The organism is Rhodobacter capsulatus SB 1003 (genome assembly GCF_000021865.1).
Taxonomy (GTDB): domain Bacteria; phylum Pseudomonadota; class Alphaproteobacteria; order Rhodobacterales; family Rhodobacteraceae; genus Rhodobacter; species Rhodobacter capsulatus_B.
In genome coordinates, this window is sequence record NC_014034.1 from 1 (window position 1) to 56,954 (window position 56,954).

Consider the following 56,954-nt stretch of genomic DNA (forward strand, 5'->3'; position numbering starts at 1 on the left):
GCAGGGGGGCGACAGATTCGATTTTGGGAAAGTGGGCGTCAAGCGCGAAGTTCGGTTGCAGAAGCCCTCGCCGCCTTGCTAGCGTCACGGGGCGATTCACGTCGTCTTGGGGGACAAGACGCATCCGAAGGTCGAAGCGGGGCCCTGTGCTGCCGCGCGATAAGAAGCCGTAAGCTTCGAGCTCAGGATGTGATCCGTTTCAAATGGGAGCAGATGCTCCGGTTTGGCAGGTGATGCCGACACCGGTTCTACCGGCTGTTCGGCATGTCTTCATTCCCGACCCCGCCGCAAGGCCGGGGGGTTAAGTGCTGTGTGGCAAGTGTCGGTACGAAACGCTGATGGAAAAAGACATGACGAACGAACTCTGGGGGCAGGTGTGCAATGAACTTCAAAGGACCGTCGGCCGGACCAATTTCAACACCTGGATCGCACCCCTGCAGCTGATCGAGCTGTCGGACGGCATCGTTTCGTTCGAAGCGCCGACGAAATTCATGTGCGACTGGGTTTCGCGCAATTATGGTGAACCGATCCTGCGCGAGCTGCGCAATTCCGGCATGGCGGTCGAACGGGTGGCGATCCGCGTGCCCGAGGGACGTCCGATGCCCGCGCCCGAAGCCCGGCCGATGCCGGAAAAGGCCCCTGCCCCGGCGCGCAAGGCCGCAAGGGTCAGCGAGGATCAGGACCTTCCCGGGGCGCCGCTGGATGCGCGCTTCACCTTTGACAGCTTCGTCGTCGGCAAGCCGAACGAGCTGGCCCATGCCGCCGCCCGCCGCGTCGCCGAGGGGGGGCCGGTGACCTTCAACCCGCTGTTCCTCTATGGCGGCGTCGGGCTGGGCAAGACCCACCTGATGCATGCGATCGCGCACGAGCTGCAGACCCAGCATGGCGAGCTGCGGGTGCTGTATCTCTCGGCCGAACAGTTCATGTATCGCTTCGTGCAGGCCCTGCGCGACCGGCAGATCATGGATTTCAAGGAGCTGTTCCGCTCGGTCGATGTGCTGATGGTCGATGACGTGCAATTCATCGCCGGCAAGGACAGCACGCAGGAAGAATTCTTCCATACGTTCAATGCCCTGGTTGATCAGGGCAAGCAGATCGTGATTTCCGCCGACCGCGCGCCGGGGGAAATCAAGGATCTCGAGGACCGGATCAAGAGCCGGTTGCAATGCGGTCTGGTCGTCGATCTGCATCCGACCGATTACGAGCTGCGTCTGGGCATCCTGCAGACCAAGACCGAGATTCATGCCGCCCGCAATCCGGGGCTTGTCGTGGCCTCGGGCGTGCTGGAATTCCTGGCGCATCGGATCACCACGAACGTGCGCGTGCTGGAAGGCGCGCTGACGCGGCTTTTCGCCTTTGCCTCGCTGGTCGGGCGGGAGATCACGCTCGATCTGGCACAGGAATGTCTGGCCGATATCCTGCGCGCCTCGGACCGCCGCGTGACGATCGAGGAGATCCAGCGCAAGGTGGCCGAGCATTACAATGTCCGGCTCTCGGACATGATCGGGCCGAAGCGGCTGCGCACCATCGCCCGGCCGCGGCAGGTGGCGATGTATCTGTCGAAGCACCTGACCACCCGCAGCTTGCCCGAAATCGGGCGGCGCTTTGGCGGGCGCGATCACACGACGATCATGCATGGCATCCGCAAGATCGACGAGCTGATGACGACTGATCGGCAACTGGCCGAGGATATCGGGCTGCTGAAGCGGCTGATGGAATCCTGAAACCCTTGACGCCCCGCGCAAAGCGGCGGAATGTCCGGAAAAATCTTGTTCCGGCGCGGCGGCATGTTACCTTGCCGCCCCCGGGAACCGGTGAGGAATGGATATGAAGATCAGCATCGAACGCGCCGCCCTGCTCAAGGCGGTGTCTCAGGCCCAGTCGGTTGTCGAGCGGCGCAACACGATTCCGATCCTGGCCAACGTGCTGATCGAGGCCGAGGGCTCGACCGTGTCCTTCCGCGCCACCGACCTTGACATCGAGGTGGTGGACAAGGCCCCGGCCCAGGTCGAACGCGCGGGGGCAACCACGGTTTCGGCGGTGATGCTGCACGAGATCGTGCGCAAGCTGCCCGACGGATCGCTGGTGCAGCTGTCGGACGACGCGGCGGCGGGGCGGCTTTCGGTGATGGCCGGGCGGTCAAGCTTCAATCTGGCGACCTTGCCGCGCGAGGATTTCCCGGTGATGGCTTCGTCCGAATATACCGCGAATTTCGCCGCCAAGGCGGGGGTGCTGAAACGGCTTTTCGACAAGTCGAAATTCGCGATCTCGACCGAGGAGACGCGCTATTACCTGAACGGCGTCTACATGCATGTGGCGACCGGCGAAGACGGCCCCGCCCTGCGCTGCGTCGCGACCGACGGGCACCGGCTGGCGCGGATCGACGCCGTGCTGCCCGAGGGGGCGAATGGCATGCCGGGCGTGATCGTGCCGCGCAAGACGGTGAACGAGCTGCGCAAGCTGCTGGACGATGACGAGGCGCAGATTGCGGTCTCGGTCAGCGAGACCAAGGTGCGCTTTGCGACGCCGGAAATCACCCTGACGTCCAAGGTGATTGACGGCACTTTCCCCGATTACACCCGCGTCATTCCGATGGGGAACACCCGGCGGCTGGAGGTCGATGCGGCCGAGTTTGCCAAGGCGGTGGACCGCGTGGCCACCGTGTCTTCGGAACGCTCGCGCGCGGTGAAGCTGAGCCTCGACGAGGACCGGCTGGTGCTCTCGGTCAATGCCCCGGATGCGGGCGCGGCCGAAGAGGAACTCGCCGTGGCTTACGGCGACGAGCGGCTGGAGATCGGCTTCAACGCGAAATATCTGCTGGAAATCGCAAGCCAGGTGGACCGCGAAAATGCGGTCTTCCTGTTCAACTCCTCGGGCGATCCGACGCTGATGCGCGAGGGGAACGATACTTCGGCGGTCTATGTCGTGATGCCGATGCGCGTGTGACGCGGGCAGCAAGGGCGTATTTGGACCAAGAAGAAACGGGGCCGCGATGCTGCGGGATCTGACGCTTTTGCAGTTCCGCTCGCATCGGCGTGCGGTTCTGGCGCTGGATGCGCGGCCGGTCGCGCTTTACGGGCCGAACGGCGCGGGCAAGACCTCGGTGCTGGAGGCGGTGTCGCTCTTGTCCCCCGGGCGGGGGCTGCGCCGCGCCTCGGCCGAGGAGCTGATCCGGCGGCAGGAACAGGTCGGCTGGAAGATCCGCGCGACGCTGACGGATTATGAAGTGGAAACCTCGGCCCTGCCCGGTGCCTCGCGCGAGGTGCTGATCGACGGCAAGGCCGCCGCGCAGGTCGCCTTGGGGCGGTTGTTGCGGGTGTTGTGGCTGGTGCCCGCGATGGACCGGCTCTGGATCGAGGCGGCCGAGGGGCGGCGGCGGTTTCTGGACCGGATGACGCTCTCGTTCTTTCCCACCCATGCCGAAGCCGTGCTGGCCTATGAAAAGGCGATGCGCGAACGCAACCGGCTGTTGAAGGACGAGATCCGCGATGCCGCCTGGTATGGCGCGCTGGAGACCCGGATGGCCGAGGCAGGCGCCCTGATGACCGCGCATCGGCGGCAGGCCTTGGCGCAGCTGGCAACAGCGCAGGCGGGGGCGGCGACGGCCTTTCCGGCGGCCGATCTGGGTCTGACGGCCGAGGGGCCCGAGGATCTGGCCACGGCGCTGGCCGAGGGGCGGCGCCGCGACATGGCGGCCGGGCGGACGCTGGAGGGTCCGCATCGGGTCGATCTGACGGCAGTCTACGCGGAAAAGGCGATCCCGGCCGATCAATGCTCGACCGGCGAGCAAAAGGCGCTTCTGATTTCGCTTCTGCTGGCCAATGCCCGGGCGCTGGCCGGGGAAAATACCGTGCTGCTTCTGGACGAGGTCGCCGCGCATCTCGATGCCGGGCGGCGGGCGGCGCTTTATGACGAAATCTGCGCCCTGCCCGCGCAGGTGCTGATGACCGGCACCGGAGCCGAGCTTTTCGACAGCTTGGGCGAGCGGGGCCGTTATTGGCAGGTGACCGAGGTCGCGGGAACCTCGGAACTGGTGGAAAGCCGCCCCTGAAACGCTGAATATTGTGCCCAAGGCGTGACATTGCCTGGCCGAAACTCTATAAGTCCGCAACGAAAAGCAGGATAGGCGCGGATGACCGAAACCCCGAAGAACAAAGCCGAATATGGCGCGGAGTCGATCAAGGTCCTGAAGGGCCTCGAAGCGGTGCGCAAACGCCCCGGCATGTATATCGGCGACACCGACGACGGCTCGGGCCTGCATCACATGGTCTATGAGGTCGTCGACAACGGCATCGACGAGGCCCTGGCGGGCCATGCGAATTACGTTGCGGTGAAGATCCACGCCGACAGCTCGGTTTCGGTGCGCGACAACGGCCGCGGCATCCCGGTCGACATCCACCCCGAAGAGGGTGTCTCGGCGGCCGAGGTCATCATGACCCAGCTGCATGCGGGCGGCAAATTCAACAACACCGACGAGGGCGGCAACGCCTACAAGGTCTCGGGCGGGTTGCACGGCGTCGGCGTTTCGGTGGTGAACGCGCTCTCGGACTGGCTGGAGCTGAAGGTCTGGCGCAATGACAAGGTCTATTTCGCCCGGTTCGAAAAGGGCGATTGCGTGGTTCATGTCCACGAGATCGGCGAGGCCCCGGGCGAAAAGGGCACCGAGGTCCGGTTCATGGCGTCGGCCAAGACCACCGACCCCGAGGGGACGTTCTCGAACCTCGATTACGTCTTCAAGACGCTGGAAACCCGGCTGCGGGAACTGGCCTTCCTGAATTCCGGCGTGCGGATCATTCTGGAAGATGAACGCCCCGCGGAACCGCTGCGCAGCGAGCTGCATTACGAGGGCGGCGTTCGGGAATTCGTCAAATACCTCGACCGGTCGAAAACCGCGGTGATGCCCGATCCGATCTACATGGTCGGCGAGGTCCGCGGCATCGGTGTCGAAGTGGCGATGTGGTGGAATGACAGCTATCACGAGACCGTGCTGCCCTTCACCAACAACATCCCGCAGCGCGATGGCGGCACCCATCTGGCGGGCTTTCGCGGCGCGCTGACCCGGACGATCACCAAATATGCGCAAGACAGCGGCATCGCGAAGCGGGAAAAGATCGATTTCACCGGCGATGACGCCCGCGAAGGCCTGACCTGCGTTCTGTCGGTCAAGGTGCCCGATCCGAAATTCTCCAGCCAGACCAAGGACAAGCTGGTCTCCTCCGAGGTCCGTCCGGCGGTCGAGAATCTGGTGAACGAGAAGCTTGCGGAATGGTTCGAGGAGCACCCGACCGAAGCCAAGGGCATCGTCGGCAAGATCATCGAAGCCGCGCTGGCCCGCGAAGCCGCCCGCAAGGCCCGCGAACTGACCCGGCGCAAGACCGCGATGGATGTGGCCTCCCTGCCCGGCAAGCTGGCCGATTGTCAGGAAAAGGACCCCGCGCTGAGCGAAGTCTTCCTGGTCGAAGGGGATTCGGCCGGTGGCTCGGCCAAGCAGGGACGCGAGCGGAAGAACCAGGCCGTGCTGCCCCTGCGCGGCAAGATCCTGAACGTGGAACGGGCGCGGTTCGACCGGATGCTGTCCTCGGACCAGATCGGCACGCTGATCACCGCGCTTGGGACGGGCATCGGTCGCGACGAGTTCAACATCGCGAAGCTGCGCTACCACAAGATCGTCATCATGACCGATGCCGACGTCGACGGCGCCCATATCCGCACGCTGCTTCTGACCTTCTTCTTCCGGCAGATGCCGGAGCTGATCGAGCATGGCTATCTTTATATCGCGCAGCCGCCGCTTTACAAAGTCGCCCGCGGCAAATCCGAGGTTTACCTGAAGGATCAGGCCGCCTTGGAAGATTACCTTGTGCATCAAGGGGTTGAAGGGGCGATTCTGCGGCTGGGCGACGGCACCGACATCATCGGCGCCGATCTGACCCGTCTGGTCGAGGAAGCGCGGCAGGTGCGGCGCATCCTGCAGGCCTTCCCGACGCATTATCCGCAACGCATCCTGGAACAGGCGGCGATTGCCGGGGCGCTGCTGCCCGGCCGGATCGATGCCGATGCGCAGGGCGTGGCCGATGAACTTTCGGCGCGGCTCGATCTGATCGCGCTCGAATATGAACGCGGCTGGATGGGGCGGCCGACGCAGGATCACGGGCTGCGGATGTCGCGCATCCTGCGCGGCGTCGAAGAGGTGCGCACGCTCGATGGCCCGGTGCTGCGCTCTGGCGAGGCGCGGCGGCTGTCGCAATTCACCACCAGCCTGCAGGAAAGCTATCGCGCCCCCGCCCGGCTGATCCGCAAGGACCGCGAGCAGTTCATCCATGGCCCGCTCGATCTTTTGACGGCGATCCTGCAGGAGGGCGAAAAGGGCCTGACGCTGCAGCGCTACAAGGGGCTGGGCGAGATGAACCCGGAACAGCTGTGGGAAACCACGCTTGATCCCGCGGCGCGGACGCTGTTGCAGGTGCGCGTCGATGACGTGGCCGAGGCCGAGGACATCTTCTCGAAACTGATGGGCGATGTGGTGGAACCGCGGCGCGAATTCATCCAGCAAAACGCGCTGAGCGTGGAAAACCTCGATTTCTGAGGCCCCTCCGGGCCGCGACGCAAGGGGATTATCATGACCGAGAGCGACCGGACCGACGCGACCCTCGGCGGGATCGAAGGGCATCTGCCCGACCCCGCGGATCCGCGGCTTCTGCGCGATGCGCTGGGCCGCTTTGCCACCGGGGTGGCGCTGGTCACCGCCTGCGACGCCGATGACGGCAGTCCGATCGCGATTGTCGTCAATTCCTTTGCCTCGGTCTCGCTCGATCCGCCGCTGGTGCTCTGGTCGGTGGCCTGCAGTTCGATGCGGCACCGGCATTTCACCGCCGCGCCCGCCTTTGCCATCCATGTCCTGACCGAGGCGCAGCGCGATCTGACCGCGCGGTTCTCGCGCTCGGGTCCCGGTTTCGAGGGGCTGGCGCTTGCCCGCAACGACGCGGGCGTTCCGGTTCTGGCCGGGTCGCTGGCCCGATTCGACTGCGTGACCGAAGCGACCTACCCGGGCGGCGACCACACCATCATCCTCGGCCGCGTCACCCGGTTCGATTTGCGGCGCGAGGGCGGGCCCCTGTGCTTCTTCGGGGGTGCCTTTGGCGGTTTCGCCGCGCGGGGGTGACCCGAAATTCCCAATGATTGCTTGCGATTTTATCCGTTAAGCCGGCTTTAAGCGGCTTCGGCTATCTCTGGTTCCGGGTGAAATAGAGGTGGTGGGATATGGGCGCACACGATGGTGTCGCACCAGTCATCATCAAGCGCAAGAAGGTCGTCGGGGGCGGCGGGCACCACGGTGGGGCGTGGAAAGTTGCCTATGCCGACTTCGTCACAGCCATGATGGCCTTCTTTCTGCTGATGTGGCTGCTGAACGCGACAACGGAAAAGCAACGCAAGGGAATCGCGGATTACTTCAACCCGACGATTCCGATCAACCGGATCTCGGGTGGCGGCGAGGGTGCCTTCGGCGGCGATTCCGTCTTCTCCGAGGATCAGGTCGCGCAAAATGGCACCGGGGCTTCGGGGCAGATGCCGACCGAAGAACGGCAGGCCCGCGGCGACAGCGGCGCCGCCAAGGAGGAACAGAAGCAGGATCAGGCCGAATTCGACCGGATGGCGAAGGAGATCGAAAAGGCGCTCTCGGCGACCTCCGGCGAATCGATGGTCAGCGAACAGCTGGCCCGCCACATCGTCACCAAGGTGACGGACGAGGGCTTGATCGTCGAATTCTTCGATCTGGAAGACGAGCCGCTTTTCAGGCCCGATACCGCCGAGCCCGAACCGATTCTGGGCGAGATCGCGGGAATGCTGACGCGGGTCTTCGGCCTGACGAAGAACAATGTCGCGATCAACGGCCACACGCGGTCCTATCCCTCGATGCTGCGCACGAATCCGGTCTGGGATCTGTCCTCGGAACGGGCGCAAAGGATGAGAATCCTTATGGAAACCGCGGGGTTCGATGCGGCGCGGCTGCAACGGGTCTCGGGTTTTGCCGATCGCAAGCCGGCCGTCGAAACGCGGATGTCGGTGCGCAACAACCGGCTTGAACTGATCTTGTTGCGCAACGGACGCTGATCCGGGCGAAGAAGAAATCGGACGCATTTTACGCGTTAGTCCGATCTTAACGGCGATTGCGGCAAGGTGGCTTCAATCACGGGACGCAGCAGCAGAAAGGCGCTTACATGTCCATTTCTTCTTCGCTCAACGCGGGTGTGGCAGGCCTTGCAGCCAACGCGACGCGCTTGGCAACGATTTCCGACAACATCGCCAACTCGGGCACTTACGGTTACAAGCGGGCGACGGCGGATTTCGAAAGCATGGTCCTGACCCAGGCGCGCAGCTCGGGCACCTATTCGGCCGGGGGCGTGCGCGCCTCCTCGGGGCGCCTGATCGACCAGCGCGGCTCGCTGATCGGCACATCGAATGCGATGGACATCGCGATTTCGGGCCGCGGCTTCCTGCCTGTCGCCAATACCTCCGCCCTGGCGAACGGGCTGGGCGACCAGCCGTTGACGATGACCTCGACCGGATCGTTCCACACCGACAAGGACGGCGTGCTGCGCACCGACTCGGGTCTGGTCCTGCTCGGCTGGGCGGCGCTGGCCGATGGCACGATCCCGGTGAACGCCCGCGACACCGTCACCGGCCTGCAACCGGTCGTGATCAATGCCAACCAGACCGCGGGCGACCCGACGACGGTGATGAACTGGGGCATCAACCTGCCCGCCAGCGAAACCGCGGACACCGCAGGCGGCGAGACGCTGACCTCTTCGATCGAATATTTTGGCAACCTCGGCAATTCGAACACGCTGCAGGTTTCCTTCACGCCGACCATCCCGGCGGCGGGCGATCCGGATTCGAACCAGTGGACGATGACGATCCGCGACTCGGCGACCACCACCGATCCCTATGGCCTCGGGGTCGGCGTCGTCGGGCAATACACGCTCGACTTCGACAACACCGGCACGAATGGCGGCACGCTGAGCAACGTCACCACCATCCAGGGCCCGGCCTGGGATTCGACCGAAGGCACGCTGAACTTCACCGACGCCTCGGGCTTCGCGCTGGCCGACGGTCTGCAGGACATCACCATCACCATCGGCAAACAGGGCGACACCAACGGTCTGACCCAGCTTGCCAGCGATTTCGCGCCGACCTCGATCAACAAGGACGGCTCGCCGGTGGGGAACCTGACCTCGGTCGAGATCGACGAGAACGGCTTCATCAAGGCGACTTACGACACCGGCTTCATCCGCACCGTCTATCAGGTGCCGCTGGTCGACGTGTCAAACATCAACGGGCTGACGGCACTCGACAACCAGACCTTCCAGGTCTCGTCCACCTCGGGCTCGTTCTATCTCTGGGACGCCGGTGACGGTCCGACCGGCGCGGTCGAGGGCTATGCCCGCGAAGGTTCGGCGGTCGACGTGGCGCAGGAACTGACCAACCTGATCCAGACCCAACGGGCCTATTCGTCGAATGCGAAGGTCATCCAGACCGTCGACGAGATGCTGCAGGAGACGACGAACATCAAGCGCTGAGCGTGATGTTCCCTTCAGGAGGAGATGACCCATGAGCATCGCAAGTGCCTTCAACTTCGCCATTTCGGGGCTGACGGCGTCGTCCCGGAAAGCCGAGGTCGTCTCTTCCAACATCGCGAATGCGATGACGGAGGGTTACGCCCGTCGGGAACTCTCCATCGCGTCGCAGACGCTGGGCGGGACCGGCGGCGGGGTTCGCATCCTCGGCGTCAACAGGATCGTGAATCAGGTGGTGCAGCAGGATCTGCTGCTGATGGATTCCGCCGCGGCGAACACCACCGCCAAGGCGGATTTCTACAACCGTCTCGAAACCCAGATCGGTGACCCGGAAACCGCCGGGTCACTCTCTGCCACGATGTCGGATTTCGAAAGCGCCCTGCTCACGGCGGCCAGCATGCCCGACAGCACGGCCCGGCTCACGACGGCGGTCCGGGCCGCGTCGACCGTGGCGGACAAGCTGAACAGCATCTCCGAGGATCTGCAGGCCGCCCGGCTGACGGCCGACAAGTCGATCGCCAAGCAGGTGCGGACGCTGAACGAAACCCTGGTGCAGCTGCAGGAGATGAACCGGACGATCACCACGCAGATCTCGATCGGCAACGATGCCGCCGGTCTGATGGACGAACGGCAGTCGCTGGTGAACCAGATCGCCGAGATCGTCCCGCTTCGGGTCGTGCAGCGCGAAAACAACCAGATCGCCCTGTTCACCACCGGCGGGGCCATCCTGCTGGACGGTTCGGCCGCAACGATCGGATTCGATGGCGCAGGCGTGATGGCGCCCCATCTGACTCTCGATTCGGGGGCGCTCTCCGGGCTCACGATCAATGGCTATCCCACCTCCACCAAGGACGACGGCCCGCTGGGCGGGGGCACGCTGGGCGCGGCCTTCGCCGTGCGCGACGAACTCGCCCCCGAAGCGCAGAGCCAGCTGGACGCTTTCGCCCGCGATCTGATGACCCGGTTCGAGGATCCGAGCGTCGACACCACCCTGTCGGCGGGGGATCCCGGCCTGTTCACCGATGCGGGCAGCGCCTTCGACGCCAGCACCGAAGTCGGGCTGGCCGGGCGGATCCGGATGAACGCGATCGTCGATCCCGAGCAGGGCGGATCGTCCTGGCATCTGCGGGACGGGCTGATGGCCGCGGCCCCCGGGGCGGTCAGCGACGGCACGATCCTGAATGCGCTCTCGGCCGCGCTGACCCGCGAATCCGCACCGGCTTCGGGCAATTACGGCTCTGCGCTGCGCAGCGCCTCGGGGCTTGCCGCGGAATTGCTGTCTTTCGCCTCCTCGGGGCGGCAGTCGGCAGAGCTGACCCAAGGCTATGCCACCGCACGTCACGAAGCCCTGACCGAGATGTCGCTCGCCGACGGCGTGGACACGGATTACGAGATGCAAAGCCTGCTCGTCATCGAAAAGGCCTATGCCGCCAATGCGAAGGTCGTTCAGACCATCGATGCCATGCTGCAGGAACTTCTGGATATCTGACATGAAATACATCTCCGTCGGTGACATGTCGCAGACCTATCTGATGCGGCGTCACAATGTTCAGCTGAAGACGACGATGTCGCGGCTCTCGGAAGAGGTCGTCACCGGCATCAGCCAGGATCTGGGCACCAAGGTCGGCGGCGATTTCACCGCGCTGGCCGCCATCGACCGGTCGATGGTGCGCGGCGAAGCCTACAAGCAGGTGGCCGCGGAAACCGATCTTCTGGCCGGCACGCAGCAGGATGCGCTGGAAACGATCCAGGGCCATGCCCAGGCGATCGGCGCGACGCTCATTTCGGCCTCCTTCGCCTCGTCGTACAACATGATCGAGTCCGGGGCGCAGAATGCCGAGCAACGGTTCGAAGCGGTGGTCGACGCGCTGAACGTCAATGTCGCCGGGCGCTACGCCTTTTCGGGAACGACCACCGACACGAAACCGGTGGCCTCGGCAGATACGATCATCAGCAGCCTCGAGGCGGTGGTGAGCGGCATGACCGTCGCCGCCGATATCATCGCCGCCGTCGACGACTGGTTCGACGCCGCCGCGGGCGGGGGCGGTTTCCTGGATCAGGGCTATCTTGGCAGCGCAAACAGCCTGTCGCCGGTGCGCCTGTCGGAAACCGACAGCGCGCAGCTGACCATCACTGCGGGCGATTCCTCGATCCGCAACATGCTCAAGGGCTTTGCCCTCGGCACCCTGGTCGCCCGCGATCTGGTGCCCGACAATATCGAGACCCGCGCGCTGCTGATCCGCACGGCGGGGGATCGCATCACCTCGGCCGAGGGCGAGATGACCACGCTGCGCGCTGGGCTGGGCACGGTCGAGGCGATCATCTCGGATGCGCAGACCCGCAATTCCGCGCAGGTGACCGCGCTCGAAATCGCGCGCAAGGAACTGATCGGCGTCGACGAATACGAGACGGCGACGGCACTGGAAGCCACGCAATCGCAGCTGGAAACGCTTTACACGCTGACCTCGCGGCTGACGCAACTCTCTCTGACGGATTACCTGCGATGAAACTTCTGGCCCTTGTGCTGCTGCTGCTGCTGCCGTCCCTGAGCCTTGCGGCCCCGATCCGGATCAAGGATCTGGTCGAATTCGATGGCGTGCGCGGCAACGACCTTGTCGGCTACGGGCTCGTGGTCGGTCTGAACGGAACCGGCGACGGGATCCGCAACGCGCCCTTCACCGAAGAAATCATGGCCAATATCCTCGAACGGCTTGGCGTTAACGTTAGCGGCGAGCAATTCCGGCCGAAGAACGTCGCTGCGGTGATGGTGACGGCCGCGCTGCCGCCCTTTGCCCGGGCAGGGTCGAAGATCGATGTCACGGTCTCGGCGATCGGCGATGCCAAGAGCCTGCTTGGCGGCACGCTGATCATGACGCCCCTGAACGCGGCGGACGGGGAAATCTATGCGGTGGCGCAAGGGGCTGTGATCGCCGGCGGCGTCTCGGCGCAGGGGCAGGCCGCCTCGGTCGTGCAGGGGGTTCCGACCTCGGGCACGATCCCCTCGGGCGCCCATGTCGAACGCGAGATCGGCTTCGAGCTCGACAGCCTCTCGGATGTCCGTCTGGCGCTGCGCACGCCCGATTTCACCACCGCGGCGCGGATCGAAAAGGCGATCAATCGCGAATTCGGGTCGCGCATCGCCGCGATGGAGGATTCGGGCACCGTCTCGGTCAGCATCGCCAATGCCAACATGCGCTCGGCCGCGCATGTGCTGGAACGGCTCGAGAACCTGACCGTCGAGCCCGAGCAGCGCGCCCGGGTCGTGGTGGATCAGCGCTCCGGCACCATCGTCATGGGCGAGGATGTGCGGATTTCCCGCGTCGCGGTCAGCCAGGGGAACCTGACGCTGCGCGTGCAGGAAGCGCCGATCGCCGTGCAACCGAACCCCTTCGCCCGCGGCGAGACCGTCGTCGTTCCGCGCACCGAAGCCTCGATCGAGGAAGGCGCGGGGCTCAAGATGGCCGAGGTCGGGGAAACCAGCTCGCTTTCCGATGTGGTCGCCGGGCTGAATGCGCTGGGGGTCAGCCCGCGCGACATGATCGACATCCTGAAAAGCATCAATGCCGCCGGGGCCCTGCACGCGGAATTCGTGGTCAACTGATCGCTGCAGCCGCTTCCTGCCCGAACGCGTCGCTTGCGGCGCGTTCTTGGCTTTTTGCCACCGGGGGGCCGACCGGGCTTTCGTTTCCAGGTTGATCTTGCAAGCATTTGATTGAATTCTGTCCGCAAGGCCAATCTGCCGGGCCTGAGCGCCGCCAGAGGGAGGTTCCCGCAATGACGCCGTGCGCGCTGCCCCTGATCGCCACGCTGCTGAGCGGTTGCGCCGCGCCGCCACCGATGGCGACCGGCTATGTCGAGGGCGACCATGTGATGATCGCCCCGGTCTCGGTGGCGGAACTGGCCAGCCTGTCGGTCACGCGCGGGCAAAGGGTGCGGGCGGGGGCACCGCTGGCAAAACAGGAAGACCGCGATGCGCGGATCGCGGTCGATCAGGCAAGGGCCGCTCTGGCCCAGGCGGAAAACCAGCTGGAAAACCTGCGCGAGGGCAAGCGGCCCGAGGAAATCCGGGGGATCGAAGCCTCGCTGGCCTCGGCCCGGGCACAGGCGAGCGAGTCGGAGCGCAGCGCGCTGCGGCTTGCGGCGCTGGAGAGCCGCGGCGCGGCGACCTCGGCCCAGCGCGAGGATGCGCAGACCGCCCTGACCATGGCGCAGGCGAAAGTGGCCGAGATCGAGGCCAATCTGGCGGTGGCCCGCCTGCCCGCCCGCAAGGCCGAGATCGCCGCCGCCGAGGCCGCCGTCCGCGCCGGTCAGGCCGGGCTGGAACAGGCGCAATGGGTGCTGGAAAAGCGCAGCCTGACCGCCCCCGCCGACGGGGTGATTTCGGATCTGCTGCGGCGGCCGGGGGAAATCTCGGGACCGGCGGCGCCGATCCTGACGATGCTGCCCGACCATGCGGTGAAGCTGCGGCTGTATCTGCCCGAATCGCAGCTGGCGCAGGTGCACACCGGCACGAAGCTGAAGGTGCATTGCGACGGCTGCGCCCCGGGTCTGACCGCCACGGTTTCCTATGTCGCCGACGGGCCGGAATTCACCCCGCCGGTGATCTATTCGCTGCAGAACCGGCAGAAGCTGGTCTATCTGCTCGAAGCCCGCCCCGATGACACGACGGCGCTGAAACCGGGGCAGATCGTCGATGTAAGCTTGGCCGAGGCGCGCAAATGAGCCTGCCCGCCATCGCCGTGACCGATCTGACCAAGCGGTTCGGCAAGCGGGTGGTGGTGGACCGGGTCTCGATCACCGTGCAACCGGGCGAGATCGTCGGCTTTCTGGGCCCGAACGGATCCGGCAAAACGACGACAATCCGCATGATGTGCGGGCTGCTCACCCCAGATGCGGGGGAAGGCCGCGTGCTGGGCCACGATATCTTGCGCGATCAGGCCGCGATCAAACGCGAAGTCGGCTACATGACCCAGCGCTTCAGTTTCTATGAAGACCTGACCATCGCGGAAAATCTGGGCTTCGTCGCGGGTGTCTACGGCCTGCCCGCCGATGCCGTGACCGAAACGCTCGCGGATCTGGGCCTGACCAGCCGCCGCGCACAGCTGGCCGGATCGCTCTCGGGCGGCTGGAAGCAACGGCTTGCCTTGGCCGCCTGCCTGATGCACCGCCCGAAACTCCTGATGCTCGACGAGCCCACCGCAGGCGTCGATCCGAAGGCGCGGCGGGACTTCTGGGATGAAATCCACGCCCGCGCCGCCACCGGCCTGACCGTCCTCGTCTCCACCCATTACATGGACGAGGCCGAGCGCTGCCACCGCATCAACTATATCTCTTACGGCAAGCTGATCTCGCAGGGCACGGTGGCCGAGGTGATCGCCGCCGCCGGTCTGGTCACCGTGATCCTGCGCGGCCCCCGCACCGCCGAGGCGCAGGCCCTCCTTCTCAACCGCCCGGGCGTCGATCAGGTGGCGCATTGGGGCGCCGATCTGCATGTGATCGGCCGCGACGGCGCCGCGCTGCGCCAGGCCGCGGCCGAGGTCGCCGCCGCCACCGGAGCCAGCATGATCGCGGCCGAAACCAGCCTGGAAGACGTGTTCATCCAGCTGATGGGCGCCGCAAGGGACAACATGGCATGACCCGGTTCCTGTCCTTTCGCCGCCTCTTCACCATCATCCGCAAGGAGGCGCTGCAGATGCGCCGCGACCGCATCACCTTTGCGATGATGCTGGGCGTGCCCTTGATGCAGCTGATGCTTTTCGGCTTCGCGATCAACAACGACCCCAAGGGCCTGCCCGCCGCTTTGGTCGCCCCCGCGCAGGACCGCTATTCCCGGGCGCTGGTTTCCGCGCTGGAACTGACCGGCTATTACCGCTTCACCCATCCGCAGGTCACGGCGACCGAGGCCGAGCGGCTGATCGCCACCGGACAGGTCAGTTTCGTCGTCACCGTGCCCTCGGATTTCGGCCGCAAGGTCATCCGCGGCGAACATCCGCAGATCCTGATCGAGGCCGACGCGACCGACCCCGCCGTCGCCTCGGGCGCCATTGGCACCCTTGGCACCGTCGCGGCGCAGGCTTTGCTGCGCGAAAGCGGCACCGAGGCCGAGGCGGCCGCCAGCGCGGCACAAAAGCTCGAGGTCGTCGTGCATCGCCGCTACAACCCCGAGGGCCTCACGCAATACAACATCGTCCCCGGGCTTCTGGGGGTGATCTTGCAGATGACGATGGTGATGATGACCGCGATGGCGCTGACGCGGGAAATCGAGCGCGGCACGATGGAAAACCTGCTGTCGATGCCGGTCACCCCGATCGAGGTGATGCTGGGCAAGGTTTTGCCCTTTTTCGTCGTCGGCGCGGTGCAGGTCAGCGTGGTGCTGACGGCGGCGAAAACGATTTTCGGCGTGCCCTTTGTCGGCAGCCTGTGGCTGTTGATGCTGGGGGTTCTGGTCTTCGTGATGGCGCTTGTCGTGCTGGGCTATGTGTTTTCGACACTGGCCCGGACGCAGATGCAGGCGATGCAGCTGACCTTCTTTTACTTCCTGCCCTCGATCCTGCTTTCGGGCTTCATGTTCCCGTTTCGCGGCATGCCGACCTGGGCGCAATGGATCGGAGAAACGCTTCCCCTCACCCATTTCCTGCGCCTGATCCGCGGGGTGATGCTGAAGGGGGCGACGCTTGCCGATATCGCGCAGCCGCTTTTGACGCTGACCGGCTTTGCCATCTTCTTCTCGCTTCTGGCGCTCAGCCGGTTTCGCCAGACGCTGGATTGAAAAGGGCCGCCGGAGCGGCCCTTTCATGGTTCAGACGAACCGGTTCCACAGATTTTCCAGCCGCTCCTGCCGCCCGGATTTCGGCTGCGGGTTGATGCCTTTCGCCCGCACCAGCGCCTCGATCGAGGCCAGATCCGAGCCGAGCATCGCCTTTGCCTCGGCCGTGTCCCAACCCGCATAACGCGCCTTGCGATTGGCTTCGAGCCCGCCATCTTCCAAAAGCGCCGCCGCCGCCTTCAGCGCCCGGGCGCAGACATCCATCGCGCCGACATGGCCGAGGATCAGATCCTCCGGGTCGATCGACTGACGGCGGATCTTCGCGTCGAAATTGGTGCCGCCGGTGGTGAAGCCGCCCGCTTTCAGCACTTCGTAATAGGCCCGCGCCATCTCGGGAACCGAATCCGGGAACTGGTCGGTGTCCCAGCCCGATTGGTAATCGTTGCGGTTCATGTCAATCGAACCAAGGATGCCAAGCGAAGCCGCCAGCGCCAGTTCATGCTCGAAACTGTGCCCGGCCAGGATCGCGTGACCCTGTTCGATGTTCACCTTGACCTCGTTTTCCAGCCCGAAGCGTTTCAGGAAGCCGTAAACCGTCGCCACATCGTAGTCATATTGGTGCTTCGACGGCTCCTGCGGTTTCGGCTCGATCAGGATCGTGCCCTTGAAGCCGATCTTGTGCTTGTAGTCGACGACCATCTGCAGGAAGCGCCCGGCCTGTTCCGCCTCGCGGGTCAGATCGGTGTTCAGAAGCGTTTCATAGCCCTCGCGGCCGCCCCAAAGCACATAGTTGGCGCCGCCAAGCTTGTGCGTGGCATCCATGCAGGTCTTCACCGTCGCGGCAGACCAGGCAAAGACCTCCGGATCGGGGTTCGTCGCCGCGCCCGACATGAAGCGGCGGTGGCTGAAGAGATTCGCCGTGCCCCACAGAAGCTTGGTGTTCGAGTCCGCCATCTTCTCGCCGATGTAATCGACGATCACTTCCAGATTGCGGGTGTTTTCCGCGAAATCCCTGCCCTCGGGGCGGATGTCGGCATCGTGGAAGCAGAAGAACGGCGCGCCGAGAATGTCGAACATCTCGAAGGCGACATCGGCTTTCAGCTTCGCCAGATCAAGCGTGTCGCCAAACCACGGCCGATCAAACGTCTGACCGCCGAACGGGTCGCCGCCCGGCCAGGCGAAGCTGTGCCACCAGGCGATGGCAAAGCGCAGATGCTCGGCCATGGTCTTGCCCATCACCACTTCCGTGGGGTTGTAGTGCCGGAAGGCGAATTCATTGGTCGAATTCGGGCCTTCATAGCGGATTTGCGGAATACCCTTGAAGAAGTCGGTCATGTCAGTCCCCGGATTGCGGCCTGTGCCGCGCGGTAGCGGGCATGGCCTTCGTCGAATGCCGATGACAGCGCCGAAACAGGCTCTATCACGGCTGAAATCACCGGTTGCGAGGCCACTTCGGCCCCTGCCCCGGTCGCGGCCATCAAGGCCAGTCGCGCGGCGCCAAAGGCCCCGCCGAAATCCCCCGCCACCGGCAGGGAAACAGGCGTGCCAAGCGCCGTCGCGATCGCTTGACACCAATAGGTCGATTTCGAGCCGCCACCGACGGCCAGCAGGCTTTCGATCTTCGTGCCGGTCGCGGCCAGAGCATCGCGGCAATCGCGAATGGCAAAGGTCACGCCTTCCAGCACCGCCCGCGTCGCAGCCGCGCGGTCGGTCGCATGTTCAAGGCCGATGAAGGCGCCGCGAATGGCGGCATCGTTCAAAGGCGTGCGCTCTCCGCCCAGATAGGGCAGGAATCGGGTCTTTCCGGGCGCCTGCAGCGGCCCCAGACCCGCGGTCAGCTCCTTGGGCGAAGCCCCCGCGATGCGCGAAAACCAGTTCAGCGCATCGGTGGCGGCCAAGATCACCCCCATCTGATGCCAGGTCCCCGGCAGCGCGTGGCAAAAGGTATGTACGGCGGTCGCGGCATCGGGCTGATAGCCGTCATTCGCGGCAAAGAGCACGCCCGAGGTGCCCAACGACACGAAAGCCTGACCGGCCTTGACCACGCCGACACCGATGCCCGAGGCGGCATTGTCGCCCCCGCCCCCGGCCACGACGACCCCCGCAGGCATCCCGAACCGCGCCGCCAATTCGGCTCTGATCTGGCCCGAAACCTCGGATCCCTCGACCAGACGCGGCATCTGATCGCGCCGCATGCACGAGGCTTTCAGCAGATCTTCGGACCAGTCTCGGCGGCCGACATCCAGCCAGGCCGTCCCCGCGGCATCCGACATTTCCGCCACATGCTCGCCCGTCAACCAGAGCCGCAGATAGTCTTTCGGCAACAGCACCTTTGCCACGCGGGCAAAGATCTCGGGCTCATGCCGGGCCACCCAGCACAGTTTCGGCGCGGTGAAGCCCGGAAAAACGATATTGCCCGAAAGCGCCCGAAAGATCGGGTTCGCATCAAGTTCGGCGGCCTCGACATGGGACCGGGTGTCGTTCCACAGGATGCAGGGCCGCAGCACGTCATCCGACGCATCCAGAAGCGTCGCCCCGTGCATCTGCCCCGAAAGCCCGATGCCGCGCAGCTGCCCCAGACCGAAGCCCGCCAGTTCCGCCAGCACCTTTTCCGCCGCGCCGATCCAGTCGGCAGGCGCCTGTTCTGACCAGCCCTCCTGCGGGCGGGAAACGGTCAAGGGCGCCGTCGCCTCGGCCAGCACCTTCTGATCCCCGTCGATCAGAATGCCCTTGAGCCCGGAGGTGCCAAGATCCAACCCCAGATACATCAGCAGGTCACTCCTTCGGGTTTCTTGCCAAGGATGATCATGCCCAGAATGTCCTCGTCGGTGACCTCGTTCACCTTGACGGTGCCGACGAGTTGCCCGTTCTTCATCACCGAGGCGCGGTCGCACAGCCGCATGACGTTGTGAATGTCATGCTCGATCAGGAAGATCCCCAGCCCCTGCGCCTTCAGCTCCTCGATCAGCTCGGCGACCATCTGGGTTTCATGCGGGCCCAGCGCGGCGGTGGGTTCGTCCATGATCAGGATCTTGGCGTTGAAATAGACCGCCCGGGCGATCGCCACCGACTGCCGCTGCCCGCCCGAAAGCGCCTTCACCGGCTCCTTGAACTTGCGGAAGTTCGGGTTGAGCCGCCCCATGATCTTGCGGGTCTCGGCCTCCATCTGCGCATCGTCGACGAAACCGAAGGGCGTCACCAGCTCGCGGCCCAGGAACAGGTTCGAGGCCGCATCAAGGTTGTCCGCAAGCGCCAGCGTCTGATAGATCGTCTCGATGTTATAGGCGCGGGCGTCGCGCGGATTGCGGATCTCGGCCTTTTCGCCGTTGATGTAGATGGCGCCAGAGTCCATCTGATAGGCGCCCGAGAGGCATTTGATCAGGGTCGATTTGCCCGCGCCATTATGGCCCAGAAGACCGACGACCTCGCCCGGGTAAAGGTCGATGGTGACGTGATCCACCGCCTTGATGCCGCCGAAGGCGATCGAGATGTCGCGCATCTCGACCAGAGGGGTTCCGCGGGTGCTCATACCTTTTCCCCCGTGCGCTTGCGGTATTGAATGTCGATCCAGACGGCCAGAACCAGCACGCCGCCGACGACGATGTTCTGGAACGGCGCATCGACGCCGACCATCGCCATGCCCGATTGCAGCGATTGCATGATCACCGCGCCCAGAACCGCGCCATAGATCGTGCCGATGCCCCCGGCCAAGGCGGTGCCGCCGATGACCGCCGCGGCGATCACCCGCAATTCATCGAGCGAGCCGATGTCGTTGGTGTGGTTGGCCAGACGCGCCTGTGCCACCATCGCCGAAATCGCGCAAAGAACCCCCATCAGGGTGAAGATCTTCACCGTCAGCATCCGGGTGTTGATGCCGGACAGTTCCGCCGCGTCCGGGTTGCCGCCAGCGGCAAAGATGTAGCGGCCCAACCGGGTCTTGCGGGCGATCAGCGTCATCACCACGACGATGACGACCAGCATCAGCACCGAGATCGGCAGGCCGAAGTAATCGATATAGCCTTCGGGCATCACCTCGCCGCGGGAGTCGAATTCGCGCTTCAGACGGCCGACCGGGATCGCATAGCTGTTCAGGACCGCGACAAAGCCCAGGATCGCCACGACGGCGGTGGCCATCAAGGCCCCTTCCGCCCAGAGCGGCTTGACCGGGAATTCATGTCGGATCTTTGCCTGACGTGCCCGCCAAAGGCCGAAAACAGCCAGAACAGAGAAGAAAACCGCCAAAGCCCAGGACAGGGCCGAGCCCACCGTGCCCTCGACGCCGCCAAACAGCATGAAGGTCTGATCGAGCGGCCCGACCGTCTGCCCGTCGGTCAGATACCAGCCGACGTTGCGCCAAATGAGCAGCCCGCCCAGCGTCACGATGAAGGCCGGGATGCGCTGATAGCCCACCAGCCAGCCGTTCAGCGCGCCGATGGCAGCGCCGGTCAGAAGACCTGCGATCACCGTCAGCGGCATCACCAGCGGATGACCGATGCCGAAGACTTGCGGCAGCAGCTGCACCTGCATCACCCCCATCACCGAGGAGCAGATCGCCAGCACCGCGCCGACCGAGAGGTCGATATGCCGGGTGACAATCACGAACACCATGCCGGTGGCCATGATCGCCACGGACACGGTCTGGATCGACAGGTTGAAGATGTTGCGGGGCGTCAGAAAGCGCCCGTCGGTGATCACGTTGAAGACAAGGCAGATCACGACGAAGGCGCCGATCATGCCCAGAAGCCGGGTGTCCAACTCGAGCGACTGCAAAAGCGAGCGCTTTTGACCGCCGTCCTGCGGGGTCGGGGTGTTCATGGGGTGTCCGATCGAAAAAGGGCGCCGCGGCGCTCTTTGGAAGGGGGGCGGCCGCGAAGCCGCCCCGGTTCAGGTCAGATCAATTGCACGGGGCCGGACCGGCGGTCACGCCCTGGCACAGCGTCTCTTTCGGGATCCAGCCCGCATCGACGACAACCGAGAGGTTGTCCTTGGTGATCGGCATCGGCGTCAGGAACTTGGCGGTCATCTTCGTCCCCGCGGGCGAGGTCCATTCGGTGGCCCCCGCGACCGACTTCATGTCGGCGCCGCCAGCCAGAGCCACGGCGATTTCCGCGGCGTTCTTGCCGAGTTCACGCGCGTCCTTCCACACGGAAACGGTCTGCGTGCCCAGCGCGACCCGGTTCAGCGCGGCATGATCGCCGTCCTGACCCGAGACCGGCACCACCAGCCCCTGCGCGGACAGCGCGGCCACGGCGCCCCCGGCGGTGCCGTCGTTCGACGCCACGACCGCATCGACCTTGTTGTCATTCGCGGTCAGGATCTGTTCCATGTTGCGCTGCGCGTTCGCGGGCAGCCAGCCGTCGGTATAGGCTTCGCCGACGATCTTGATATCGCCCGCATCGATCGCAGCCTGCAGCACCTCTTGCTGACCGCCGCGCAGGAAATCGGCGTTCGGATCGGTGGGCGAGCCCTTGATCATCACGTAATTGCCCTTGGGCGCCGCGGCCAGAACGGCCCGGGCCTGCATCCGGCCCACTTCGGCATTGTCGAAGGTCAGGTAAAAGGCCCGCGGATCCTCGATCAGACGGTCATAGGCGATGACCGGAATCCCTTCATCGGCGGCGGCCTGCACGGCGGGGCCGATCGCCTCGGTGTCCTGCGCCAGCACGATCAGCGCATTCACGCCCTGCGCCATCAGCGATTCGATGTCCGAAAGCTGCTTGGCCGAGGACGATTGCGCATCGGCGGACACATATTTCGCACCGGCGGCTTCCAGCGCAGCCTTGATCGCGGCCTCGTCGGTTTTCCAGCGCTCCTCCTGGAAGTTCGACCAGGACACGCCCACGGTCATGTCGGCAAAAGCCGTGGTGGCAAGGCCGGCCGTCAGCGCGACGGCGGCGAAAAGGGTTTTATACATGTTCTCCTCCCGAGATGTGGCCCGACGGACCGACCCGACAGATTCGCCGGGATGCCAAGAGGATGAGTCGAATAATTTTAGTTGTCAAAATAAAAATGGGGCGCGAGAATGAAGGCGACCAACAAAACGGCAGGAAATAGCTGCATCGCGGCAAGAATGATCGCTGCATCGCACTGACGCACCGTCGTTTTGTTAATCCATTGAACGAAAGACGCCGCGATGAAGAAGATCTCCCAGATCGGCAAGGCCTCTCTCGGCTGCGGTCCGCTGATTCAGCCGCTGTCGGAAACCGCCCGGCCGCTGCGTCAGCAGATCTTCGAACGGGTCCGGGCCGCCGGGCAGATGGCGCGGGTGCAACTGGCGAAAGAGCTGTGCATCAGCCCGGCCTCGGTCACCACGATCACCTCGGAACTGATCGACACCGGGCTGCTCGAGGAGGTGCAGACCACGCGCGAGGGCGAAGGCGGCCGCGGGCGCCCGGCCGTGGCGCTGCGGGTGCGCCCGAACACCCGGCATGTGGTCGGCATCAAGCTTTCCGACCGCGAGCACACTGCGGTTCTGGTCGATTTCGCCGGCAACATGATCGCGGGAGAGGCGATCCCGCGCAGCCCCGGGGCAATGGGGATCGACGGCATCCTCGAAGCGGCGGAGCGGCTGCTGCACCGCGTCTGCGCCAAGGGCGGCGTCGACCGCGAGGCAATTCTGGCACTGGGCCTCGGCGTTCCGGGCTTCGTCGATTCCGAAGCGGGGGTGGTGCATTGGTCGCCCGTCCTCTCCGACCGTCACGTCGGATTGCAGGCGGCCTTGCGGGACCGGCTGGGCCTGACCGTCTTCATCGACAACGACGCCAATCTGGTGACGCTGGCGGAACTCTGGTTCGGCGCCGGTCGCAAGCTGTCGGATTTCGCCGTGGTGACGATCGAACACGGTCTGGGCATGGGCTTTGTCATCAACCACCGGATCTTTCGCGGCTCGCGCGGCATGGGGATGGAGCTGGGCCATACCAAGGTGCAGCTCGATGGCGCGCTGTGCCGCTGCGGGCAGCGCGGCTGTCTGGAAGCCTATGTCGCCGATTACGCGCTGGTGCGCGAGGCCAGGACGGCGCTGAACCTGCCGCTTGGCGAAACCCAGCCCGTGGGCGTGATGCTGGAAAGCCTCTTCGATCACGCCAAGGCGGGCAATGCCGCCGCGCGTTCGATCTTTCGGCGGGCGGGGCGGTATCTGGCGGTGGGGCTGTCGAACATCGTCAATCTCTTCGATCCGGCGCTGATCATCCTCTCGGGCGAGCGGATGCGTTACGACTATCTTTATGCGACCGAGACCCTGGCCGAGATGCACGAATTGATGCTCGACACCGGCCGCGACGGGCCGCGGATCGAGACCCATGCCTGGGGGGACCTGCTGTGGGCGCATGGGGCGGCGGCCTTGGCGCTGCATGAGCTGACAGAACAGCTTCTGGGCTCGACACGGGAGATGGCGGCGCAATGAAACGGGTTTTGCTCTGTCTGATCGCTTTTCCAGCCGGTGCAGAGCCGCTTTTTGTCGATGATGCCGCCGGTCTGCCGCACCGGCAGATCTATGCGGGGGGCTGGGAACATTTCGTCGGCGGTGGGGTTGCGGTCTTCGATTGCAACGGCGACCGGCGGCCGGATCTGTTCGCGGCAGGCGGTGAAAATCCGGCGGCGCTGTTCGTCAATGCCTCGGAGCAGGGCGGGCCGCTGCGCTTCACCGATGGCGGGCTGCCCGATCTGCGCCATGTCACCGGGGCCTATCCGCTCGACATCGATTCGGACGGGCAGATGGATCTGGCCGTGCTGCGGGCCGGTCCGAATCTGCTGTTGCGCGGATTGGGTGACTGCCGCTTCGAAGATGCGACGGCAACATGGGCGCTGCCCACGCGGGAGGACTGGACCACCTCCTTCACCGCGACCTGGGAGCCGGGGCAGGACTTTCCGACGCTTTTCTTTGGTAATTACGTCGACCGGACGAACCCGGATGGCCCGTTCATGGCCTGCGACGACAGTGCACTTTTTCACCCGAAAGGCCGGGTTTATGCTGAAACAGAGACGATTTCGCCCGGCTATTGCACGCTGTCCGCGCTGATCTCCGACTGGCAGCGCAAGGGCACGCCCGAGTTGCGGCTGTCGAACGACCGCCATTATTACGTCCGCGGCGGCTACGAGCAGATGTTCCGCCTGACCCCCTTGGCCGAGCGGACAGATTGGCCGCATGTCTCGCTTTGGGGCATGGGGATTGCCAGCCGCGACATCACCGGCGACGGCTTGCCCGAGGTGATGATGACCTCGATGGGCGATCAGCTGTTGCAGATCAACAGGGGCGATCATTTCGAAGACGCGCCCTACAGCATCGGCACCTTCGCGCAGCGGCCTTTCATCGGCGATGACGGCCGTCCCTCGACCGGCTGGCACCCGGAATTCGGCGATGTCGACAACGATGGTCGCGATGATCTGTTCATCTCCAAGGGCAATGTCGATCAGATGCCCGGCCTCGCCTCGCATGATCCGAACAACCTGCTGATGCAGGGGCCGGATGGCACGTTCCACGAAGCCGCCGACAAGGCCGGGGTGGCAACGCGGGAACGGTCTCGGGGGGCGGCGCTGGCAGATCTGAACGGCGACGGGCTCTTGGATCTGGTGGTGATGAACCGCCGCGCGCCGATGGAGCTTTGGCGCAATGTGACGGCGCAGACCGGGAATTGGGCTGAAATAGAGCCTGTTCAGGCGGAACCGAACCAACATGCCATTGGCGCCTGGGTCGAGGTGAAGACCGCTTCGGGCGTCAAGGCGCAGGAAATCACCGTGGGCGGCGGGCATGCCGGGGGCAAGGCCGGTCCGCTGCATTTCGGGCTGGGGGCCGGGACATCGGCAGAGGCACGGGTGATCTGGCCCGACGGCGCGGCGGGTGATTGGCAGCCCGTTACGCTGAACGGGCTGACCGAGATCCGCCGTTAACGGTCCACGGGCAAACCGCTGGGCACGGTTTCGGGCACGCCGAGCCGCCCCTGCAGTGCAACCGGATCGGAAAGCGTGGTCAGAAACGCCACGATCTGCGTCACCTGATCTTGCGTCAGCTTTGCCGGGGGCACCGCCGCGGCCTGGATCGCCGCCACTTCCGCGGGCGTGTCGAGCAAGGTCCAATCGGGCTTCGTCTGCGGCAGAATCGGCAAAATGACCTGCCTTCGGTCATACCCGGCCAGTTGTTCGCCGCTGCGCGCATGATCGGCGACGAAAGCGGCCAGATCCCTGTGGCTGCCCGCATGGCCCCAGGGCCCGGTCTGGGCGACATTGCGCAGGCTGGGCGTGCGGAAGGCAAAGATATCGGCCGGGTTGTTCGTCACCCGGAACCGGCCCTCGTCGCGGGAATGACGCTCGAACCGCTCTGCCTTGCCCGGGCCAAGCTGCGGTTCACCCGTCGCATGGAACGCATGATCGGTCAGGAACGGGCCGGAATGGCAGGTCGCACAGCCCGCCGCGCCATAGAACAAATCCGCCCCCTTGGCCGCTTCGGACTGAAACAGAGCCTGTTTTCGCAAGACGGCATCAAAGGCGCTGTCATCGGACCGCCATTCGAAAGCCACGAATTGCGCGATCGCGTTCGAGATGTCGGTGAAGGCAATCGGCCGCCCGGCGGCAATCTCGGGATAGGCCTTTTCAAACGCCGCCCTGTAAGCCGGAATGCCTGCCACCCGCGCCGAGATCCGCGCCCAGGCGCCATCGGGGCCGGTGATGAAGCCTTCGCGCACGACCTTGGAAATCTCGTTTTCATTGTAATGCCCGGCCATCTCGTCGGGCGAGAGCACCGGAAACATCGTCTGCGCCGAAAGGATCGAGGCGAAGCCGGTCACCATTTCCTCTTCCATCGGCGTGCGCAGACCCGAGGGGCGGGTCGGATCAACCTCGATCCGGCCGTCGTGGAACAGCACCTTGAACTCCCGCGCCCCCAGATTGAACAGCGCCGGCGCGTTGCGGGGAATGCGCTGTTCGGGCAGATTCGTCTCGGTCACATGCCGGTCCGGGCCCAGCCCCACCGCGCCTTCCCCCAGACCGAGGCTGAGGCCGTCGCCGGTGCCGAACCGCGGATGATGGCAAGTGGCGCAAGAGATGTTGCGATTGCCCGACAGGATCGGATCATAGAACAGATCCCGGCCAAGCCGCACTTCGGCCATGCTCAGCGCGCCATAATCGGCATCACTCAGCGGCGCGGGAAGGTCGGCGGCCAGCGCCGTCCCCCCCGAAAGCAGCCAGAACAGTGCCTGTTTCAGCGATTTTCCGACGAACGTGCCCATAGGTTGATCGCCTCATCCTGTGCGTGGGTGTCGATTTCGGCCAGTTCTGCGGCGGTGAAGGACAGATTGCCCAGGGCGCCGACGCAATCCACCACCTGTTCGGGCTTCGAGGCCCCGATCAGCGCCGAGGTGATGCCCCCCCGCAGCACCCAGGCCAGCGCCATCTGCGCCAGCGTCTGCCCGCGCCGCTCGGCAATCGCGTTCAACGCGCGGATTTTCTCCAAGGCCTGCGGCGTCAGCGTGCCGGGATCAAGCGACTTGCCCTGCCCCGCGCGGGCCCCCGACGGAATGCCGTTCAGATATTTCGCACTCAGCAAGCCCTGCGCCAGCGGCGTGAAGGCGATCGAGCCGACGCCCAGATCGGCCAGCGTCTCGACCAGCCCGTCACGCTCGATCCAGCGGTTGAGCATGTTGTAGCTCGGCTGATGGATCAAGAGCGGCACGCCAAGGCCGCGCAGGATCGCCGCAGCTTCCCGCGTGCGCTCGGAATTGTAAGACGAAATCCCGATGTAAAGCGCCTTGCCCGAGCGCCAGATCTGTTCCAGCGCGCCCATGGTTTCCTCAAGCGGCGTTTCCGGGTCGAAGCGGTGCGAATAGAAGATGTCGACATAGTCGAGCCCCAGCCGCTTCAGCGATTGATCGCAGGAGGCGATCAGATATTTCCGGCTGCCCCATTCGCCATAGGGCCCGGGCCACATGTCATAGCCCGCCTTCGACGAGATGATCAGCTCGTCGCGCAGCCCGGCGAAATCGGTCTTCAGGATCTCGCCAAAGGCCTCCTCGGCCGAGCCGGGCGGCGGGCCATAATTGTTCGCCAGATCGAAATGGGTGATGCCCAGATCAAAGGCGGTCCGGCAGATCGCCCGTTTCACCGCATGGGGCGTGTCGTGGCCGAAGTTGTGCCACAGACCCAGCGAGATCGCGGGCAGTTTCAGCCCCGAGGCGCCGCATTTGCGGTAAATCATTCGGGAATAGCGGTTTTCGGCGGGGGTATAGGTCATCATGTCCTCCAGACTGCGTCAGAAGACCACAGGCCGCGCCGTCACGCAAGTTGTGCCCCCGCGCGCAATCGGCGATGCTGGCGCCAGCGAGGGCGGCATGCATTTTCTTTTCCGACTGCGGGACCGGTTGTCCCAGACCAACATTTTCCTGATCTCGGCCGGGGTGGCGTTCTATGCCATGCTGGCGGTGTTTCCGGGCCTGACCGCGACGATCTCGATCTGGAGCACGGTCGCCGATCCGGTCGTCATCCGCACCTATCTGGAGGTGGCGCAGAATTTCATCCCGCCCGAGGCCTATGCGATATTGGATGCTCAGGTCAGCATGTTGCTGGCGGGGCCGCGCGGGGTGATCGGCTGGGGGACGCTGGTGTCCGTGCTGTTCGCGCTCTTCTCGGCGCGGGCGGGGGTGGATGCGCTGGTGCAGGGTCTGAACGTGATCCACGGATCAGAGCCGCGCAACACCATCTTCGGCTTCCTTTTCGGCTATCTGATGACCGTCGCGCTGGTGGGCGTGATGCTGATGGCGATGGCCACCATCGTCGCCCTGCCGATCCTGGCGAATTTCCTGCCCTTTCATGCGGTGACGACGGTGCTGCTGTCGGGCCTGCCCTGGATCGCCATGGTGGCGCTGATGCTGACGGTGCTGGGCGTGCTTTACCGCTTTGCCCCCTATCGCCCGCGTCGCCGCGATCCGATCTTTTCTTTGGGCTCGGTCGTGGCAACGCTGGTCTGGGGCGGGGCCTCGATCGGCCTCACCACCTATCTGGCGAATTTCGGCACCTACAACAAGGTCTATGGCTCGCTCGGCGCGGTCATCGCCCTGTTGATGTGGCTCTATCTTGGCGCCTTTTCGGTCCTGTTCGGCGCTGCGCTGAACGCCGAACTGGCCGACCGGCAGCGTCAATAAAAGGCCTGCAGCCCGGTCACCGCCCGCCCAAGGATCAGCGCATGCACATCATGCGTGCCCTCGTAGGTGTTCACCGTCTCGAGGTTGACCATGTGCCGGATCACCTGGAACGATTCGGAAATCCCGTTGCCGCCGTGCATGTCGCGGGCATTCCGCGCCGCCTCCAGCGCCTTGCCGCAATTGTTGCGCTTGATCAGCGAGATCATCTCGGGCGCGGCATTGGCCTCGTCCATCAGCCGCCCGACCTGCAAGGCCGCCTGCAGGCCCAGCGTGATATCGGTCAGCATATTGGCCAGTTTCAGCTGATAAAGCTGGGTCTGCGCCAGCGGCTTGTCGAATTGCTTGCGGTCGAGCCCGTATTGCCGCGCCGCATGAAAGCAGAACTCGGCCGCGCCCATCACGCCCCAGGCGATGCCATAGCGCGCCCGGTTCAGGCAGCCGAACGGCCCCTTCAGCCCCTCGACGCCCGGCAACAGCGCGTCTTCGCCGACCTCGACGCCCTCCATCACGATCTCGCCGGTGATCGAGGCCCGCAGCGACAGCTTGCCCGCGATCTTCGGCGCCGAAAGCCCTTTCAGACCCTTTTCCAGCACGAAACCCTTGATCTTGCCGCCATGCGCCTCGGATTTCGCCCAGACGACGAAGACATCCGCGATCGGCGCATTCGAGATCCACATCTTGGACCCCGTCAGCACATAGCCATCGGCCGTCTTCTTCGCGACGGTCTTCAGGCTCGCCGGATCGGACCCGGCATCGGGTTCGGTCAGGCCAAAACAGCCGATCCATTCGCCAGAGGCGAGCTTGGGCAGATATTTCCGCCGCTGGTCCTCGGTGCCATAGGCATAGATCGGATACATCACGAGGCTCGATTGCACCGACATCATCGAGCGATAACCGCTGTCGACCCGCTCGATTTCCCGCGCCACCAGACCATAGGCCACATAGGACGCGCCCAGCCCGCCATATTCCTCGGGGATGGTCACGCCCAAAAGCCCCATCTGCCCCATTTCGCGGAAGATCGCCGGATCGGTTTCTTCCTCGGCAAAGGCGCGGATCACGCGGGGTTGCAGCTTTTCCTGCGCATAGGCCCGGGCCGCATCGCGCAGCATCCGTTCCTCTTCGCTCAGCTGGCCATTCAGGCGCAGCGGGTCATCCCAGTCGAACCGGGCAAGATCGGGGGCATCCTTGGGTTTCAGGGCCATCTGGTCCTCCATGCGTTCGATGCTTTATGCGCGAGGAAAAACCGCTAATCTACCGCTATTCCGGCTTATGTCGATGCACGGAGCACATACATGACCCTGCCCAGACGCTACATTCCCTCGGTCTCGCTGCTGGCCGCCTTCGAGGCGGTCTGCCGCCTTGGTTCGACCGCCGCCGCGGCGCGGGAATTGTCGCTGACGCAGGGCGCGGTCAGCCGGCTGGTGCAGAACCTTGAAGGGCAACTGGGCGTGCAGCTTTTCCGGCGCGAGGGGCGGCGGCTGATGCCGACCGAGGCGGCGCAGGCCTATGCGCGCGACGTGCGCAAGGCGCTGGAACTGATCGCGCGCGCCTCGCTGGGGCTGCGGGCCAATCCGGGCGGTGGAGTTTTGAACCTCGCCATCCTGCCCACCTTCGGCACGCGCTGGCTGGCGCCGCGGCTGGCCGGTTTTCTGGCGGAAAACCCGGGGGTGACGCTGAACCTGGGCACGCGGCTGCGGCCCTTCGATTTCGCCACCGAGACTTTCGATGCCGCGATCCATTTCGGTATCCGGCCCTGGCCCGATGCCGAGCAGATGCTGCTGTTCGAGGAACGCATCATCGCCGCCTGTTCCGAAGATTTCGCCCGCACCCATCCGATGCAAAGCCCGACGGATCTGCTCGATCAGTCTCTGTTGCAGCTGGAATCGCGCCCGAATGCCTGGACGGCCTGGTTCGCGCATCACGGGCTGCAGGCGCCTGCCACGCGCGGGATCATGTTCGATCAATTCGCGCCGATGATGCAGGCGGCCGCGCATGGCGTCGGCATCGCGCTTTTGCCCGAGTTTCTGGCGCTGCCCGAAATCGCCGAGGGGCGCTTGATCCGCACCCCGGGCGAAGCCGTCTCGGGCGTCGGCGCCTATTACCTTGTCTGGCCCGAGGGCGTCGCCCCCTCGCCCGCGCTGGTGGCGTTCCGCGACTGGATCGGCCGGGCCGCGGCTCAGTAATCCTTTTCGAAGAATACCCCAAGCGAGCTGTCCCCCGCCGAACCGACCGAGGCCTTGGCGGTGATCTGTTTGGTGATGTCGAGGTTCAAGGTCACCTCGGCCTGACCGGAACTGTCCACCGACACGTCGGAATAGACGTTCTTCGCCAGATACTTGCCCGCTTTCACCGTGGCATTGCCGCTGTCATCCGTGCCGACATCGAGATCATCGAGGCCAAAGCCCTGCCGCAGCTTCGACACGATGCCATCGCCGCCCTTGCCCGCGAGCGTCGCCACCGCCGAGGCCAGCTGTGCCGCCTGCAGCGGCGAAAGGTTGGTCAGCCCCTTGTCGAACAGCAGCCGGGCCAGAACCTCTTCCTCGGGCAGTTCGGGCGATGAAGAAATGGTCAGATCGGGCGCGGTCGCCGCGCCTTCCAGCGTCAGGGAAATGTCCAGATCCTCCTGCGCCGTCGTCGCCTTGAACATCACCCAGGGCACCAGAGCGCCCTGCAGCGCCACCTGCCCGTCGGTCAGATCGAAGCGCTTGCCCAGAACGTCCAGCCGTCCGCGGATCAGGCTGAACTGACCGACCGGAACGATCTTCGCCGTGGTGCCGGTGACGCGCAGCTGCCCGCCCAGCTCGGCATCCAGCCCGCGACCGCGCACGAAGATCTGCTGCGGCGCGGAAACCGACACGTCGAGCGCGATCGCCCTGCCGCCCCCGTTCGCCGCCCTGGCGGTTTCAATCAGCCCCGCGCGCTGCCGCGTCTGACGCACCGCGCCGGGTTCGTGCCGATGCGTGATCGCGGGGATCGCCCCGGCCCCGCCCAGCCCGCCCGCGGGGATCCGCAGCTCGGTTTCCTCCAGCGTCAGCGCGCCGGAAATCCGCAGCGCGCCAGTCAGACCGCCGTTGACCGCCAGCTTGCCACTGACGCGGGTGTCGTAAAGCTCGGGGTCGCGCAGCCGGGCGCGGTCCAGCACCAGCGCCAGTTTCGCCGGAAAGGGCCCGGTCAGACCGACAGGCCCCGACAGCGAAAGCCCGCCGCCGCCCGCGAAACTGGCCTGACCCGACAGCTGCGCCGTGCCATTGGCCAGTTTCGCCTGCAGATCCACATCGCTCAGCGCCTGCCCCAAAGTCGGGGCCGCCACGCGCAGGTTCGACCCCATGACCTGCCCGGAAAGCGCCGAAAGCCCCGGCTTGCCCTTCAGCGCCAGATCGAAGGTCAGCGGCCCCTGCACCGATTGCGGCTCGATGAAACTGTTTGCCAGCGCGGTCTCGGCCCGGCCCGAAATCGCCAGATCGACGCTGGAGGCATCGGCGGCCATCGTGCCCTTGACCGTCGCCTGCGTGCCGCCCGGCCCGGTGCCGCGCAGATCCAGCCCGTAGCGGGCGCCCTGATCGGTCAGGCTGCCCGAAATCGCCAGCGGCCCCGGAAAGCCGGGCGCCAGCAGCGCGACATTCGAGAGTTTGGTGGACAGATCGAAGACCTTCGGCTGATCCTTGCGCGGCTTGGCCGAGGCGGACAGCTGCGGCGTGGACAGGGTCAGATCGGCCAGATGGAAGGTGCCGCCGTCTTGCCGGAAGCTCAGCGCAAAACGGCTCTCTCCCGCCAGAATCCGGTTCAGGCTCGGCTGCGGCAGCGCCATGTTCCGCGCCGTCCCGCTGACCGAGATCCCCCGCGCATTGAGCGGCCCGGACAGGTGCGCCTCGATCGCCACCGCGCCGCCGTAACCGGCGCCAAGACGCCCGAGATTCGGCGCCTGAAGCCGGGCAGACAGCGTGCTCTCGCTGCTGCTGATCGTCCCCGAGGCTTGCAGCGTCGCCCCCCCGGCCTCGGCCGCCAGTTGGCGCAGGGTCAGACCCTTGTCATCCCGCGCCGCCGAAAGAAGGATCTTCGCCTGTCCCGCCAAAAGCGCATCCGCCTGCGCCTGATCCAGATGCAGATCGGTCGCGTCAAGATCGGCTTCGGCCTCGAAGGCGCCGCTGGAAAGGACATAGGTGCCGTCAAGATGGGTCGAAACAGAGCCGGACAGGGCCCGGCCCGCCAGCGCGGAGAGGCTTGCCAGCTTGCGGTGCGACGCCTCGAGATGACCGGAAAGCGCCAGATCCTCGCCCAGCGCGAACCGGCCGCGGACGGTGGCATCGCGGGTGCCAAGGGTCAGGCCGGGCACGGTCAGCGGATGCCCCTTTTGCCAGAAGAATTGCAGCTTGCCCGAGGCAAAGGGGCCCAGCGCCTCGGCCAGGGCGGCATCGGCGGGGGCCAGCCCGGTCGCGATCAGGGTCAAGGCCCCGCCCACCGTCTGCGGCCCGATCCGGCCCGACCCGGACAGGCTGAGCCGGTCGAGCACATCCGCGCCGCGCGCAAGCCCGGTCAGGTCGGAGACCAGGCTCCAGCCCTCGCCGGTGGCGCGATCATAGCGCAGCTTCACCTGACCGCCGCGCAGGCTGACCGGGTCACCGGACAGCGGCAGAACCACGGGCGCGCCCCCCTCGATCCCCAGCTTTGCCGTCAGATCGAAACGGTCGGGAAGACCGTCGGGGCGCAGATCAAGCCCGCCCGAGAGACTGACCGCCTGCCCGCGCAGATCCAGCTGGCGCAGCCGCACCATCCCGGTGGTGCTGCGCTCGCCCAGAAAATCCAGCCGCGTCTCGGGCCCGAAGAAGTCGCGATAGGCCTCGGGCAGCAGCGCCGCGACATCGCCGCCAAGACTTGCCGCCACCGTCCGGGCGCCGTTCTTGCCGGTCAGCGCCACCGTGCCGGTGATCCGCGACACGCCCGCAGTGCCCAGCAGCACATCGGCCTTGAAATCGTCCAGACTGCCCAACCCGCTCATCGACAGCGTCAGCGACGGCCGCCCCGGCAGGCCGATCAGCCCCGCGGCAATGCCGTCCTGCGCTTCGGTCAAGAGCATATCCAGAAGCAGCGCCCGGCTGTCCTCGACATAGCTGGCCTTGAGCGCGAAGCGCCCCTTGCGCCCGTCGGTGCGGATTGCGGTCAGGTCGGTTTCACCGTCCCCGCCCGACAGCCGCAGCGCCCCTTCCAGCTGAAATTCGGCCGCCTGCCCCAGAACGGGCGCGCCCAGAACCACCTTTTCCGCCTTTACAGAGCCGATGTCGACCGCGACCGGCAGCTTCGGCAGGGAAAACGGTTTCGCCTCGGGCGGGGTTTCCTGCGGCGGCGCCACCGGCAGACGCGGCAGATCGATCTCGGCGGCCGAAAGTTCCTCGACCGAAATCCGGCCCAGCAGCAGCGCCGCCCGGTCCCAAGTCACGGCGCCATTGCGCAGGGTCAGCCAGACCCCCTGATCGTCGGCGATCGTCAGCGTGTCGAAACTGGCCCGCGAGGACAACGCGCCGCGGAACCCTTCCAGCCGGATCTCGCGCCCGGCGCCGGAGAGATTGTCCTCGATCAGGCCGGTCAGATAGGACCGGTCGCGTTCGGTCTGGGCGGGGTCCGCCTCCTGCGCCAGGGCGGGAAGCGGCAACAGAAGAAGGGGAAGAAGCCACCACCGCATCAGAACGCCTGCCCTATGCCAAGATAGAGTTGCGGGCCGTCGCCCGTGGAGCCATCGACCGGGGCGGCCACATCCAGCCGGATCGGGCCGATCGGGGTCTTGTAGCGCAGGCCAAGGCCCGCGCCGGAATGCCAGTCGCCGCCGTCGCCGAAGAAATCCGAGGCGCTGATGTAGCCCGCGTCGTAAAAGGCAACGACGCCGATCTTTTCGGTGACGCCCGCGCGCAACTCGGCCGAGAGCCCGACAAAGCGGGTGCCGCCGGTGTGCAGCGTGCCGCCCTGCAGTTCCCTGACGCCCAGCGCCTGATAGGGTTGCCCGCGCACGGTGCCGCCGCCGCCGGAATAGAACAGGTAATCCCGCGGCGTTTCCGCCAGATCAGAGCCGAAAACGCCGCCGATCTGCGCCCGTCCGGCCAGCACGAAGCGGTCATTGGCGCCAAAGCCGCGATAGGCGCGGAAATCGCCCTGCAGCCGCGCCCCGGATCCGGTGGTGCCCAGCCCGTAAAACGGCATCAGATCGAGTTTCGCATAGGTTCCGCGCGTCGCATCGGCGGGCAGATTGCGGTTTTCCCAGGTCGCGGACATCGGGAAGGTCATCTGCCGATAGATCAGCTCGCCTGCGCCATCCTCGATCTTCGCCCATTCATAGCCGATCCCGGCCTCGGCCGAGAGTTTCGCGCTGAAGATATGGCTGAGCCCGAAGCTGAGTCCGTAACCGCTCAGCGTGTAATCATCCTCGTGCTCGCGGGCGATTTCGGTTTTCAGGAAGGCGGCGGTGTCGGGCGAGAAAGTGGCGGGCCGGTCCAGCCGGGCGCCGAAACTGTAATCGGTGCCGCCGCTGCCGACGCCGACACCGGAGACCTCGGCGTCCAGCCGCAGCTTTTCGCCGCCGCCCAGCAGATTGCGGTGCAGCCAATAGCCCGAGAGCTTGCCGCCATCCGAGGTCGAGACCTCGGCGCCAAAGCCGAGACGGCGCAGCTTCGCCTCGACCACGGTCAGTTCGCCGTCCAGCAACCGGCCGTCGCGCAGGGTGTCGGCTTCGGTCAGCGTCACCGCGCTGAAAATGCCGGTGCGGCGCAGCCGGTTGCGGACTTCCTCGAGGGCGGCGGGCGAGAAGACCTCTCCCGAGGGGAACCCGGCGATCTTCGCAAGGCGGGCGCTGCGCAGCCGTTCGTTGCCGGTCATCTGCAGCGTGCCGAACCAGGCCTGCGGACCGGGATCAAGCGCGATCTCGGCCGCCAGTTCCTGATTGCGGTGATCGGCGGTGATCGTCTGCCGCGCCACCGCAGCCTTGGCATGGCCCGCATCGCGCCAGGCCGAGACACCGTTGCCCGTCGCCGCGACGATGGCCGAGGACCGCGCCACCTCGCTCACGCGAAAGCTGGGCGGCAGCTGCGTCACTGGCGCCAGCGGACCGATCGTGGCGCGGGAAAACCGGAACACCGGGCCGGGATCGACCCGGATTTCGACCTTGCCGATCCGGGCGGGCGCATCCATCGGCGCGATCGTCGCCGCCTCGCGCCCGTCGATCAGGATCGAGACCGTGCCGCCATAGCGGCCCTCGTCATAAAGCGCGCCGATCAGCCGGGCGTAATCGGCCCGTGCCGCGCCGAACAGATCCTGGGCATCGGCCTCCTTGTTGCCCGCCGCCTCGCGCGACAGGGACACCTGGGAAAGCGCCCTCGACAGCGCCGCATCGGGCGCCGGAAGCTCCAGCCGGAACTCCGTCTCGGCCAGGGCCGCCCCGGCACAGGCGGCGACAAAAACGATCACGCTTGCGGAAAGACGCGCAGACACCACCACCCCCCGGTCCATACAGGCTGAATGATGCAGCTTTGCGCGCGGATTGCCAGAGCCAGCTTTGCCGGGCGGTGGGTTTTTGCCGTTTTCCGCGATCGCGCCCGTCAGCCGCGCAGGATCGATCCGAAAATCCGGTCAAGATGGCTCGACAGATAGATGTTGAGCCATTTCGAGAACCGCTCGGGATGCCGACCGGCCTCGGCCGCCAGATCGTAAAGGCCGATCCAGCGCACCTCGGCCACTTCGCGCGGATCGGGGGTGATCCGCATATGCGGTTTGGCATAGGCCAGATAGATGTCGACCACCTCATGCTCGATCATGCCGCCGCCGACATCGGCGCGATATTCCAGCCGGTCGGCATGGGCGGGATAAAGCCCGGTGATCCCCAGCTCCTCGCGCAGCCGCCGCACCGCGCATTCCTCGGGGCGTTCGGTCCAGCCCGGATGGGTGCAGCAGGTGTTCGCCCAAAGCCCGGGAGAGTGATATTTCTCCTCCGAGCGGCGCTGGATCAGCACGTTTTCGCCATCCATGACGAAAACAGACACCGCCTTGTGGCGGAGCCCTTTCAAATGCACCTCCAACTTGTCCACCGGAGCCAGTCTGTCACCAACCCAGGCGGGTATAAGCTCACTCATGTGACCGACCCGAAAGCAAAAGCCATCGCATTTTGAATGCGATGGCCTGCGGTGTCAGCGGGTCACCTTGTCCCTGAGGCACGTTGACGCGCCGAAAATATCAACCCTTGGTTGATCAGTTCACCAATGCTTCACTTGCCTTTTGCGCCTCGGCGCGGCGGGCCAGTTCGGCCCGATAGAGCGCGACGAAATCGACCGGATCGAGGTTGAAGGGCGGGAAACCGCCGTCGCGGGTCACATCCGAGACAATGCGCCGCACATAGGGGAAAAGCTGGCGCGGGCATTCGATCAGCAGGAAGGGATGCATCTGATCTTCGGGCACGCCCTCGATGTGGAAGATGCCGCCGTAGTCGATTTCCAGCAGGTAAAGCGCCGAATTCGTCGCCTTGTTGGTCGAGGTGATCTTGAATTTGGTGATCACCTCGTACTGATGCTCGGCCGGGCGCTTGCGGGCGTCGAGGCTGACCTGCACCTGCATTTCCGGCTGCACTTCCGGGCTTTGCAGCCCGTTCAGCGCCACCGCATTCTCAAACGACATGTCCCGCACGAATTGCGCGAGGATGCTCATCTTCATCTGCGGCTGGGCCGCCTCGTTCGGGACTTCGGTCATGGGTCACTCCAGAATATCTGCGATCTTCTAGCATTCCGGGGCAGGTGTCTCAATGGCGTGTCCAGCCCGAATTCCCCTTGATCGACGGGTTTTTCGGATCGATTTCCTGAAAGTCGCCGTCGATCACCTGCCCGGCATCGGCACCCGGCCGGGGCGCCTGCGCCATCGTGCCGAAGCCCTGGCCAAAGCCCTGCACCACCACCCGTTTCGACAGCCGCGCGATCAGCAGCCTGCGCAGCGGCGGCACCAGCAAAAGCAGCCCGAGCGTATCGGTCAGAAACCCGGGCAGAATCAGCAGCCCCCCGGCCACGAGGATCAGCGCCTCCTCGGCCAGCGGCACGGCCGGATTGCCGATCCCCGCCATCGCCTGGCGCAGCCCGGCCTGCGCCCGGTCGCCTTGCGCGCGCAGCACCGCGATGCCCAGCGCCGCCGTGCCCAGAACCAGCCCCAGTGTCGGCCAAAGCCCCAGCCGCCCGCCGATCTCGACGAAAAGACCGATTTCGATCAGCGGCCAGGCGATCAGCAGGATGAAAAACCACATTGTTACCTCCGAAGGTGGGACAAGGGCGTCGGTGGACTTGAACGAAGCGCTCCCTTACATAAGTGGGAGAAGCACACGTTCCAATCGTCAACATCGCCGCGGAAAAGCCCATGAGCCCAGCACTGTTCCAGTTGATCGTTCTTGCCGCTATCGCGATCTTCCTGATCTTGAAGCTCAAGAGCGTTCTGGGCACCCGCGAGGGCTACGAAGACGAGCCGATGCCCGTCGAAGCCCCCGGGCCCCGCGCCGCCGACCGCTTCGAGGTGATCGAGGGCGGTCCCGATCATGACATCATCGACCATGTCCCCGAGGGTTCGGATGCCGCGGTGGCGCTGGCGCAGATGAAACGGGTCGAGCCCACGTTCAATGTCGGCGCCTTCCTGCAGGGCTCCAAGGTCGCCTATGAGATGATCCTGATGGCATTCGAACGCGGGGATCTGTCCGCGGTGCGGCGGTTCCTGGCGCCCGAGGTGCTGGAGGCCTTCGAGACCGCGGTGGCGGATCGGCAACGGCAGGGCCTGACCGTGGAGGCAAGTTTCCTTGGCCTGCGCGAGCTGGTGCTGACCGAGGCGAGCTTCAACGAGTCCTCGCGCGAGGCGGAGGTGACGGTGCGGTTCGGCGGCGAGCTGATCTCGGTGGCGCGGGATGCGAACGGGCAGATTGTCGAGGGCGATCCGAAGGCGCCGCGCAAGCAGCGCGACAGCTGGACCTTTGCGCGCGTGATGGGCAGTTCCGATCCGAACTGGCAGCTTGTCGCCACGGGCGGCTGAGCCAGATGCGACGGCGGCGGCTGCTTTCGGCGGAAGATCGCGATCTTTGGGAAAAAGTGGCCGCCACGACGCAGGCGATGCATCGTCACGCGCCGATTTCCGCCGAAACAGAGCCTGATCCGGCGCATCCGCCCCACCATCCGCCGAAAAAGCCCCGCTTCGAAATGAAGGATTTCCGCGTCGGTCAGCAGGCGCCGGAATTGGCCTGGCGGCTCGATCTGGCGCCGTCGATTTCGGACCAGCTGCACCGCCAGCCGATCGTGATGGACCGCAAGACCCACCGGGAAATGAGCCGCGGCAAGCTGGAACCCGAGGCGCGGATCGACCTGCATGGCATGACGCTGTCGCAGGCGCATCCGGAGCTGACGCATTTTCTGCTCTCGGCGCAGGATCGCGGCTGCCGTCTGGTGCTGGTGATCACCGGCAAGGGCAAGCGCGGCCTGGATGACGGGCCGATTCCGCAGCGTCAGGGCGTGCTGCGCCATCAGGTGCCGCAGTGGCTGCGCCTGCCGCCGCTCGGCGCCGTGGTGATGCAGGTGACCGAGGCGCATCTGAAACACGGCGGCTCCGGCGCCTATTACGTCTATCTGCGTCGGATGCGTTAATTCGCTCCGCCCAGCGCGGTGATCGGCGACAGCACGATCCGCGTGGCATTCTGCACCGACAGCACCACCCCCGCCGCAAGATTGCGCTTGCCGGTCTGATCGCCTTCGAGGATCTTCACGACCTGCCCGGTCTGCCCCAGAAGCCGGATCAGCGCCGGGTTGTTCGCCACGTTGAAATGGCCATCCGCCGTCGAAAACGCCCCGGTGTCGATCATCGTCACCTTGAGGTCGGCCACCCGGCGCAGATCCTGCAACGTGCCAAGCCGGTCCGGTTCCCCCGCGATTTTCGACGACAGCAGCAAGGCCTTGTCCTTTTTCGAGGTGAAAATGACGAAGGGCTGCGGCAGCTGCCCGATCGTGCGGGCCTGTTCGCGGAACATGTCAACGTCGATATCGGGCGAAATCAGGATCACCCCCTCCAGCTCGGCCAGCGTGGACCTTTCGCCCGAGAGCGCCATGTCGCGCAGGGTTTCCATGGTGACCGACGACCCCATCGAATGCCCGACCAGCAGGATGCGCTTTGCCCCGGCCCGGTGCAGCTCGCGCAGGGTCTCGCGCAGGCCGTCGCGGGCGAAAATCGCGGAATCGCGGTCATAGGCATAGCCAAGCAGCTGCCCGCGCGAGGGCCAGGCGTAATAGACCAGCGTCTTCGGCAGGTCGAAATCGACGCCCATCTGCGCCAGACGATACAGCCCCTCGGCAAAGGTGTTGTTGAACCCGTGCACGAAAACGACGGCCTCGCCGCCGCTTTTTTTCAGGCTCTGCCGCAAAGCGGCCTGAAACGCCTCCGCCCCGGGGTATTTCTGCGATCCCGCCAGAACGAAATCTTTGCGCGGATCGATCTTGCGGCCCTGCAACGGATAGCTCAGCTGCCCCGTGCCGCGATCGGGCGGAACAGAGACATCGAACCGCGCCCGCTGCAGCGTCTCGCTGCGGCTGTGGCCGAATTCCGCCCCGGTTTCCGGGTCCAGCCCCCGGGTCGAGCCGACAAAGACCGGCCGGATATCGGCGCTTGGCTCGGGCGTATAGGCGATCTCTCCGCGCGGGGCGCAGCTGATCAGGGCAAGAAAGGCGGCAACGACAAGAAGACGGCTCTGCATGTCGGGGAGGATAGCACATGCCTCCCCGATCACCAGAGGTCAGAGCACGTAACGGCTCAGATCGGCGGATTGCGCCAGACTGCCCAGATGGCGTTCGACGAAAGCCGCATCCACCGTCACCTGATCGCCGGAACGGTCGGGCGCGGTAAAGGACAGTTCCTCGAACACCCGCTCCATCACCGTATAAAGCCGCCGCGCGCCGATGTTTTCAACCGAGCGGTTCACCTCGGCGGCGATCCGGGCCAAGGCCGCGATGCCCTCGGGGGTGAAGCTCACCGTGACTTCCTCGGTCGCCATCAGCGCGGTGTATTGGCGCGTCAGCGCATTGTCGGTCTCGGTCAGGATGCGGACGAAATCTTCCTCGGTCAGCGGCCGCAGCTCCACCCGGATCGGCAGACGCCCCTGCAGTTCCGGCAACAGATCCGAGGGCTTGGCGATATGAAACGCCCCCGAGGCGATGAAGAGAATGTGATCGGTCTTCACCGGGCCGTATTTGGTGGAAACGGTGGTGCCCTCGATCAAGGGCAGCAGATCGCGCTGCACACCCTCGCGGCTGACATCGGCACCGCGGGTTTCGGCCCGCGCCGCGACCTTGTCGATCTCGTCCAGAAACACGATGCCGGATTGGCTGACCGCTTCCAGCGCCGCGGTCTTCACCGCCTCGTCATCAAGCAGCTTGTCGGCTTCCTCGGAAATCAGCACTTCGTAGCTTTCCGCCACGCTCATCTTGCGCCGGGTCTTGCGGGCGCCGCCAAAGGCCTTGAACAGATCCTGCAGCCCCTGCATCTGCAGTTCCATGCCGGGATTGCCCATCATCATCTGCGGCGCCGAAGCCGTCTCGGCCACCTCGATCTCGATCTGCTTGTCGTCGAGCTCGCCATCGCGCAGCTTGCGGCGGAACATCTCGCGCGTCTGTTCGCGGGCATCGGTCCCGGCCAGAACCTCGATCACCCGATCCTCGGCGGCCTTGTGGGCGCGGGCCTTGACCTCTTCGCGCATGCGTTCGCGGGTTTCGACCATCGCCACATCGACCAGATCGCGGATGATCTGTTCCACGTCACGGCCGACATAGCCCACTTCGGTGAATTTCGTCGCCTCGACCTTGAGGAAGGGCGCCTTGGCCAGCTTCGCCAGACGGCGGCTGATCTCGGTCTTACCGACGCCGGTCGGCCCGATCATCAGGATGTTCTTGGGGTAAACCTCTTCGCGCATCTCGGGCGACAGGCGTTGCCGCCGCCAGCGGTTGCGCAGGGCCACGGCGACGGCGCGTTTCGCCTCGGCCTGGCCGATGATGAAGCGGTCAAGTTCCGAAACGATCTCGCGCGGGGTCAGGCTGGTCATTTCGAGATGCTCTCCACGGTCAGATTGCCGTTGGTGTAAACGCAGATGTCGGCGGCAATCGCCATCGCCTTGCGGGCAATCGCTTCCGCATCAAGGTCACTGTCCATCAGGGCCCGCGCCGCGGCCAGCGCGTAATTTCCGCCCGAGCCGATCGCCGTCACGTCATGTTCGGGTTCCAGCACGTCGCCCGCGCCGGTGATGACATAAAGATCGGCGCCATCGGTGACGATCAGCATCGCCTCCAGATTGCGCAGATATTTGTCGGTCCGCCAGTCTTTCGCCAGCTCGACACAGGCGCGGGCCAATTGCCCCGGCGCGGCTTCCAGCTTTTTCTCCAGCCGTTCCAGCAGGGTAAAGGCATCCGCCGTCGATCCGGCAAAGCCCGCCACCACTTCGCGCCCGCCGGGGCTCAGCCGTCGCACCTTGCGGGCCGTGCCCTTGATCACGGTCTGACCCAGGCTCACCTGCCCGTCACCGGCCACCACCACGCGGCCACCCTTGCGCACGCCGATGATCGTCGTGCCATGCCAGCCGGGAAATTTCTCGTCGGTCATCTTGCCCTCCGTTTGCGCAGATATGTGCGGCGCCGACACGGCTTGCAAGATGACGGATTGCGCGCATGCAAAAGGGCGCCCGAAGGCGCCCTTGCGGTTGCTTGGCGGCGATCAGAGCGAGGCTTCGATCCAGGCCTGCAGCGCGGCTTTCGGCGCGGCCCCGACCTTGTTCGAAACGACCTGACCGTCCTTGAACAGGAACAGCGCCGGGATCCCGCGCACGCCCAGCGCCGCCGGGCTGTCGGGGTTTTCGTCGACATTGACCTTGACGATCTTCACCTTGCCGGCCAGCTCGGTCGACAGGTCTTCCAGCGACGGGCCGATCATCTTGCAGGGGCCACACCATTCCGCCCAGAAATCGACGACGACGGGCAGGTCGGATTGGCGCACTTCGGCGTCGAAGGTGGCATCGGTGACGGCGACGGTAGCCATGGGATTCTCCAGATTGAGGGTTGGGGGAAGCTAGGTCTGCCCCGGCCGCGCGTCAAGATGCTGTGGCGGAAAGCAGGGCTTCCTCCAACAGGGTGTCACCCAACGGCATGACCGCGCCGGTCTCGGTCCAAAGCAGGAAGCATTCGACCGCCCGCCCCGGATAGATCTGCCGCAGCGCCGCGCGATAGGCCGCCATCTGCCGGACCAGCCCCAGCGGCACCTCGGCCGCGGTGTTCGGCACGATGGCATTCGATTTGTAATCCAGCACCCGGATGCGGTCGGGCCCGATCTGCAGCCGGTCGATGATCCCGTGCAGCCGCTGCCCGCCCAGCTCCGGCAGCTCGGCGGTCAGCTCCACCTCGGCCAGGGTGTCGGGGCCAAGGAAACCGGCCTTTTCGACCGCCGTCAGCACCTGAAGCGCCCGGGTCAGCAGCGCCTCGATCTCATCGGGAAAGGCTCTGTCATTGCCGAACCCCAGCAGCGACTGCGCCAGATCGGGCCAGGTTTCCGACGGCGCCTGCGGCAGATGTTCCAGCAGCAGATGCAGGCGCCGCCCGCGCAGCATCGCCGCTTCGGTCGAAAGCTCCGCCGTCTCTCCGGGCAGAGCCTTCGGCCCGCCCAGATCCGACGCCGAGAGCGCCTTGGCGGTTTTGTGCACAGGAAGAACCCGCTCCCGCGCCCAATTCGGCAGCGCGATCCGCACCACCTCGGCCGCGCCGACCGGCGTGCCATTTTCAGGCCAGTCGCCATGCGAGAACCGCAAGACCGGACCCAGCGCCTGCAAGGGTTCAGAAAGCGCCGAAACCGTCTCTGTTCCGGCCGATTTCATCCCGCCGGAGACCAGCGCATGCCAGCTTTCGGCACCCTCCTCCTCGTCACCCGCGGTGGCGACGATCAGCCATTTCTCCGCCCGGGTCATCGCCACATAAAGCAGCCGCAGACGTTCGTGCCTTTGCCGTTCCAGAACCTCGGCCTGCGCCTGCGCCAGCACGGGCGGCAGCGTCGCCGCGGCAGATTTCCAGAACGGGATGCCCTCGGCCAGCAGCAGCTCGCCGCGCTGCGAATTGCGCAGCTTCGCCGTGTCGGGCAGGATCACGATCGGCGCCTCGACCCCCTTCGACCCATGCACCGTCATCACCCGCAGCGCGGTCCCCGCACTGTCGGACTGCCGCTTGATCTCGATCTCGTCGGCACCAAGCCAGACCAGAAAGCCGGTCAGGCTGGGCACTTCGGTCTGTTCATAGGCCAAAGCCTGGGCGATCAGCGCGTCGATCCCCTCCTCGGCCTCGGCGCCAAGGCGGGCCACCAGCCGCTTGCGGCCCTCGTGCCGGGTCAGAAGCCGCTCGATCAGATCATAGGGCCGCAGGAAATCCGACCGATCCAGAAGATCGCGCAGAACGGTCAGCGTCGCCTCGTCGCCCGCCTCGCGCAGCGCGGCCCAAAGATAGCCCTTGCGCGGCTGCGCCAGCCGGAAAAGCTGGTCCTCGCTCCAGCCAAACAGTGGCGATCGCAGCGCCTCGGCCAGCGACAGATCATCCTCGGGCGTGGCCAGAAAGGCCAGAACAGAGACGATATCCTTGACCGCAAGCTCGCCGCCAAGCTTGAGCCGATCCGCCCCCGCAACCTCCAGCCCCTGCGCCTTGCAGGCCAGAATGATCTCGTAAAACAGCCCGGACCGGCGTTGCACGAGGATCAGGAAATCCCCGGCAGTGACCGGCCGCGGCCCCTCGCGCCCCGGAAGCTGCACCCCGGCATCCACCATCGCGCGGATCTCGGCGGCAATCGCCCGAGCCAGCACGACGGGCGCGGTATCGGCGCCGGGCCGATCGACGGGGTCGTCCCACTCCTCCGGCTCGGTCTTGTCGGGTTTCGGCACCACGGGCCAAAGATCGACTCGGCCCGGAAGTTTGTCGTGAAAGGCAAGATGTTCCGGGGCACCGCCCAGCGCCAGCGCGGGATCGCCGCGGAAGGTCAGATCGACCAGACGCAGGATCGCCAGCGACGAGCGGAAGGAATGCAGCAGGGCGGCATCCTGAAGCGGGCGCGAAATCGCCGCGAATTTTGCGGAAAACAGGCTCTTCATCGCCTCGAAATGGGTCAGGTCGGCGCCCTGAAAGGAATAGATCGACTGCTTCCGGTCGCCGACGACAAAGATCGTGCGACGGCTGTCCCGGGCCCCGTCGCCCGAGGTGAATTCATCGGCCAGCCGCTCGATCACCCGCCACTGCCCGGGCGAGGTGTCCTGCGCCTCATCGACCAGAATGTGATCGATGCCGCCATCCAGCCGGAACAGCACCCATTGCGCAACCGAAGGGTCGGACAGAAGCGCCCCGGCCCGCTCGATCAGGTCGTCGAAATCCAGCCAGCCCCCCTGCGCCTTCTTCAGGGCCAGAGCGGGCAGCAGCACCCGGGCGAAATCATGCAGCGCAAGGGTCCGGTTCAGCGTCGCAAGGGCGTTTTCCTGCTCCCGCGCCCAGCGCACGCGCTCGGCCAGGTCAAGGACATCCTCGGCAAGATCGGGACCGAAAGCCTCGATGGCGCCTTTGGTCAGAAACCTGGAGGAGACGCGGCTGCCGTCCTTGACGAGACAAAGATCGGCAAGACGCGCCAGATCCGCGGGCCCGGGGGCCAGCAGATCAAGCAGCGAAAGCTGCGCCGCCAAGGTTTTCATCGTCGCCGATTGCGTCTTCAACAGCGGAATCGCCGCGGCAATCACCCGATCGGTGCCGGGCAGAAAGACCGCATCGGGCAGGGTTTCAGGACGCAGATCCGGGGCCAACCCCAGCACCTTGCGCAGATCCGCCTCGGTCAGGCGATGCGAAAAAGCGTCTCTGTCATGGCTGATTTCGGCGATCATCCCGGTCAGATCGGCCCCGGTGAAGGCCTGCAGGAAGAGGTCCAGAACCGGCCGGTCCGGACCCGAGGCGATCTCTTCCAGAACCTCCTCGCGCATCCGTGCGGCGGTGCGGTCGTCGATTTCGGCAAATCCGTGCGAAACTCCGGCTTCCAGCGGAAACCGGCGCAACAAGGCGCCGCAAAAGGCATGGATGGTCTGGATCTTCAACCCGCCCGGGGTCTCGATCGCCTGGGCGAAAAGCCGCCGTGCCCGGGCAAGGCTTTCCGCATCGAGCGGCCCGCACTCGCCCAAAGCCGCAAGCTGCGCCCGCAGATCGGCATCGGGCAGCATCGCCCAATCGCCCAGACGCTTCAGAAGCCGGTTTTGCATCTCGGCCGCGGCGGCCTTGGTATAGGTCAGGCACAGCACTTTTTGCGGCTCTGTTCCGGCCAAAAGCAGCCGTGCGACGCGGTCGGTCAGCACCTTGGTCTTGCCCGATCCGGCATTGGCGGCCAGCCAGGTCGAGGCCGCAGGATCGGCGGCCTGAACCTGCCGTTCGCTGGCGGGATTGCGCTGGGTCATCCGACATCCTCCGGGACCGGCAGATCGGTGATGTCCCATTCGCCGAAACGGGACAGGTGGTCATAATCCCCGATGTCGCGGCTCATCTGCATCGCGCGGCGCGCGGCGAAGCCCTGCGACCTGGCAAGATAGCGCGCGATGAGCTCCTGCAACCGGGTCCAGGTCTGCGCGACATCCTCGCGACCCAGGGCCAGCATCCGGCATTCGCCACTGCCGCCCAGATGCACATAGCTCATCCCCGCCACCTGCCGCGGCCCGATCTGCGCAAAGGCGCCGCGTTCGATCATCGCCGCCTCCAGCAACAGCTGCTTGTCGAAATGCCGGACCTCGGCCTCTTTCGGGGGGGTGCCGGATTTGTAATCGTAAACAAGCGCCGTGCCGTCATGCTGCAGATCGATGCGATCGGGTCGTGCCGTCAAGGTGAACCCCGTCGGGCCAAGTTCGATCGACGCCGAGGTCTCGATCACCGCCGGCGTCGCTTCCGCGCGCCGTTGCGCTTCCTGTGCCACCAGCTGCGGCGCGATCCTGAGCAGACGATGCAGCCAGAGCCGCTGCGTCGAAGGCCAGGGGATCATTTCCTGCAACACCGTCTCGGCAAGCTCCGAGAGGTGTTTTTGGCCGGAATCGAGACTGTTTTTCGGATCGAAGCCGGTGACGAACAGCTCGACGACACGGTGCAGGGCCTCGCCGCGCAGACGCGGGTTCGGGCCGGGTTTCAGCGGATCGAGCGGCCGCAGCCGCAGGATTCGCGCCGCATAGATCGCATAGGGATCGCGGATCAGCGTCTTTATTGCGGTCACCGGAAGCTGGCGCGGACGCGCCTCGGCCGGGGGGCGCGGCGCAGGCCGGGGGGCGGGCGCAAGCCGCTCCTGCGGCAGATCAAGCTGAGAGGCGAGGTCGAGAAACCGCGCTCCCCGCGCCCGCATCTGCGCCAGCGCCTCGGGGCCCTGCGCCGCGGTCAGGCCCCCCGCAAGATTGAGCAGCCGGTTCAACCAGCGCGAGGGCACCGTTTCCGCCTCGCTGTCACGACGCGCCCGCGACAGCACGACTTCGGGTGCCGCAATCGCCTGCTGGAAGTCATGCGCGGACAGGCCGATCTGCCGTTCCGGCAACAACAGACCCGCATCCAGCCGCATCTTCCGGCTGAGCCAGGGATCGGGCGACGGCGCCTCGGGCCAGCTTTTTTCATTCAGACCGGCCAGAACGACCAGCTCGGCCCCATGCGCCCGCGCCTCGAGCGTGCCAAGGAACGTCACAAGCGGATGCGCCGCGAGGGTCGAGCGCACCTGACCCTCGTTCAGCAGCGTGTCGATCAGATCGGCGAAATTCGCGGCACTCACCGTGAGGCCGGTTTCGTCCTGCGCGGCCAGATCCGAGAGGGTTCGAAACGCCGCCTGACCGGCTTCGCCCAACCAGAGTTCACTCGCGGCAACGCTGCCGCCCGGCCCGGCGGCAAAGCCGTCCAGAAGCGCTGAAAGCGTCTCCAACCAGGCTGAAACCGGATGATTTCCGCCGGCAGGCACCGCGTCGATCAGGGCCGCCAGCCAATCGGACCAGTGCTGACGCTCGGGATCTGCGGTGCCGCCCCAGTCCCGCAAGGCCTCGGCATCGGGAAAGGCGGGGCCCTTGCGGCGCAGCGACAATTCGAATTCGCGCGTCAGCCGCAGATGCGCTCCGCGCAGGGCCGATCCCGTCGCCACCAAAGGATGCTTGAGGATGACAAGCAGGCTCTCCATCGGGATCTTGCGCCCGGGCAGGCGTGCAAGATGCCGGATCAGACGGCCGGGTGCAGTCAGTGGCAGCGGTTGACCGGCGGAATCGTCCGGCAGAATCGACCAGCGGTCCAAGGCCGCCGCAACGCGACGGGTCAACATGCGGTCCGGGCTGATCAGCGCCGCCTTTTTGCCCCGGAACACCGCTTCCCGCAGAACCAGCGCGATCGCCAGCGATTCCTGCCGCGGATCGGTGGCCTCGATCAATGTCACATTCGCGCAAGCGGCGGGCAGATCGGCAAGGGCCTGACCCTCGCGCATCCATTGATCCGTGACCGGCGCGGGCCGCAGCGCCAGCGAGACCAGCGCATTGCGCCCGGGCGCCTCCGGCAGTGTTTCGGTCCAGCGGGCCACCTGCGCGGGCGACAGAGTCAGCCCATCGAGCAGGGCGCGAAAGCGGAATTGCGGGTGATCTTCGATCGGAATCGGGCCGGAACAGAGACTGGCCCAGGCGGGTTCCGGCATGTCGAAATCGAAGCCCGGCAGGACCAGAGCCCCCCGCGGCAAAGCGGCGACGGCCTGCATCAGAAGCCGCGTCGCCCCGCGCGAGCCGGTGGAGCCCGCAAGGATGATGCGCTCCTGCGGCGGGCGGTCCGCCCAGGTCCGTGCCATCGTCTCGACGACACGCCTTTGCCGCCCCTCGGCGTCGAGGTCGGTCTCGAAATACCGCGACACGATGCGGATGAAGGCCAGGCTTTGCCGCCAATGTTCCGCATGCGAGGCCTGAATGTCGAGACGCTCGAAAACCTCGGGATGCACGCCTTCGCTTTGCATCTCAGCGAGCAGCGCCAGCAGGCTGTCGGTCAGGCTGAAGACGCCCGATCCGGTCTCGAATCCCGGCAGCCCCCGGGCGAGACGGTCCACCAGACAGGCCAGTTCCAGCTTGCGGCGCAGCGCGGGGACCGGCGCGGGCAGACCGGGCATCGGCACCCGGGCCAGATCCGAAATCAGCTCGATCCGCGGTAGAAAGCGGGTGCCCAGACCGTCGAATTCCTCGCGGACACGTCGGCTCATCCGCCCGGCGTTGAGGATCAGGCGAACCCGGGCCATCGCCTCGGGCGGCTCGTCCCGCATCCGCTGGACCAGCCCCTGCACCAGCTCCCGGGCGAAATCGACGCCGGGCGGCAGGGCGAAGACCTGCGGGTCAGCGGGCGGCATCGGACAACAGCCCCTCTGCCAGCGAAATGCATTCGGGTCGACCGACGTCACACCAGCCGCCGGGATGGACGACACCATAGGCACTCCCTTCGGCCAGGATCCGGTTCCAAAGCAGATTGAGCGAGAAAACCGGGTCCGGAATCGTCTCTATTCCGGCCGGATCGAGGATTTGCGCCCCGGTATAAACATAGCCCGTTCCGCGACGGATCCGGCCATCGGGCGCCAGCGCGAAATCCCCGGCGCCGGTATAACCCAGCGCCGCCTCGCGCGGGACCAGCGCCAGAAGAGCGGACATCCGACCGCCGTCCCAAGCCTGAGACAGGGACGTGAGCACATTCGGACCGGTCCAGACCGCATCGGTGTTGAGCGTGAAGACCGGCCCGGGACCAAGAAGCGGCAGGGCCTTGCGCAATCCGCCGCCGGTTTCCAGAAGAAGATCGGTTTCATCGGACACCAGAACCCCGGTTCCGGCCAGATGCGTCAGGATCTGATCGGCGTGATAATGCACATTCGCGACGATGCGACCGATCCCCGCCGTCCGCGGCAGATCAAGCGCATGGTCAAGCAGCGGCCTGCCTGCCACTTCCAGCAGCGGTTTCGGCCGGTGCAGGGTCAATTCCTTCATCCGCGTGCCAAGACCGGCCGCGAAAAGCATCAGCGCATCGGGTGTTGACCGCATTGCCGTCTCATCCTTTCGAGCAGTGCCGCATCGGGCGGCAGCAGCGCTTGTGTCACCAGCGCGCGCAGCGGTGCAAGAGCCTCGTGGCCAAGATCGCGGTGCAGTTGGCCCCAGACCCGCGGGATCAGATCGACATAGCCGGGCTTTCCGCCCGCCAGACAGAGACGCGCGAAAATGCCGAGGATGCGCAGCGCCCGTTGCGCGCCGATCAGGGCAAAGGCGCGCTCAAGCTCCGCCAGATCCAGCCCGCCTGCGCTGGCATAGCGGCGAAGTTCGGCCGCAAGGACGGCGGGCGCCACATCGCGGCGGGCGTCTTGCAGGGCCGAAACCAGATCGTAGACCGGATGGGTGGCCACCGCGTCCTGAAAATCAAGCAGTCCCAGGCGGGCGACACCGCTGCGGTCGGGCAGCCAGATCACGTTTTCGGCGTGAAAATCGCGCAGGGACAGAACCGGCGGCAGGGGCGCAAGACCCTCGCAAAGCCGGGTGACAAGGGGCGCGATCGCCTCGGCGGCGGCGGGGTCGCGCAGCGGATACCAGTCGCGGGCCAGCGACACGAGCGCGCCAAGCCCCGTCGCATCGAGGCGGGGAACGAAGTCGGGCGGCGGCCGACGGTGCAGATCAAGCAGGAAATCGGTGATCACGGCGTAATGCGCCGCCTCGCTTGCGGGATCTTGCCGCAGCAGCCGGGCCAACTGGTCGTCGCCGAAATCCTCGAGCAGCATCAGCCCGGTCTCGGTGTCGATACCGAAAATCCGCGGCGCGGAATAGCCCTGCGCCAGCAGCCAGGCATCGATGCGCTGAAACCGTGTCATCTCCGCGCCCGGGGGGGCGATCATCAGAACGGCGGTGTCGCCCTTGCGATGCAGCCGTTCATACCGGCGGGCAGAGGCATCCCCGGCCAGGGGGCGGCGCCTGGCCCCGGCCCAGCCGCAACGGCTCAGGAAGGTAAGGATGTCGGGTTCGGTCGCGGCCATCTCAGTCCTGCCCCAAGGTCGCAAGACGCGCCCCCCAATCGGCCTTGCCGCGCAGCAGAACCCGCCGCGAGGCACCGGCGTCAAGCAGCGAAAACTGCAGGGACAGAGCCTTTTCGGGCAGAAGATCGCCCAGACGTTCGGGCCATTCGATCAGACAGATCGCGGTGTCGAAGGCCTCCTCCAGACCGAGTTCGACGGCTTCGTCGGGATGGGTCAGGCGGTAAAGATCGGCATGCCAGATTTCGGGATCGGCGCCATAGACCTGCACCAGGGTAAAGGTCGGCGAGGGCACATCTTCGGGTCCCCCCAGACGGGCGCGGATCAGGGCGCGGGCGAAATGGGTCTTGCCCGCGCCGATCGGACCCTCGAGCAACAGCACATCCCCGGCCCGCAACAGCCGGGCCATCGCGATGCCGAAACGGTCGGTGGCATCGGCGTCAGGCAGATTCAGGGACAGAAGAACGGGGGCATCTTGCATGGCCGCACTCTAGCGGCCCTGCCCCCCGCGGCAAGCCCCTTAACTGGCCAGAACCTTCACCGCCCGGTCCTCGTCGAAGATCGCCCGGCTGGGCGGGTCCAGGGTCACGACGCCTTTCGGCAGAAAGCTGGCCATCATCGCCCCGCCGGTCATCGGCGCAAAGCGGCAGCCGATCATCATCCCGTCTTCGCGACGCCGCACCGTCCCCTCGATCAGCGAACGCTGGCCGAGACGGTTGTTGAACCCCCGCGCCAAGGACCAGAGATCGGAGCCGTCGCATTTGCCCTGCCACAGCCGGACCGCATCCAGAATGGTGGTGCGACGCAGCGAAGTATCGGTTTCCACGCCCCAAAGCCGGTCATAGGCGGCATTCGAGGCCGTCAGCTCGCCCGAGGGCTGGAACACCGCCACCGCCTCGCTCATCATGTCGAGGATTTCCTGGCCCTGTTCCAGTTCCGCCCGGAACCGGCGGGTCAGCGACACTTCGGACGAGATGTCCTCGAACAGGAAGGCCACGGCGCCATCGGGATGCGGACGGCCGGTGACGCGGTAGGTCTGACCCGAGGGCAGCATCCAGGTTTCCGAATGGAAGCCCGCGGCGGCGGCCTGTTCCAGTTCCGTCATCTTCAGCCGCCAGCTGCGATAATCCTTCGGCTCGGGCATCATCCGCGCCTCGCGCAGACGGTCGAGAAAGGCATAAAGCGTCGGCCGGTTCGACAGGAAATCGGTGCCAAGCTGGGTCAGATCGATCAGCGCCGGGTTGAACAGCTGCAGCTGCCGGGCGCGGTCGAAGATCGCCAGACCGATCGGCAGATCGGCAAAGGTCTTGGTCAGGGTCTGCACGAAATCGCGCAGCGCCTTTTCCGCCCGCACCGTCGAATCGGCCGGCAGGGCGAAATGCAGCGCGCCCTTGTCCATCGGGAAGGAATGGCAATCGAACCAGGCCGCCCGCTGATCGCCGTCATCCAGACGCAGCCGCCGCGGTCCGGTGTGCCGGGCGTTCTCATCCATCTGGAACAGCCGCGGCAAGGGCCAGAGCATCGCCTCTTCGGTTTCGGCAAAGGCGCCCGAGCGCAGCACATAGGCGCGGTTCGCCCAGGTGATCGTGCCGGTCTCGTCCTCGCGCCAGATCAGCGTCGGCGCCCGGTCCAGCGTCAGCCGCATCAGATCCAGTTCATCTTCCAGCGCGCGTTGCGACAACCCGTCGACCAGAACGCCGCGGCCCTCGGCCTCGGGATCGATGAGGGTGATGCGCGCCAGGCCGTTCACCTCTTCGGCGATCAGCTTGATCTGCGTGCGACGACCCTCTTCGGGTTTCGACACCATCTCGATCCGGCCGCGTTCGGCCAGGGTCAGCATCGCGGCCGCGAAACCGTCGAACCGCGGCGCGACAAAGGCAAGGAGCCGCGCCCAATCCGAGAGAGCCATCGGCGAGGATTCCAGCAGCGCCCGCGCCGGGCCGGTCGCATCGATCAGATCCTGATCGTCGAACAGGAACACCGTCTGTTCCAGCACCGGATGCGTGGCCACCCTTGCATCCGGACCGGTCTTGCGCACCGAGACCATGCTCAGCAGCAGCAGCGCCAGAAGCGCCGATCCGACCGAGGTCGCGACAATCAGGATCGCCTGGAATATCTCAATCTGCATGACTGCAGCCCTCTCGCCTGTCCCGCAGTCATGATTGATGAATAAAGGTTAATGTGCCGTTAAGTTAACGAACGATTGTGATCATCAGGCGGTGATCGGAACATTCTCGCCCAGCGGCCCGGTTTCGGGGGCGATCAGACGGCCGATGTGCCAGCGCAGCTCGACCACCGCGCCCGAGCGCCGCGGCACCGGCGCATTCTTCTGATAGGGCTCGGATCCATTGGCGAATCGCAGTTTCGCCCCGGTGCGTTCCAGAAGCGTCTTGGCGATGAAGAGGCCCAGCCCCATGCCCTCGTATTCCTTGCGCTCGGCCGAGCGGGTCGAGATGAAGGGATCGCCGATGCGGTTGAGAACATTGGGCGAATAGCCGCGGCCATCGTCGGTGACGCGCACGATGATGCTGCGGTCGGTCCATTCCGCATCGACCCAGACCGTGGTCTGCGCGAAATCGACCGCGTTCTGGATCAGGTTGCGCAGCGCATGCACCAGCTCGGGGTAGCGATAGATCGTCGGCTGCCGTTCCGAGCCGCCCTCGCCCGGGACAACGTCGAAATAGATCATCTTGCCGCGGTCCAGATGCGGCTCGGCGGCCTCGCGCAGCACGGCCAGCAGCGGCGCCGTGCGCAGATGCACGTCATCCTTGCCCGCCCGCCCCATCGACCGCAGGATGTCGCGGCAGCGTTCGGCCTGTTCACGGATCAGCACCGCATCGTCGTGCAATTCGGGATCGTCGACCAGCTCTTCGGCCAGTTCGGTCGAGACCAGCTTGATCGTCGCAAGCGGCGTGCCCAGCTCATGCGCGGCGGCCGCCACCACCCCGCCCAGATCGGTCAGTTTCTGCTCGCGCGAGAGCGCCATCTGCGTCGCGAAAAGCGCATCCGACATCGAATGGATCTCTTGCGCGATGCGGTGGGCATAGGCGCCCAGGAAGATCACCCCGATCACGATCGCCACCCAGGAGCCGAATTCGATCATCGGCGGCACGCCGATATGCGCCCCGTCGCGGGTCTGCAGCGGCTCGTTGAACACGGCGACAAAGGTGATCATCGCAATCGTCGCGCCCCCCAGCAGCAGCGTCGGCCGCAGCTTCAGCGCCGTCGCGGCGATCGTCACTGGCACCAGGATCAAAAGCGCGAAGGGGTTGTTCAGCCCGCCCGTCAGCGACAGCAACAGCGCCAGCTGCGCGGTGTCAAAAAGCAGCGTCGCCGTCACCTCGGCCTGCGACAGCCGCCGGGATTCGGGATAAAGATAGATCGCCGCAATGTTGGCGGCGACCGCAAAGCCGATGGTTCCGATGCACATCGGCAGGTTCAGCGCGATGTCGTAATAGCCGTAAGCGGCAATCAGCGCCGCCAGCTGACCGACGACCGCGGCCCATCGCAACAGGATCAATGTCCGCAGCCGGACCCATTCCTGATGGCTCAAACTTGCCGACATGTCGAATTCCGGCCGGTCGACAGCCCTCATCATATCTGCCATCGTCGTCCCTCCCGCCTCACCCTTACCGCAACCCCTTGATATTCCCGTTGCGCTGCGCAATCAATCTCCAGCACGTGAAGGAGAGGCGATGAACGTTTCGAGCAAGACCGCCGCGCTGGCTGCCACGGCAGCCGTCGTCGTCGTGGTGGGCATCTCTGCCGCCGTCACCCTCGTCCCCCATGAGACGGATCGCTTTGCCGCCTGCCGCAAGGGCACTGGCAGCGCCTCGGCGCAGATCGGCGGTCCATTCACGCTGATCTCGGAAACCGGCGCAACCGTGACCGACAGGGACGTGATCACCAAACCGAGCCTTGTCTACTTCGGTTACAGCTATTGCCCCGACGTCTGCCCGATCGACAGCACCCGCAATGCCGCCGCGGTCGATCTGCTGGCCGAGCGCGGCCATGACGTGACGCCGGTGTTCATTTCCGTCGATGCCGCGCGGGATACGCCGCCGGTGCTGACGGAATTCACCGATCTGATGAGCCCGAAGATGATCGGCCTGACCGGCACGCCGGAGCAGATCGATGCGGCGGTCAAGGCCTATCGGGCCTATTACCTGATCCGCAATCCCGGCGATCCGGCGACACTGGTCGATCATTCGACCCAGACCTATCTGATGGATCCGAAGCTTGGCTTTCTCGATTTCTATGATCGCGACGCCACACCGGAAATGGTGGCCGACAGTGTCGGATGCTTCCTGGACGCGCTGCAGACCCCCGGGGATACCCCCGCGGCGGGCAACGGAAATTGACCAGCGCAAAATATAGATTTAGAACCGAAAAAGAGGGTGAAAGGGGGGAGCCATGGCCGAAGAAGAATTCGCCGAACTCGGAAGCGACAGGTCGCTGCTTCTGGTCGATGACGATAATGCGTTCCTGACCCGCCTTGCGCGCGCGATGGAAAAGCGCGGGTTTCAGACGGAAATCGCCGAAACGGTCTCGGCCGGCAAGGCGATCGTGCAGAACCGGGCACCGGCCTATGCGGTGATCGACTTGCGTCTGGAAGACGGCAACGGGCTCGAAGTGGTGGAAGCGCTGCGCGAACGCCGCCCCGAGGCGCGGATCGTCGTTCTGACCGGCTATGGCGCCATTGCCACCGCGGTTGCGGCGGTGAAAATGGGCGCGACGGATTATCTGTCGAAACCGGCCGATGCGAATGACATCACCAATGCGCTTCTGGCCAAGGGCGAAGCCCTGCCGCCGCCGCCGGAAAATCCGATGAGCGCCGACCGCGTGCGCTGGGAACATATCCAGCGGGTTTACGAGCTGTGTGACCGAAATGTGTCGGAAACTGCCCGCAGGCTGAATATGCACCGTCGCACCTTGCAGCGGATTTTGGCCAAACGCAGCCCGCGATAAACAAATATATCTTGATTGCGCGAACATAATATTCGATATCCATGAAACCACTCACTGGAGGTTTTCATGGATATCGACGCGCTTTCACTGAACGAACTCAAGGCGCTGCGGTCCAAGGTCGACCGCGCAATCGTCACCTACGAAGAGCGCAAGAAAAAGGAAGCCTTTGCCGAACTCGACGAGATCGCGCGCAAGATGGGCTATCCGCTGGCTGAAATCCTGACCATGGTCGAGACGAAACCGCGCAAGACCGTCGCGGCGAAATATGCGAACCCGGCCAATCCCTCCGAAACCTGGACCGGCCGCGGCCGCAAGCCGAAATGGGTCGAAGCCGCGCTGGCTTCGGGCAAGTCCCTGGAAGATCTGACGATCTGATCAGGCTTCGGCCTTCAACCAGTCGATGAATATCTTGGCCGCCGGGTTCAGCCGACCCGGCGGCCTGACAATATAATAGCCCAGGCTTTCCTCGGTCAGCTCGTGGATTTTCACCAGCCAGCCGAGTTTCAGATCCTCGACGATCAGCGCCTCGGTTTCCAGATGCAGGCCGATGCCTTCACGTGCCGCGGCCAGCGCCAATTCCTCGTTCGGAAAATCGACGAATTTCAGCGCTGCCGGAACCAGCCCCATCGATTCCAGCAATTGCATCTGCTCCGGCCAATCGCCTTCTCGCACCCATGGCAGCATCGCCATTTCCCGCAGCGATAGTTTTTTTCGCCCGCCAAGCAATTCCGGCGCCGCCACCACAACCTGCGGGGCAGCGGTCAGAAACACCGAAATCACCCCGGGCCATTTTCCGACCCCGAAACGAATGCCGATATTCGCGCCGATTTCCTTCAGATCGACCAGCCGGGCATCGGGCAAAAGCGACAGCGGAATATCGGGGTGTTTCTTCCAGAACCGCGCCAGTCGCGGCATCAGCCATTCCGAGGCGAAAACCGGCGGCACCGTCACCGTCAGCGCCTTTTCGCTGGTGTCGGCGCGCAGCATGTCCGCCGCCGACTGGATCATCGAAAACCCGTCTGCCAGCGCCTTGGCAAAGCGTTCGCCCTCGGGCGTCAGGTGCAGATGCTTGCCGTCGCGCCACACGAGCGGCACGTCCAGATCGGCCTCCAGCGCGCGGACTTGTTGCGCTATGGCAGCGTGGGTGACATTCAGCTTGCGGGCCGCCGCGCTGAACCCCCCCTCGCTTGCCGTTGCGGCAAAGGCGCGCAGGGCTGTCAGCGGCGGCATCTTGCGCCAGTCGATTTCGCTCATCTGTTAGCCTGCCTATCATCTGTGGAAAAATTCCTGACTCGCCTTGCGGCCCGCGTCAAGGCATTCAGAAGGCACAGAGAGAAAAGGAGATCCGCGATGTTCCGGATTCTTGGAGAAGTGATGGCCCTTGCCATGGGTGGCTATGCCCCCCGCGCCCGCAACGCTGGCGAATACAAGTTCAACCGCTGAGGGACCTCAGAA

General features: G+C 65.4%; 48 protein-coding genes (1 of these 48 running past the window's edge). 22 read left to right on the plus strand and 26 right to left on the minus strand.

Annotated features, from left to right (window positions below):
- Window positions 1–350 precede the first annotated feature (350 nt).
- From dnaA to RCAP_RS00065, 13 genes are all read left to right on the plus strand, one after another.
- Window positions 351–1,724, plus strand: coding sequence for a chromosomal replication initiator protein DnaA (gene dnaA / locus RCAP_RS00005; protein WP_013065748.1), 1,374 nt, complete (start codon window positions 351–353; stop codon window positions 1,722–1,724).
- 103 nt (window positions 1,725–1,827) lie between these two features.
- On the plus strand, window positions 1,828–2,946 hold the full coding sequence (dnaN, locus tag RCAP_RS00010; RefSeq protein WP_013065749.1) for a DNA polymerase III subunit beta: 1,119 nt from the start codon (window positions 1,828–1,830) through the stop codon (window positions 2,944–2,946).
- Window positions 2,947–2,992: 46 nt separating this feature from the next.
- Entirely contained in the window at window positions 2,993–4,051 is a 1,059-nt protein-coding gene (gene recF / locus RCAP_RS00015) for a DNA replication/repair protein RecF (protein ID WP_013065750.1), read from the plus strand.
- Window positions 4,052–4,132: 81 nt separating this feature from the next.
- A complete protein-coding gene (gene gyrB / locus RCAP_RS00020) occupies window positions 4,133–6,583 on the plus strand; it encodes a DNA topoisomerase (ATP-hydrolyzing) subunit B (RefSeq protein WP_013065751.1) in 2,451 nt (816 codons plus the stop codon).
- Window positions 6,584–6,616: 33 nt separating this feature from the next.
- Complete coding sequence (locus tag RCAP_RS00025) at window positions 6,617–7,159, plus strand: flavin reductase family protein (RefSeq protein ID WP_013065752.1); 543 nt, start codon at window positions 6,617–6,619, stop codon at window positions 7,157–7,159.
- 98 nt (window positions 7,160–7,257) lie between these two features.
- Window positions 7,258–8,109: a flagellar motor protein MotB gene (locus tag RCAP_RS00030; RefSeq protein ID WP_013065753.1), complete on the plus strand. Its 852-nt coding sequence runs from the start codon at window positions 7,258–7,260 to the stop codon at window positions 8,107–8,109.
- Window positions 8,110–8,216: 107 nt separating this feature from the next.
- Window positions 8,217–9,575, plus strand: a complete 1,359-nt coding sequence (locus RCAP_RS00035) for a flagellar hook protein FlgE (protein WP_013065754.1) — start codon at window positions 8,217–8,219, stop codon at window positions 9,573–9,575.
- A gap of 31 nt (window positions 9,576–9,606) precedes the next feature.
- Entirely contained in the window at window positions 9,607–11,061 is a 1,455-nt protein-coding gene (gene flgK / locus RCAP_RS00040) for a flagellar hook-associated protein FlgK (protein WP_013065755.1), read from the plus strand.
- A gap of 1 nt (window position 11,062) precedes the next feature.
- The gene (locus RCAP_RS00045; protein ID WP_013065756.1) at window positions 11,063–12,079 is read left to right on the plus strand and encodes a flagellin; all 1,017 of its coding nucleotides are present in this window, start codon (window positions 11,063–11,065) and stop codon (window positions 12,077–12,079) included.
- Entirely contained in the window at window positions 12,076–13,173 is a 1,098-nt protein-coding gene (locus tag RCAP_RS00050) for a flagellar basal body P-ring protein FlgI (protein ID WP_013065757.1), read from the plus strand. Before RCAP_RS00045 ends, RCAP_RS00050 begins: the two co-directional genes overlap by 4 nt.
- A 173-nt stretch (window positions 13,174–13,346) precedes the next feature.
- Entirely contained in the window at window positions 13,347–14,294 is a 948-nt protein-coding gene (locus RCAP_RS00055) for an HlyD family secretion protein (protein ID WP_013065758.1), read from the plus strand.
- Window positions 14,291–15,208, plus strand: coding sequence for an ABC transporter ATP-binding protein (locus tag RCAP_RS00060; RefSeq protein WP_013065759.1), 918 nt, complete (start codon window positions 14,291–14,293; stop codon window positions 15,206–15,208). The genes RCAP_RS00055 and RCAP_RS00060 overlap by 4 nt, the downstream gene beginning before the upstream one ends.
- Window positions 15,205–16,341, plus strand: a complete 1,137-nt coding sequence (locus RCAP_RS00065) for an ABC transporter permease (protein ID WP_013065760.1) — start codon at window positions 15,205–15,207, stop codon at window positions 16,339–16,341. The genes RCAP_RS00060 and RCAP_RS00065 overlap by 4 nt, the downstream gene beginning before the upstream one ends.
- A gap of 30 nt (window positions 16,342–16,371) precedes the next feature.
- Here the strand turns inward: RCAP_RS00065 and xylA are convergent, their stop codons facing one another.
- The 5 genes from xylA to xylF form a co-directional block, all read right to left on the minus strand.
- Window positions 16,372–17,673, minus strand: a complete 1,302-nt coding sequence (gene xylA, locus RCAP_RS00070; RefSeq protein WP_013065761.1) for a xylose isomerase — start codon at window positions 17,671–17,673, stop codon at window positions 16,372–16,374.
- Window positions 17,670–19,106: a xylulokinase gene (xylB, locus tag RCAP_RS00075; RefSeq protein ID WP_013065762.1), complete on the minus strand. Its 1,437-nt coding sequence runs from the start codon at window positions 19,104–19,106 to the stop codon at window positions 17,670–17,672. The genes xylA and xylB overlap by 4 nt, the downstream gene beginning before the upstream one ends.
- Entirely contained in the window at window positions 19,106–19,867 is a 762-nt protein-coding gene (locus RCAP_RS00080; RefSeq protein ID WP_013065763.1) for an ATP-binding cassette domain-containing protein, read from the minus strand. The genes xylB and RCAP_RS00080 overlap by 1 nt, the downstream gene beginning before the upstream one ends.
- Entirely contained in the window at window positions 19,864–21,153 is a 1,290-nt protein-coding gene (locus RCAP_RS00085) for a sugar ABC transporter permease (RefSeq protein WP_013065764.1), read from the minus strand. The genes RCAP_RS00080 and RCAP_RS00085 overlap by 4 nt, the downstream gene beginning before the upstream one ends.
- Window positions 21,154–21,232: 79 nt before the next feature.
- Window positions 21,233–22,252: a D-xylose ABC transporter substrate-binding protein gene (gene xylF / locus RCAP_RS00090; protein WP_013065765.1), complete on the minus strand. Its 1,020-nt coding sequence runs from the start codon at window positions 22,250–22,252 to the stop codon at window positions 21,233–21,235.
- A gap of 219 nt (window positions 22,253–22,471) precedes the next feature.
- Between xylF and RCAP_RS00095 the strand changes: the two genes are divergently transcribed.
- Window positions 22,472–23,740, plus strand: a complete 1,269-nt coding sequence (locus tag RCAP_RS00095) for an ROK family transcriptional regulator (protein ID WP_013065766.1) — start codon at window positions 22,472–22,474, stop codon at window positions 23,738–23,740.
- Complete coding sequence (locus RCAP_RS00100; protein WP_013065767.1) at window positions 23,737–25,224, plus strand: CRTAC1 family protein; 1,488 nt, start codon at window positions 23,737–23,739, stop codon at window positions 25,222–25,224. Before RCAP_RS00095 ends, RCAP_RS00100 begins: the two co-directional genes overlap by 4 nt.
- Here the strand turns inward: RCAP_RS00100 and RCAP_RS00105 are convergent.
- Window positions 25,221–26,558: a cytochrome-c peroxidase gene (locus tag RCAP_RS00105; RefSeq protein ID WP_013065768.1), complete on the minus strand. Its 1,338-nt coding sequence runs from the start codon at window positions 26,556–26,558 to the stop codon at window positions 25,221–25,223. The genes RCAP_RS00100 and RCAP_RS00105 overlap by 4 nt on opposite strands.
- Window positions 26,531–27,559: an L-glyceraldehyde 3-phosphate reductase gene (gene mgrA, locus RCAP_RS00110; RefSeq protein WP_013065769.1), complete on the minus strand. Its 1,029-nt coding sequence runs from the start codon at window positions 27,557–27,559 to the stop codon at window positions 26,531–26,533. The genes RCAP_RS00105 and mgrA overlap by 28 nt, the downstream gene beginning before the upstream one ends.
- A 97-nt stretch (window positions 27,560–27,656) precedes the next feature.
- Between mgrA and RCAP_RS00115 the strand changes: the two genes are divergently transcribed.
- A complete protein-coding gene (locus tag RCAP_RS00115) occupies window positions 27,657–28,466 on the plus strand; it encodes a YihY/virulence factor BrkB family protein (protein ID WP_013065770.1) in 810 nt (269 codons plus the stop codon).
- On the opposite strand, the gene RCAP_RS00120 is transcribed toward RCAP_RS00115, so the two are convergent.
- Window positions 28,460–29,680, minus strand: a complete 1,221-nt coding sequence (locus tag RCAP_RS00120; RefSeq protein ID WP_023910767.1) for an acyl-CoA dehydrogenase — start codon at window positions 29,678–29,680, stop codon at window positions 28,460–28,462. The two genes, RCAP_RS00115 and RCAP_RS00120, sit on opposite strands and share 7 nt — an antisense overlap.
- 78 nt (window positions 29,681–29,758) lie before the next feature.
- Here RCAP_RS00120 and RCAP_RS00125 point away from each other — a divergent pair, with 78 nt between their 5' ends.
- Entirely contained in the window at window positions 29,759–30,649 is an 891-nt protein-coding gene (locus RCAP_RS00125) for a LysR family transcriptional regulator (protein ID WP_013065772.1), read from the plus strand.
- Here RCAP_RS00125 and RCAP_RS00130 read toward each other — a convergent pair.
- From RCAP_RS00130 to RCAP_RS00150, 5 genes are all read right to left on the minus strand, one after another.
- Window positions 30,643–34,113 carry a translocation/assembly module TamB domain-containing protein gene (locus RCAP_RS00130; protein WP_187148635.1) on the minus strand — a complete coding sequence of 1,157 codons (3,471 nt, stop codon included), beginning with the start codon at window positions 34,111–34,113 and terminating at the stop codon, window positions 30,643–30,645. The genes RCAP_RS00125 and RCAP_RS00130 overlap by 7 nt on opposite strands.
- A gap of 29 nt (window positions 34,114–34,142) precedes the next feature.
- Window positions 34,143–35,915, minus strand: coding sequence for an autotransporter assembly complex protein TamA (locus RCAP_RS00135; RefSeq protein WP_187148636.1), 1,773 nt, complete (start codon window positions 35,913–35,915; stop codon window positions 34,143–34,145).
- A 131-nt stretch (window positions 35,916–36,046) separates the two neighbouring features.
- Complete coding sequence (locus RCAP_RS00140; protein WP_013065775.1) at window positions 36,047–36,577, minus strand: isopentenyl-diphosphate Delta-isomerase; 531 nt, start codon at window positions 36,575–36,577, stop codon at window positions 36,047–36,049.
- A 115-nt stretch (window positions 36,578–36,692) separates the two neighbouring features.
- Window positions 36,693–37,187 carry a protein-export chaperone SecB gene (gene secB, locus RCAP_RS00145; RefSeq protein ID WP_013065776.1) on the minus strand — a complete coding sequence of 165 codons (495 nt, stop codon included), beginning with the start codon at window positions 37,185–37,187 and terminating at the stop codon, window positions 36,693–36,695.
- A gap of 49 nt (window positions 37,188–37,236) precedes the next feature.
- Window positions 37,237–37,728 (minus strand): FxsA family protein, encoded by a 492-nt coding sequence (locus RCAP_RS00150; RefSeq protein ID WP_013065777.1) that lies wholly within the window; start codon window positions 37,726–37,728, stop codon window positions 37,237–37,239.
- A 110-nt stretch (window positions 37,729–37,838) separates the two neighbouring features.
- Between RCAP_RS00150 and RCAP_RS00155 the strand changes: the two genes are divergently transcribed.
- Entirely contained in the window at window positions 37,839–38,498 is a 660-nt protein-coding gene (locus tag RCAP_RS00155) for a Tim44/TimA family putative adaptor protein (RefSeq protein WP_013065778.1), read from the plus strand.
- Window positions 38,499–38,503: 5 nt separating this feature from the next.
- Window positions 38,504–39,103 carry a Smr/MutS family protein gene (locus RCAP_RS00160; protein WP_013065779.1) on the plus strand — a complete coding sequence of 200 codons (600 nt, stop codon included), beginning with the start codon at window positions 38,504–38,506 and terminating at the stop codon, window positions 39,101–39,103.
- Here RCAP_RS00160 and RCAP_RS00165 read toward each other — a convergent pair.
- From RCAP_RS00165 to regB, 11 genes are all read right to left on the minus strand, one after another.
- Window positions 39,100–40,203 (minus strand): alpha/beta hydrolase, encoded by a 1,104-nt coding sequence (locus RCAP_RS00165; RefSeq protein WP_013065780.1) that lies wholly within the window; start codon window positions 40,201–40,203, stop codon window positions 39,100–39,102. The two genes, RCAP_RS00160 and RCAP_RS00165, sit on opposite strands and share 4 nt — an antisense overlap.
- Before the next feature lie 39 nt (window positions 40,204–40,242).
- Window positions 40,243–41,544 (minus strand): ATP-dependent protease ATPase subunit HslU, encoded by a 1,302-nt coding sequence (hslU, locus tag RCAP_RS00170; protein WP_013065781.1) that lies wholly within the window; start codon window positions 41,542–41,544, stop codon window positions 40,243–40,245.
- The gene (gene hslV, locus RCAP_RS00175; RefSeq protein WP_013065782.1) at window positions 41,541–42,098 is read right to left on the minus strand and encodes an ATP-dependent protease subunit HslV; all 558 of its coding nucleotides are present in this window, start codon (window positions 42,096–42,098) and stop codon (window positions 41,541–41,543) included. The genes hslU and hslV overlap by 4 nt, the downstream gene beginning before the upstream one ends.
- 111 nt (window positions 42,099–42,209) lie before the next feature.
- Window positions 42,210–42,530 carry a thioredoxin gene (gene trxA / locus RCAP_RS00180; RefSeq protein WP_013065783.1) on the minus strand — a complete coding sequence of 107 codons (321 nt, stop codon included), beginning with the start codon at window positions 42,528–42,530 and terminating at the stop codon, window positions 42,210–42,212.
- A gap of 52 nt (window positions 42,531–42,582) precedes the next feature.
- The gene (addA, locus tag RCAP_RS00185; protein WP_013065784.1) at window positions 42,583–45,948 is read right to left on the minus strand and encodes a double-strand break repair helicase AddA; all 3,366 of its coding nucleotides are present in this window, start codon (window positions 45,946–45,948) and stop codon (window positions 42,583–42,585) included.
- Window positions 45,945–48,878: a double-strand break repair protein AddB gene (gene addB / locus RCAP_RS00190; protein ID WP_013065785.1), complete on the minus strand. Its 2,934-nt coding sequence runs from the start codon at window positions 48,876–48,878 to the stop codon at window positions 45,945–45,947. The genes addA and addB overlap by 4 nt, the downstream gene beginning before the upstream one ends.
- Window positions 48,865–49,557 carry a nucleotidyltransferase family protein gene (locus RCAP_RS00195; protein WP_013065786.1) on the minus strand — a complete coding sequence of 231 codons (693 nt, stop codon included), beginning with the start codon at window positions 49,555–49,557 and terminating at the stop codon, window positions 48,865–48,867. Before RCAP_RS00195 ends, addB begins: the two co-directional genes overlap by 14 nt.
- The gene (locus RCAP_RS00200) at window positions 49,533–50,534 is read right to left on the minus strand and encodes an aminoglycoside phosphotransferase family protein (RefSeq protein WP_013065787.1); all 1,002 of its coding nucleotides are present in this window, start codon (window positions 50,532–50,534) and stop codon (window positions 49,533–49,535) included. Before RCAP_RS00200 ends, RCAP_RS00195 begins: the two co-directional genes overlap by 25 nt.
- A gap of 1 nt (window position 50,535) precedes the next feature.
- Window positions 50,536–51,012: a tRNA (adenosine(37)-N6)-threonylcarbamoyltransferase complex ATPase subunit type 1 TsaE gene (tsaE, locus tag RCAP_RS00205; RefSeq protein WP_013065788.1), complete on the minus strand. Its 477-nt coding sequence runs from the start codon at window positions 51,010–51,012 to the stop codon at window positions 50,536–50,538.
- A gap of 39 nt (window positions 51,013–51,051) precedes the next feature.
- Window positions 51,052–52,659 (minus strand): PAS-domain containing protein, encoded by a 1,608-nt coding sequence (locus tag RCAP_RS00210; RefSeq protein WP_013065789.1) that lies wholly within the window; start codon window positions 52,657–52,659, stop codon window positions 51,052–51,054.
- Window positions 52,660–52,743: 84 nt separating this feature from the next.
- Complete coding sequence (regB, locus tag RCAP_RS00215) at window positions 52,744–54,129, minus strand: sensor histidine kinase RegB (protein ID WP_238530268.1); 1,386 nt, start codon at window positions 54,127–54,129, stop codon at window positions 52,744–52,746.
- A gap of 97 nt (window positions 54,130–54,226) precedes the next feature.
- Here regB and senC point away from each other — a divergent pair, with 97 nt between their 5' ends.
- The 3 genes from senC to hvrA all read left to right on the plus strand — a co-directional run bounded on the left by senC (window position 54,227) and on the right by hvrA (window position 55,874).
- Window positions 54,227–54,892, plus strand: coding sequence for a cbb3 -type cytochrome c oxidase assembly copper chaperone SenC (gene senC / locus RCAP_RS00220; protein WP_013065791.1), 666 nt, complete (start codon window positions 54,227–54,229; stop codon window positions 54,890–54,892).
- 52 nt (window positions 54,893–54,944) lie between these two features.
- Window positions 54,945–55,499, plus strand: a complete 555-nt coding sequence (locus tag RCAP_RS00225; protein WP_013065792.1) for an ActR/PrrA/RegA family redox response regulator transcription factor — start codon at window positions 54,945–54,947, stop codon at window positions 55,497–55,499.
- A 66-nt stretch (window positions 55,500–55,565) separates the two neighbouring features.
- On the plus strand, window positions 55,566–55,874 hold the full coding sequence (gene hvrA / locus RCAP_RS00230) for a trans-acting regulatory protein HvrA (RefSeq protein ID WP_013065793.1): 309 nt from the start codon (window positions 55,566–55,568) through the stop codon (window positions 55,872–55,874).
- On the opposite strand, the gene RCAP_RS00235 is transcribed toward hvrA, so the two are convergent.
- Window positions 55,875–56,753 carry a LysR family transcriptional regulator gene (locus RCAP_RS00235; RefSeq protein WP_013065794.1) on the minus strand — a complete coding sequence of 293 codons (879 nt, stop codon included), beginning with the start codon at window positions 56,751–56,753 and terminating at the stop codon, window positions 55,875–55,877.
- Window positions 56,754–56,931: 178 nt separating this feature from the next.
- A protein-coding gene (locus RCAP_RS00240; RefSeq protein ID WP_013065795.1) for an HD domain-containing protein crosses the window boundary here: on the minus strand, window positions 56,932–56,954 show its final stretch. Its footprint extends 568 nt past the window's final position; only the last 23 of its 591 coding nucleotides appear in the window; the start codon falls outside the window, past its right edge; the stop codon is at window positions 56,932–56,934.

What these genes read in the sequence shown, in the direction of transcription:
- dnaA (WP_013065748.1), top strand. Translation starts at nt 351, where the DNA reads ATGACGAACGAACTCTGGGGGCAGGTGTGCAATGAACTTCAAAGGACC.
- dnaN (WP_013065749.1), top strand. Translation starts at nt 1,828, where the DNA reads ATGAAGATCAGCATCGAACGCGCCGCCCTGCTCAAGGCGGTGTCTCAG.
- recF (WP_013065750.1), top strand. Translation starts at nt 2,993, where the DNA reads ATGCTGCGGGATCTGACGCTTTTGCAGTTCCGCTCGCATCGGCGTGCG.
- gyrB (WP_013065751.1), top strand. Translation starts at nt 4,133, where the DNA reads ATGACCGAAACCCCGAAGAACAAAGCCGAATATGGCGCGGAGTCGATC.
- RCAP_RS00025 (WP_013065752.1), top strand. Translation starts at nt 6,617, where the DNA reads ATGACCGAGAGCGACCGGACCGACGCGACCCTCGGCGGGATCGAAGGG.
- RCAP_RS00030 (WP_013065753.1), top strand. Translation starts at nt 7,258, where the DNA reads ATGGGCGCACACGATGGTGTCGCACCAGTCATCATCAAGCGCAAGAAG.
- RCAP_RS00035 (WP_013065754.1), top strand. Translation starts at nt 8,217, where the DNA reads ATGTCCATTTCTTCTTCGCTCAACGCGGGTGTGGCAGGCCTTGCAGCC.
- flgK (WP_013065755.1), top strand. Translation starts at nt 9,607, where the DNA reads ATGAGCATCGCAAGTGCCTTCAACTTCGCCATTTCGGGGCTGACGGCG.
- RCAP_RS00045 (WP_013065756.1), top strand. Translation starts at nt 11,063, where the DNA reads ATGAAATACATCTCCGTCGGTGACATGTCGCAGACCTATCTGATGCGG.
- RCAP_RS00050 (WP_013065757.1), top strand. Translation starts at nt 12,076, where the DNA reads ATGAAACTTCTGGCCCTTGTGCTGCTGCTGCTGCTGCCGTCCCTGAGC.
- RCAP_RS00055 (WP_013065758.1), top strand. Translation starts at nt 13,347, where the DNA reads ATGACGCCGTGCGCGCTGCCCCTGATCGCCACGCTGCTGAGCGGTTGC.
- RCAP_RS00060 (WP_013065759.1), top strand. Translation starts at nt 14,291, where the DNA reads ATGAGCCTGCCCGCCATCGCCGTGACCGATCTGACCAAGCGGTTCGGC.
- RCAP_RS00065 (WP_013065760.1), top strand. Translation starts at nt 15,205, where the DNA reads ATGACCCGGTTCCTGTCCTTTCGCCGCCTCTTCACCATCATCCGCAAG.
- xylA (WP_013065761.1), bottom strand. Translation starts at nt 17,673, where the DNA reads ATGACCGACTTCTTCAAGGGTATTCCGCAAATCCGCTATGAAGGCCCG.
- xylB (WP_013065762.1), bottom strand. Translation starts at nt 19,106, where the DNA reads ATGTATCTGGGGTTGGATCTTGGCACCTCCGGGCTCAAGGGCATTCTG.
- RCAP_RS00080 (WP_013065763.1), bottom strand. Translation starts at nt 19,867, where the DNA reads ATGAGCACCCGCGGAACCCCTCTGGTCGAGATGCGCGACATCTCGATC.
- RCAP_RS00085 (WP_013065764.1), bottom strand. Translation starts at nt 21,153, where the DNA reads ATGAACACCCCGACCCCGCAGGACGGCGGTCAAAAGCGCTCGCTTTTG.
- xylF (WP_013065765.1), bottom strand. Translation starts at nt 22,252, where the DNA reads ATGTATAAAACCCTTTTCGCCGCCGTCGCGCTGACGGCCGGCCTTGCC.
- RCAP_RS00095 (WP_013065766.1), top strand. Translation starts at nt 22,472, where the DNA reads ATGAAGAAGATCTCCCAGATCGGCAAGGCCTCTCTCGGCTGCGGTCCG.
- RCAP_RS00100 (WP_013065767.1), top strand. Translation starts at nt 23,737, where the DNA reads ATGAAACGGGTTTTGCTCTGTCTGATCGCTTTTCCAGCCGGTGCAGAG.
- RCAP_RS00105 (WP_013065768.1), bottom strand. Translation starts at nt 26,558, where the DNA reads ATGGGCACGTTCGTCGGAAAATCGCTGAAACAGGCACTGTTCTGGCTG.
- mgrA (WP_013065769.1), bottom strand. Translation starts at nt 27,559, where the DNA reads ATGACCTATACCCCCGCCGAAAACCGCTATTCCCGAATGATTTACCGC.
- RCAP_RS00115 (WP_013065770.1), top strand. Translation starts at nt 27,657, where the DNA reads ATGCATTTTCTTTTCCGACTGCGGGACCGGTTGTCCCAGACCAACATT.
- RCAP_RS00120 (WP_023910767.1), bottom strand. Translation starts at nt 29,680, where the DNA reads ATGGAGGACCAGATGGCCCTGAAACCCAAGGATGCCCCCGATCTTGCC.
- RCAP_RS00125 (WP_013065772.1), top strand. Translation starts at nt 29,759, where the DNA reads ATGACCCTGCCCAGACGCTACATTCCCTCGGTCTCGCTGCTGGCCGCC.
- RCAP_RS00140 (WP_013065775.1), bottom strand. Translation starts at nt 36,577, where the DNA reads ATGAGTGAGCTTATACCCGCCTGGGTTGGTGACAGACTGGCTCCGGTG.
- secB (WP_013065776.1), bottom strand. Translation starts at nt 37,187, where the DNA reads ATGACCGAAGTCCCGAACGAGGCGGCCCAGCCGCAGATGAAGATGAGC.
- RCAP_RS00150 (WP_013065777.1), bottom strand. Translation starts at nt 37,728, where the DNA reads ATGTGGTTTTTCATCCTGCTGATCGCCTGGCCGCTGATCGAAATCGGT.
- RCAP_RS00155 (WP_013065778.1), top strand. Translation starts at nt 37,839, where the DNA reads ATGAGCCCAGCACTGTTCCAGTTGATCGTTCTTGCCGCTATCGCGATC.
- RCAP_RS00160 (WP_013065779.1), top strand. Translation starts at nt 38,504, where the DNA reads ATGCGACGGCGGCGGCTGCTTTCGGCGGAAGATCGCGATCTTTGGGAA.
- RCAP_RS00165 (WP_013065780.1), bottom strand. Translation starts at nt 40,203, where the DNA reads ATGCAGAGCCGTCTTCTTGTCGTTGCCGCCTTTCTTGCCCTGATCAGC.
- hslU (WP_013065781.1), bottom strand. Translation starts at nt 41,544, where the DNA reads ATGACCAGCCTGACCCCGCGCGAGATCGTTTCGGAACTTGACCGCTTC.
- hslV (WP_013065782.1), bottom strand. Translation starts at nt 42,098, where the DNA reads ATGACCGACGAGAAATTTCCCGGCTGGCATGGCACGACGATCATCGGC.
- trxA (WP_013065783.1), bottom strand. Translation starts at nt 42,530, where the DNA reads ATGGCTACCGTCGCCGTCACCGATGCCACCTTCGACGCCGAAGTGCGC.
- addA (WP_013065784.1), bottom strand. Translation starts at nt 45,948, where the DNA reads ATGACCCAGCGCAATCCCGCCAGCGAACGGCAGGTTCAGGCCGCCGAT.
- addB (WP_013065785.1), bottom strand. Translation starts at nt 48,878, where the DNA reads ATGCCGCCCGCTGACCCGCAGGTCTTCGCCCTGCCGCCCGGCGTCGAT.
- RCAP_RS00195 (WP_013065786.1), bottom strand. Translation starts at nt 49,557, where the DNA reads ATGCGGTCAACACCCGATGCGCTGATGCTTTTCGCGGCCGGTCTTGGC.
- RCAP_RS00200 (WP_013065787.1), bottom strand. Translation starts at nt 50,534, where the DNA reads ATGGCCGCGACCGAACCCGACATCCTTACCTTCCTGAGCCGTTGCGGC.
- tsaE (WP_013065788.1), bottom strand. Translation starts at nt 51,012, where the DNA reads ATGCAAGATGCCCCCGTTCTTCTGTCCCTGAATCTGCCTGACGCCGAT.
- RCAP_RS00210 (WP_013065789.1), bottom strand. Translation starts at nt 52,659, where the DNA reads ATGCAGATTGAGATATTCCAGGCGATCCTGATTGTCGCGACCTCGGTC.
- regB (WP_238530268.1), bottom strand. Translation starts at nt 54,129, where the DNA reads ATGATGAGGGCTGTCGACCGGCCGGAATTCGACATGTCGGCAAGTTTG.
- senC (WP_013065791.1), top strand. Translation starts at nt 54,227, where the DNA reads ATGAACGTTTCGAGCAAGACCGCCGCGCTGGCTGCCACGGCAGCCGTC.
- RCAP_RS00225 (WP_013065792.1), top strand. Translation starts at nt 54,945, where the DNA reads ATGGCCGAAGAAGAATTCGCCGAACTCGGAAGCGACAGGTCGCTGCTT.
- hvrA (WP_013065793.1), top strand. Translation starts at nt 55,566, where the DNA reads ATGGATATCGACGCGCTTTCACTGAACGAACTCAAGGCGCTGCGGTCC.
- RCAP_RS00235 (WP_013065794.1), bottom strand. Translation starts at nt 56,753, where the DNA reads ATGAGCGAAATCGACTGGCGCAAGATGCCGCCGCTGACAGCCCTGCGC.